We start from the raw sequence: 57,671 nt of genomic DNA, 5'->3' as shown, positions 1-57,671 counted from the left end.
GAAAAAGATATAACTTTAAATATGTTAAAAAGTGCAGAGAAAATAGCACTTATGAATGCCATGATAGGATTTATGCAAATAGATAATTATTCATTTAGTGTATAAACTCTATTTAAAAGCTTCTCCCATTTGTTCTCTTTTCCCCAATTTATAGTGATTTTTTTTATGAATTTATCATTTGTTAAAGAGTAAGAGTCTATTTCATTGAAAGCAAATCTTGGAGTTAAATCGACTCTTTTTGAAAAAGGAATTACTACAGAACTTAGATTATCCATAACTAAAGGAGATTCATTTTTGTTTTCAGAGTATAATAAAATCATATGGCTTCCTCTATTTGCTTTTATATCAACAACAGCAAAATATAGGTTCTCTTTTTTAATTCCTAACTCTAAAAGAGTAAAGTATTTTGCTATTGCATAATCTTCACAATCTCCATGTCCATTTATTAAGAACTCTTTTGGAGTTGCCCAATAGTCATCTATTCCAGAGCTTTTATTATCAAATTGTGGAAGTATTTTATTTATAAAGCTATTTGTGTGAGATAACTTTCGTATTAAATCATAATCTTTAACTTTTATTTTTAATTCATTATATTTTTCTAATCTTTTTTCTATAAATGATTTTTTTGGTGAGTTATTTATAGTTTTATAATCTTTTGAATTTAGCTTAAATTCATATGCAAATAGGCTATTTGATATAAGTAAAATAAGGATAATTAACTGTTTCATAAGATATAATAACAAAAAATCTATAAAAGGAACTAATTTTGCTAGATGATATTATAGAGAGTTATGAATATAAAGAGCTAGTTGAAAAGCAAGTAAAAGAGCAAATATCTTTTTTATTATCAAAGAATCAAGAGTTTTCAATAGTTTTAAATGTTGAGAAAATAGATTTTAATCCTAAATTACCAAAACATTTAATGGATAAAATTAATCAGTATGCCTTATTTACTTTGGCAAACTATACTTATACTACAATAGAACTAACTAATGATTTTATGACTTTTGAAACTGGTTTTGGAGAAGAAAATATAGGTAGTATCTTATCTGTACCTTTTTATTCTATTTTACAGATAGTTGTGGATGAAAAAATCATATTCCTAAATCATACAGCAACTGTTGATAAATTTAAAATGGAAGAACAAAAAAGAAGTTCAGTTGATGTTTTTAAAAACAATCCAAAAAATAGTAAGTTTAGTAATTAAAAGTGGTCTAAAACCACTTTTTTATTTTTTTGGAGAGAACTTAAATAAAGCACTTCCCCAAGTTAGTCCACCACCAAAAGCATCAAATAAAACTGTATCACCTTTTTTTAATTTTCCTTGCTCATAAGCATAGTTCATTGCCATAGGAATTGAAGCTGCTGAAGTATTTCCATACTTATCAACTGTTACAATAGTTTGTTCTTCAGTCAGATTTAATGCTTCTCCCACAGCTTTTATAATTCTATAATTTGCTTGATGAGGAATAAAATGAGTAATATCTTTATTTGAAAGTTTATGTTTTTCTAACATTTTTATAACATCAGAAGTGAGAGTTTTAACAGCTAGTTTAAAAGTCTCATTTCCTTTCATGCTAATACATGCCATTTTTGTATCTAAAACCTCTTGAGAACATGGATTCTTACTTCCACCACCAGCAGTTTTAATTAAATCTTCATAAGTTCCATCACTAGAACACTCTACATCGATTATTGCTTCATTTTTATCATTTGTAGCACTAATAATTGCAGCTCCAGCCCCATCTCCAAAAATAAAACAAGTTGTTCTATCTTCATAGTTTAAAATAGAGCTATATTTTTCTGCGCCAACAATTAGAACATTTTTCTTTAAACCAGATTCAATAAAAGCTTTTGCAATATTTAAAATATAAACAAATCCAGTACAAGCAGCACTTACATCAAATGCCATAATATCTTTTATTCCAATTTTAGAAGCGATTAAACAGGCAGTTGAAGGCATACATAGAAAATCTGGAGTTACTGTTGCACATATTATTAAATCTATATCTTCTTTATTTATTCCTGCCCTTTGTATCGCAATTTCTGCAGCACGTGAACCTAAATCCGAAGATGCTTCATTGCTTTCTGCAAGCCTTCTCTCTTTTATACCAGTTCTTTTTGTAATCCACTCATCTGTTGTATCAATGATTTTTTCAAAATCTGAATTTGTCATAATTTTAGGTGGAATATAAGCTCCAATTGATCTAAAAGCTGCATAAGTCATTACATTTTATCCTTGAGTACTAAACAGTTTCTTGTTTAGTACTATATTTTACTAATCTTTGTTCAATAATACTATCTAAGTTTGAACTAGCTGCATTTATTGCTTGAAAGATTGCATTTTTTATTGCTTTTGGGTTTGATTTTCCATGAGAAATTATAACAGGGGCTTTTACACCAAGTAATGGTGCTCCACCATATTCTGCATAATCAACTCTAACTTTAAGGTTTTTAAATACCTTTCTCATTAATACTGCACCAGTAATAGAAATAAGAGATCTTTTTAGATTCTTCTTAATAATTTTACCAATAGTATCTGCAACACCCTCAGCAGTTTTAAGTAGGATATTTCCTACAAAACCATCACAAACAACAACATCAACAGTACCTTTAAAAATATCACTACCCTCTACATTCCCTGCAAAATTAGGAACTTTTGATAGTAACTTATATGCCTCTTTAGTTACTTCATTTCCCTTGCTTTCTTCTTCACCATTACTTAAAAGACCAATAATTGGTTCATCAAGTCTTAATACAGATTGAGCATATGCTTGCCCCATAATAGCAAATTCAAATAGATTTTTTGCATCACTATCAACATTTGCACCAACATCTAAAACTAAAGTATTTTGGTTTTCACTTGTTGGCATAAGTGTTGCAATCGCAGGTCTTGATACACCTTTTATTCTTCCGATTCTTAAAGTTGCTAAAGACATACTAGCTCCAGAGTGTCCAGCTGAAACTACTGCATCTGCTTTCCCTTCACGAACTAACTCTATTGCTTGATAAATTGTTGATTCTTTTCTTTTTAGAGCATCTGTTGCACTATCATGCATTGATATTACATCATTTGCCTCATGTATTTGTATTCTATTTAAAAAAGTAGGGGGGATAAGTTTTAAAAGTTTTTCTTTATTTCCTACAGCTATTGCTGTAAAATTTATGTTGTTTCTAAGTGCTTCAATAAGCCCTTCTATTATAGGTTCAGGACCGAAGTCCCCTCCCATTGCATCAATTGCAATCTTTAACATTAGTTTTTATATTCACCAGTGTTTGGATTAACCATATGAGGCATTTTCCAAGAACCATCACTATCTTTTACTGGTTTTTTTAATGTAATTTTGTAATGAGTTCTTCTCATTGCTGATCTTGAGTGAGACACTCTTCTCTTTGGTACTGCCATATTATTCTCCTATTTAAAATTCTTTTTCGAAAAGTTGGTTATCACTTAAACAATTTTTGCAAATATGATAATCACTTTTTATACTATTTAGCTCACTTTGAATAATCTCATCAAAGTCTATCAAGCTATTTTCTATTTCTATTACTAAAAACTCTTCCTCATCACCTTTAAATATACCATCACTTAAAAGAAGTTTTAACTCTTCTTCTATTGAAAAAGGTTCAGAAGCTCCACATCTTGAGCAATCAATATCAATATTGCCCTTTAAAATTGCTTCGATTTTTACTAAAGATGATGAAATTCTACAAAAAGTACCTTCAATTTTAACTGAATTAAGAGAAGTTTCTAAATCTTTTTTTGTTGTTGGTACTTTTTTAAACTCTATTTTCATAGTTTATTAACAGATTTCTCTTTGTGCAAAGAAGAAAGCAATTTCAACTGCTGCATTTTCTAATGAATCTGAACCATGAACAGCATTTGCATCAATAGAATCAGCGAAATCTGCTCTGATTGTTCCTGCAGCTGCTTCTTTTGGATTTGTTGCACCCATTAATTCTCTATTTTTTGCCATTGCATTAACACCTTCTAAAACAGAAACTACAACTGGTCCAGAGATCATAAATTCAACTAAATCTTTGAAAAAAGGTCTGCTTGCATGAACAGCATAAAATGCTTCTGCATCAGCTCTTGAAAGTTGTAATTTTTTTGTAGCTGCTACTCTTAATCCAGCTGATTCAAATCTATCTAAGATTTTTCCAACTACATTTTTTGCTACAGCATCAGGTTTGATGATTGATAACGTTTGTTCCATCTATTTGTCCTCTTTAATTTTTTAAGTCGCGGATTATATCGAAAAAAATAAAAAAAGACAAGTAAAAAATACTTGCCTTTATAATAATGTATTAAAATATTTTGAAATTATTCAATTACAGGAGTTCCAACAGTCCCTCTATCATCTTTTTCGATTTTACTTGAACCAACTTCATCCCATACAATACAACCTTCAGTTGGACAGGCATCAGCACATGCAGGGGCATCGTTATGTCCTACACATTCTACACATTTATCTTTATATACATAATATATATCTTCACCTGTTGGATTATCATCATTATCAACTATAGCACCAACTGGACACTCATCTAAACAAGCATCACAACTAATACAAATATCAGTAATTAAAACAGCCATTTTTAGTTCTCCTAAATAAATTTTTCTAACTTTAACAAAGAGTTTATAAAATTATCTTTAATTAATATTATAGAGGAAAAAAATTATTAGTCGAAAAATATTTTTTAATTTAAGCTAACTATAAATTTTATTTGATACAATTTCGATATTAAAATTTATTTAGAAGGATTAATTATGTTAGTAACAAAAAAAGCTCCAGATTTTACAGCAACAGCTGTAACAGCAGATGGTCAAATAGTTGAAGATTTTAACTTATATAAAAATATTGGTGAAAAAGGTGCAATTTTATTCTTTTGGCCTTTAGATTTTACATTTGTTTGTCCATCAGAAATTATTGCATTTTCAAAAAGAACAGATGAGTTTAAATCAAGAGGAATCAATGTAATTGGTTGTTCAGTTGATTCTCAGTTCTCTCACTTTGCTTGGAGAGAGACTGCTGTTGAAAATGGTGGAATTGGAAGAGTTAAATTTCCAATGGTAGCAGATTTAAGCAAACAAATTGCAAAAGATTATGATGTTTTATTTGGTGATTCAGTTGCATTAAGAGGATCTTTCTTAATTGATGCTGATGGAACAGTAAGACATGCTGTTATTAATGATTTACCATTAGGAAGAAATGTTGATGAGATGATTAGAATGGTAGATGCAATGTTATTTACAAACGAGCATGGAGATGTTTGTCCAGCTGGTTGGCAAAAAGGTGATGAGGGAATGAAAGCAGATACTGCTGGAGTTGCTGAATACTTAGCTAAAAATGAAGGAAAATTATAATATTAATTTTTCATAAAGGGTACTAATTTTTTAGTGCCCTTTTTTATTTTTCTTGACAAATTTAGAAATATTAACTAGAATTGTCCTTTTACTTTATAAAAAAATCTCAAAAAACTACAAAACTACATAATTTTATGTGAAATCAAAGGCAAATACACTCATGGAAGAGTCTAAAGAAGAACTAAAATCAAAAACTACAAAAAAGACAAGAACACATATTCCTGTTGATGGTTATAAAATAGAGCAATTAAGAGAGTTACCTATAGAGACTCTTTTAGATATTGCAAATGATTTGGATGTTGAAAATCCTCAAGAGCTAAAAAGACAAGATTTAATGTTTATGATACTTGCATCTCAAATAGATGCTGGTGGATTTATTTTATTTACTGGAATTTTAGAGATAAAAGAGGGTGGATTTGGATTTTTAAGAGCAATAGATGGAAACTTTTCTGATACATCAAATGATTCTTATGTAAGTGCTACTCAAATTAGAAAGTTTGCATTAAGAACTGGAGATATTGTAACAGGACAAGTACGACCTCCAAATAAAGATAGTGAAAAGTATAATGCTCTACTTAAAATTGAAGCAATAAACTATCTACCTGTAAAAGATTCAAAAAATAGACCACTTTTTGATAACTTAACTCCACTTTATTCAACTATGAAATTTAATTTTGAATATGAATCACACAAAATGACAGGAAGAATGCTTGATTTGTTTGCTCCAATGGGAAAAGGGCAAAGAGGATTAATTGTTGCCCCACCAAAAACTGGTAAAACAGAACTTCTAAAAGAGTTGGCACATGCAATAAGTAAAAATCATCCAGAAGTTACTTTAATGGTTCTATTAATTGATGAAAGACCTGAAGAGGTAACAGATATGCAAAGAAGTGTAAAAGGAGAGGTTTATAGTTCTACTTTTGATTTACCTGCACAAAATCATGTAAGAGTTGCTGAGATTGTTATTGAAAAAGCAAAAAGACTTGTTGAGATGAAAAAGGATGTCGTAATTTTACTAGATTCTATTACAAGATTAGCAAGAGCTTATAATACTGTAACTCCAAGTTCAGGGAAAGTTCTTTCAGGTGGAGTTGATGCAAATGCACTTCATAAGCCAAAAAGATTTTTTGGAGCAGCTAGAAATATTGAAGAAGGTGGAAGTTTAACTATTGTATCAACTGCTTTAATTGAAACTGGTTCAAAAATGGATGAAGTTATTTTTGAAGAGTTTAAAGGAACAGGAAATAGTGAAGTAGTTTTAAGTAGAAATGCTGCAAATAAAAGAGTTTATCCTGCTCTTGATATTATTAAATCAGGTACACGAAAAGAAGAACTTCTTTTATCTCCTGATATCTTACAAAAAACATGGATTTTAAGAAATGCAATTTCTCAAATGGATGAAGTTGAAGCTCTTAAATTTCTCTACTCAAAAATGCAAAAAACAAAAAATAATGATGAATTTTTTGCTTCTATGAATGAATAAAAGCTTTATGTTTGCTTAAAAATGCCTAAAAAAGTAAAATATTTACAAATTTGTAGATATTTTACTTGTAATTTAAACAAAATTAAATAAAACCTCTGATACAATCCTTCTCCGAAATTTGAACAAAGGAAGGAAAAATGGCAAATATCAACGAACTTTTAGATTATCTAAAAAGAACAAGTCCTGGGCAAGATGAGTTTCATCAAGCTGCTGAAGAAGTTTTACACTCACTAGAACCTCTATTTGAAAAATATCCAAAATATAAAGATAATAAAGTTTTAGAAAGATTAGTTGAACCTGAAAGACAAATCATGTTTAGAGTTACATGGGTTGATGATAAAGGTGAGATTCAAATCAATAAAGGGTATAGAATCCAATTTAGTTCAACTTTAGGACCATACAAAGGTGGATTAAGATTTCACCCTACTGTAAATACTGGAATTATTAAATTTTTAGGATTTGAACAAATCTTTAAAAATGCTTTAACAGGTCTTCAAATTGGTGGAGGAAAAGGTGGAAGTGACTTTGACCCAAAAGGAAAAAGTGACAATGAAATAATGGCATTTTGTCAAGCTTTTATGACTGAATTATTTAGACATATTGGTGCTACAACAGATGTTCCTGCTGGAGATATTGGAGTTGGTGGAAGAGAAATCGGATATATGTTTGGTATGTATAAAAAATTAGCAAACACATATGATGGAACTTTAACAGGTAAATCTCTAAAATGGGGAGGTTCTCTTGTAAGAACTGAAGCAACAGGATATGGTTGTGTGTATTTTGCAAAAAATATGCTTGATGCTAGAGGAGAGAGTTTAAAAGGTAAAAGATGTGTAGTTTCTGGTTCTGGAAATGTTGCTATTTATACTATTGAAAAACTTTACCACTTAGGTGCATTACCAATTACTTGTAGTGATTCTAAAGGTATGATTTTAGATGAAGAAGGAATCGATTTAGATTTACTTAAAGAGTTAAAAGAGAATCAAAGAGCAAGACTTACAGAGTATGTAAAATATAGAAAAAATGCAAAATATATTCCTGTTGAAGATTATCCAAAAGGAAAAAATGCAGTTTGGTCTGTTCCTTGTTATGCAGCTTTCCCAAGTGCAACACAAAATGAGTTAAATTTAGAAGATGCTAAAGAGCTTATTAAAAATGGTTGTAAATGTGTAAGTGAAGGAGCTAATATGCCTTCTACTAATGAAGCCGTTGATTATTTTGTTGCAGAAAAAATTGCTTATGGTCCTGGAAAAGCAGCTAATGCTGGTGGGGTTGCTACAAGTCAATTAGAGATGGCACAAAATGCAGCTATGATTTCTTGGACTTTTGAAGAAGTTGATGCTAAATTAGAACAAATTATGTATGGAATTTTCCAAACAGTAAGCAAAACAGCTGAAGAGTTTGGTGAGCCAACAAACTTTGTTTTAGGTGCAAATATTGCTGGATTTAGAAGAGTAGCAGATGCTATGATTGAGCAAGGAATTGTTTGATAAAAAATAAAACTTAAGGATTTTCCTTAGGTTTATAAAAATTCTCTCTTAAAAAATATAATACTACACAAAATATACAATAATCATTTTGAAAACTTAAATTGCCTTTTCCTTAGTTCAATTAAATTTTAAGTTTTCAAATGATAAAGCTCTTTTATACTCATTTAATCTAAAATCAAAATGTGTAAAATCAATATTTCTCTTTTTTTCTTCTTTGTATAAAATATTTGAGCCTATAAATCTATTTGCTGCATTTGATGGAGATGTTAAAGAGATTGTAATAATAGTTCTATTTTCAAAAATAAATTTATGAACTCTTAAAAATTTATCTTCTACTTTTTCAAATTTTATTTTTTCCTTTTTTAGAATTTGTCTAAAAAAATATTCTGGAGAATTTTTAGAGTTCTTTCCTGTAAAAAATATTGTATCTATATTTTTATAAGTAGATAGATATTTTAATAGATCTCTTAATTTTATATTTAACATTCCATTATCACTTGCATCAAGTTTTTCTCTATGACAAGACTCTACAATATCACAAATTCCAATTTTCTTATTTTTCAAGAAATCATATCTTTGCTCTATTGCTTTAGTTGAGTTTTCAAAAACTAAATTTAGAGAAAATATTTGATTGAAAATTTGCCAAAGTAGATTATCTTTTGAACCATAACAAAAATCTACATCTTTAAGTTTTAGCTCTTTTGAGCAAAATCTTGGAGGTGGTAAAGTTCCAATTATTAAATATTTTGTATTTTCATATAAAATAGGATTATATGGATGATAATGGAAAAACAAAGAAATCCTTTATTTAGATATATAATTTTTATATTATTTTAACATTTTAGTTATATCTTTTTAGTTATAATTCCCACAAAATTTCAATAAGGATATATTTGAAAGTAGGAGTTTTTGATTCAGGAATAGGTGGATTAACTATATTAAGCGCTATTGCTAAAATTGTAGAAAATACAGAATATGTATATATAGCTGATACACTATTTGCACCTTATGGTGAGAAAGATACAAATGAGATTTTAAAAAGATGTGATGATATTACAAACTATTTAATACAAAATTATGATATTGATATTTTGGTAGTTGCTTGTAATACTGCAACTTCTGTTTCAATAAAATATTTAAGAGAAAAATATAAAGATTTACCAATTATTGGAGTAGAACCAGCTTTAAAACCTGCAATTTTATCTTCAAAAACAAAAAATATAGCTATTTTGGCAACTCCAACAACAATAAATGGAAAAAAATATAAAGAGCTTGTAGAAAATTTATCAAATAATCAAGAGTTAAATTTATATCATATCCCTTGTAGTGGCTTGGCAAAAAAAATAGAAGAAGCAGATATTGAAACAATTAGTTTAAATGAGTTTTTAACAAAATACTTAAAAGATTTAAAAGATAAAAATATTGATAGTGTAGTTTTAGGTTGTACACACTATCCAATTATAAAAGATGAGATAAAAAAGTTTTTCCCAAATGATGTTGTTTTATATGATTCTGCAAATGCTATTGCAAAAAGATTACAAGATTTAGGTAAAGATAAAAATAGTATAAATAAAGATCAAAAAATTGCTATTTTATATACTGGTAAAATAAGTTTAGATATGGTAAATATGGTTTTAAAGAATATAAATTTTGAGATAGGAAAGTGTGAAATATGATTGATAATAATTTAAAAGATAGAGTTTTAGCTTTAAAGTATAGACCAAGAAGATTTGAGGATTTAATAGGACAAAGTACAGTCTCTCAAACTTTAAGCCTTGCTCTTGATAGTTCAAGATTATCTCATGCCTATTTATTCTCAGGTCTTAGAGGAAGTGGAAAAACTTCAACAGCCCGAATTATGGCAAAAGCTCTTTTATGTGAAAAAGGACCAACTTCAAAACCTTGTGAAGTTTGTGAAAATTGCCTTAGTGCAAATAGTGGAAAACATCTTGATATTATAGAGATGGATGCTGCTAGTAATAGAGGAATTGATGATATAAAAGAGTTAATTGAACATACAAAATATAAACCAAGTCTTGCTAGATTTAAGGTTTTTATTATTGATGAAGTTCATATGCTTACAACACAAGCATTTAATGCTTTACTAAAAACTCTTGAAGAGCCTCCAGGATTTGTAAAATTCATACTTGCAACAACAGATGCTTTAAAACTACCTGCAACAATTTTAAGTAGAACTCAACATTTTAGATTTAATAAAATTTCTCAAAATGATGTTGTTCACCATTTAAGCCATATTTTACATGAAGAGAAAATAGAGTTTGACAAAGAGGCTTTAAATATATTAGCAAGAGGAGGGCAAGGTAGTTTAAGAGATACTTTAACTCTTCTTGACCAAGCAATAATTTTTTCAAAAAATAAAGTATTCGCTCAAAGTGTTGTTGAGATGTTAGGTTTAATTAATCCTGAAAAAATGGAATCAATATTTATGATGATTTTAAATAAAGGTGATATTAATGATATTCTAAAAGAGTTGGAAATTTATGAAACAAGTCAAATAATAGATGAGATGACTTTATATTTAAAAGATAAAATGATTTTAAAAGATAGAAGATTTGATATTGTTGTTTTTGATAGATTCTTTAGAATTTTAAGTGACGCAAAGCATTTATTAGCAATAAATAGTGATGGAACTTTTGTTTTAATTTTAACTTTTATGAAATTAATGGAAGCTACAAAACTAAAATCAATAGATGATATTATAAATCAAATTGAAAAAATTGAAGCAAAAGTTGAAGTTGTAAAACCTGTAAAAGTGGTTGAAATACTAAAGGAAGAAATAAATATTGAAGATATAAAAGAAGAGAAGATAGTTGAAAAAGTTGAAGAAAAAGTAGATGAAGAGAAAAAAGAGGAGATTTATCAAACTTCAACAAATATAACTTCTTTGGATATTCTTGATTCAATTCCTAAATTAGAATTTGAAACACCTTTTGACGAACTCCCAAAAGTTGCTCCTATTTCACAAATTATACAACAAGAGATTATTGAAAAAGAGATAGTTAATGAGGATAAAAAAGAAGTTGAGATTGAAGAGTTTTCTTATTCTGCTACTGAAGATATAGAGTATATACCTTTTGTTGATGAAAGTGATGAATCAAGTGATTTGTATACAAAATTAACTGAAAAAGTTTATGATAGAGATTTTGAATTGGGAGAGTGTTTTGAAAAAAACTTTATTTATAATGGTTTTTCAAACAATGTTTTACAAATTATCTCTTATGCAAAAGATGAAGAACGAAAACTTTTATATAAACATTTTCCAATAATTAAAGCTTTTGCTCAAGAGGTTTATGGTTCTAATGTTGAGCTAGATTTTAAAAAGGAAGATGCCACCATATTAAATGACTCTATAAAAAAAGAGCAGATTGAAGAAAATATTTTAAGTGATAGTGATATTGGTTCTATGATAGAGGATATTGAAATTGGTTCAGGATGTGTTGCTGATATGACAAAAAGTTCAAATGAGACTTTATCATCAAGAGAGTTACAAATTAATGATATTCTAAATTCAAAAATGGTGGATAAGGTAAAAGAACTTTTTGATATTAGAAAAATTACAGTAAAATCACGAAGTTAAAATTAACTTTTTATTAAAGATAAAAAGATAGACTATTAAAATTTTTAAAAGGAAAATATATGATAAAACAAAGTAAAAACTTATTTACAGGTAAAAAAATCTCTACAGTACTGGCTTTAAGTACACTTTTAGGTACTTCACTTTTTGCAGATGATAATTTAGTTTTAGATTATGAGAAAAAAAGAGTTTCACAAAACCCAAATATCAAAATAAAAGATATTAAAATAAATACAAAAAAAGAGCTACCAATTGCTGGATGGACAGGATATATTTTAGATATTGATGCTGTTATTCAAGGAAAAGATATTAAAGCAAAAGATTTTTTATTTACAAATGGAACACATATTGCACCAGAATTAATTGATATAAAAACTATGCAATCTCTAAAAGATAGTATTGTTCCAAATTTAACTGATAAATACTACACAAAAGCAAATTTTATAGCTGGAAATGAGAAAGCAAAAAATAAAGTTGTACTATTCTCAGACCCACTATGCCCATTTTGTATGGATTATATACCAACAGTTATAAATGAAGTTAATAAAAATAAAGAGAATATTGCTTTATACTATTATGCTTTTCCTTTAACGCAAATTCATCCAGCATCTTTACCTTTATCTAAAATAATTGATATTGCACATACTAAAGGTGTTGCTGATGTTATAACTAAAGCATATACGACAGATTGGTCAAAATATTTTGATGAAAAAACAACAGATGAAGCAAAAATCTTGGCAGCATTCAATAAAGAATTAGGAACTGATATAAAAATTGAAGAGTTAAATAAAAAAGAGATAAATTCAAAAATTGAAAAAGATATGACTATGGGTGATGAGGTAATGGTTTCAGGAACACCAACAATATATGTAAATGGCGTAAAAGAGAGTCCAAAATTTAACTTTGATACTTTAGGGAAATAAGATATGGAAAAACTTGTAATTGCCACAAGAAGAAGCCAACTAGCTCTTTGGCAAAGTGAGTATATAAAAGCTGAACTTTTAAAACACTACCCATCTATGCAAATAGAGTTACAAGAGTTTGTAACAAAAGGGGATAAAATCTTAGATGTTCCATTAGCAAAAATTGGAGGAAAAGGACTTTTTACAAAAGAACTTGAAGTTGCTATGATTGAAGGAACTGCTCATTTAGCAGTTCATTCACTAAAAGATGTGCCTACACAATTTGAAGATGGTTTAACTTTAGCTGCTGTTTCAAAAAGATTTAATCCACAAGATGCAATTTTAAGTAATCTTTATAAAAGCCTTGATGAACTTCCAAAAGGTGCAGTTGTTGGGACTACAAGTCTAAGAAGAAGAATGGCTATAAAAATGTTAAGACCAGATATTGAGCTTAAAGATTTAAGAGGAAATATTAATACAAGAATTGCAAAATTAAATGCCGGTGAGTATGATGCAATAATTTTAGCAGCTACAGGAATAGAGAAATTAAATCTTCAAAATGAGGTTAAATATTTTTCACCAATTTCAACAGATATTATGATTCCATCTATGGGGCAAGCAACTTTAGGAATAGAGACAACAACAGACCCAAAAATTATAGAAATAGTAAAAGTTTTAAATGATAAGAATGCTGAAATTGAGTCAAAAATTGAACGAGGTTTTGTAGATACTCTTCAAGGTGGTTGTCAAGTTCCAATAGGTGTAAAAGCTACAATTTTAGATGAAAATAGTGTAAAGATATCTGCAATTGTTGGACTTCCAGATGGAACAGAGTATATAAAAGATGAAAAAATAGTAGATATAAACTCTTTTGAAATAGCTGGAAAAGATTTCGCAAATGAGTTTATAAGTAAAGGTGCAAAAGAGCTTTTAGCTAGAGCTGAAGCTATGGCTTTCAAATAAGAAGAGATATTTTATTCTCTTCTTTTCATATAAAAAATCTTCTAAAATTCTTATATTATCTTAACTTATGAATAGCTATAATCTTTAATCTTACATTTCTAAGGAGAAAAAAATGAGAATAAGATTAGAAGATTCACTGTTTTGTTTGGTTGATGTACAAGAGAGACTTTTCCCACATATTGGAAATAAAGAGGAACTAGAGAGAACTCTTCCTATTTTGGTACGTGGAATGAAAGTTTTAAATGTACCAATTATTGTAAATGAGCAGTATAAAAAAGGAATAGGAGAGACAATTCCTGTTTTAAAAGAGTTAGTAGAAGAATATACGGCTTATGAAAAAACTACATTTTCAGGTTGTCAAACACCAGAAATTTTAACTGCTTTAAAAAATAGTGGTAAAAAAAATATAATAGTTGCTGGTATTGAAACTCATGTTTGTGTACTTCAAACTTGTATTGATTTACTTGAAAATGATTTTAATGTAATTTTGGTTACAAATTGTAGTGGAAGTAGAAGTAAATTAGACCATAAAATGGCTATAAAAAGATTAGTTCAAGCAGGAGTTGTACCAACAACTTATGAGTCAATTTTATTTGAACTTACAGTTGATGCAAAAAATCCAAACTTCAAAGCTATTTCTAGTTTAATTAAATAAGTTTTGTCCTCATTGGGGACAAATATTCACTTTTCTTAAATAAAAAAAAGGAGATAAAAAAATCTATCTCCTTTTAAATTTTAAAAATAATTGAAAAATTCTAATTATCCTAAAATCTCAGCAGGTGCATATACTTCACCTTTCATAATAATTCTTGCACTTCTACTCATAGTAGCTTTATCTACAATATATTTTCCGTTCTCTTTTTTAATAACTGCTCCAACTTTTAAAGTTCCAGATGGATGTCCAAATTCAACAGCAGATTTTTCTCCCCCACCAGCAGCTAAATTTACCAAAGTTCCTTCAATACAAGCAGCAACACCAATAGCAACTGAAGCTGTACCCATCATCGCATGATGTAGTTTTTGCATAGATAATGCTCTTACATGTAAATCAATTTCTGAAGCTTTTACCTCTTTCCCACTTGAAGTTGTAAAGTCTGATTTTGGAGCAACAAAAGCTATTTTTGGAGTGTGTTGTCTAGTTTCTGCTTCTTTTAAATCGGAAATTAATCCCATTTTAAGTGCTGCATAACTTCTTATAGTTTCAAATCTTGCAAGTGCCTCTGCATCACTATTTATATCAGATTGAAGCTCTGTTCCAATGTAACCTATATCAGTAGCATTTAAAAATACTGTTGGAATACCTGCTGTTATCATAGTAGCTTTGAATGTTCCTATTCCTGGAACTTCTAAATCATCTACTAAGTTTCCAGTAGGAAATAGTTCTTCACTTGGATCAACTGGTTCTGCAAATTCTAATAAAATCTCTTCAGCTGGAAAGGCAACACCATCGATATAATAATCTCCCATCTCTTTTACTTTTCCGTCTACCATTGTTACATAGCAAAGGATAGTTTTTTTGATATTTGCTTGCCAAATTCTTACACAACAAACACCATTTTGTGGTACATTATCAACTAATCCTTCATGAATTGCAAAAGGTCCAACAGCAGAACTTAAATTTCCACAATTTCCACTCCAATCCATAAAATCTTTATCTATTGCAACTTGTCCAAAATAGTAATCTACATCGTGATTAGGAACTGTTGATTTCCCAACTAAAATAGCTTTTGATGTACTAGAAGTCGCTCCTCCCATACCATCCATTTGTTGTTTATAAATATCAGGGCTTCCTACTATTCTTTGAAGAAGTTTGTCTCTTTTTACTTTATCTTCTTGTGCTTCTTTTGGAAGGTCTGCAATATTAAAAAATGTTCCTTTAGAAGTTCCACCTCTCATATATGTTGCTTTTACTCTTATTTGTGGTTTGTAACTACTCATATTTATTCTCCTAAAATTTAAGCTTTTAAAACTTTATAAAATGATTTTTAAATCGCTTTATAAAATTTTATTAGGCTTGGGTAAAAACCCAAGTTCCTAATTATTTACCAGCAATAACATCTTTTGCGAATTTTTGTAAAATTCCACCAGCTTTGTAAACTTCAACTTCAGCAGTTGTATCTAATCTACAAGTTACTTTAAATTCTACTTTTTCACCATTTTCTCTAGTCATTGCAACTGTTAAATCACATCTTGGAGTAATATCTCCAAGAATGTCAAATGTTTCAGTTCCTACAATATTGTAAGTATGTCTTGTTTCACCATCTTTAAATTGAAGTGGAAGTACACCCATACCTACAAGGTTAGTTCTATGAATTCTTTCAATACTTTCAGCAATTAAAACTTCAACACCTGCAAGTCTTACACCTTTAGCTGCCCAGTCTCTTGAACTTCCTTGTCCATAGTTTGTTCCAGCAATAATGATTAGAGGTTGTTTTCTACTCATATATGTCTCTATTGCTTCCCACATTCTTGACTCTTTACCTTCTGGCATAATTTTAGTCAAGCTTCCTTGTTTAACATTTCCATTTTCATCTTTAACCATTTCGTTAAATAGTTTTGGATTTGCTAAAGTTGCTCTTAAAGCAGTATTATGGTCTCCTCTATGTGTTGCATAAGAGTTTAAATCTTCTAAAGGTAATCCCATTTTTAAGCAATACTCTCCAGATGCACTTTTTGCTTGAATAGCATTTGATGGAGATAGGTGGTCTGTTGTAATATCATTTGGAAATACACCAAGTGGTCTTAAGTTTTTAAGAGCTGGCATACTCATAAATTCATCTTCCCAATATGGTGGTTTTTGAATATATGTAGATTTTGCATCCCATTTATAGAATGGTTCAGCTGCTTCTTTTGCACCTTTAGCAAACATTGGGTCATAAATTGCTCCAAACATTTCAGGTTTAACTGCACTATTAACAACTGCATCAATCTCTGCATCACTTGGCCAAAGGTCTTTTAATCTAATATCGTTACCATCTTTATCTTTTCCTAAAACATCAGTTTCAATATTAAATCTAATACTTCCTGCAAGTGCATAAGCAATAACAAGTGGAGGAGAAGCTAAGAATGCTTCTTTAATAAATGGGTGAATTCTTCCATCGAAGTTTCTATTTCCAGATAATACAGCAGTTGTATATACACCACTAGCAGCAGCTTCAGCTTCTAGTTTTGGATCTAAAGCTCCACTCATACCATTACATGTTGTACAAGCAAATCCTACAATTCCAAATCCTAATTTTTCAAGTTCACCTAATAATCCAGACTCTTTTAAGTATAGTTCAGCAACTTTAGATCCTGGTGCTAATGAAGATTTAACCCATCTTTTTCTTGTTAATCCTAATTCATTTGCTCTTTTTGCTAATAATCCAGCAGCAACAACATTTCTAGGATTTGAAGTATTTGTACATGAAGTAATAGCAGCAATTAAAACTGCACCATCAGGTATAACTTCATTTGTAATCTCAATTTTTCTAGTAATTCCTTCTGAATCAAGTGCAGAAACTGGAAGTAATTTATGTGGTTTTGAAGGACCTGCTAATGTTCTTGTAACTGTTGTTAAATCAAACTCAATAGTTCTAGCATAAGTAGCTTCACTTAAACTATCAGCCCATAAACCATTTGCTTTTGCATAAGTTTCAACTAATTTTACTTGCTCAGGAGTTCTTCCTGTGATTCTTAAATAATCAATAGTTTTATCATCAATAGCAAACATAGCAGCACTTGCACCATATTCTGGTGTCATATTTGAAATAGTTGCTCTATCTCCTAAATCTAAATATTTAATTCCACTTCCATAGAACTCTAAGTATGCAGAAATTACATTGTTTTGTCTTAAGAATGATGTTAAAGCTAAAGCAATATCAGTTGCAGTAATTCCTGCTCCTCTAGTTCCTTTAATTTCAACTCCAATAATTTCTGGAACTCTCATATATGATGGGTTTCCAAGCATAACATTTTCAGCTTCTAATCCACCAACACCAACAGCAATAACTCCTAAAGCATCAACGTGAGGAGTATGTGAATCTGTACCAACTAATGTATCTGGACTTGCAATTCCATCAATATTATGAATTACAGGAGACATTTTCTCAAGGTTGATTTGGTGCATAATACCATTTCCTGGAGGAATAACATCAACATTATCAAATGCTTTTTTAGTCCAGTTAATAAAATCGAATCTATCTGCATTTCTTCTATCTTCGATATCTCTATTTTTTTGGAAAGCATCAGGGTCAAATCCACCACATTCAACTGCTAAAGAGTGATCTACAATTAATTGTGTTGGAACAACTGGATTGATTTTTTGAGGATTCACACCACTTGCAGCAACTGCTTCTCTAAGTCCTGCTAAATCAACAAAAGCTGTAAGACCTAGAATATCGTGACAGATAACTCTTGATGGATACCAAGGGAAATCTTTATCTGTTCTTTTTTCAATTAATTGAATTAAAGACTCTTTTAAATCTTCACTTGGACATTTTCTAAGTAGGTTTTCTGCTAGTACTCTTGATGTATAGTTAAGTTTTGCAAAAGAACCAGCTTTGATATCTTCAACTGCACTTTTTACATCATAGTATTTTGTATCTAAACCGTCTAATTGTTTAAGATATTTTTCGTTTGTCATTTTATTTTCCATTTTTTTGAAATTTTTTGTAAAAAAAAAATTTAGGCAAAAAAGCCTAAATTTTTAAGATTATTTTCTGTCTTCTAAAGGAATATAAGCTCTTGGCTCTGGTCCAATATAGTTAGCTGATGGTCTAATTATTTTTCCATCTTCTCTTTGTTCAATTACGTGTGCACCCCATCCTGTAACTCTTGCAATAATGAAGATAGGAGTAAACATATCTGTTGGAATTCCCATTTGATTATATGAAACCGCAGAGAACCAGTCAAGATTTGGGAACATTTTCTTTTGATCCCACATAACTTCTTCAAGTCTTGCAGCTACATCATACATTAACATATTTTTATTCTCTTGAGATAACTCTTTTGCAACTTTTTTGATAACAACATTTCTTGGATCTCTTGTAGCATAAACAGGGTGTCCAAATCCAATGATAATCTCTTTTTTAGCAATTCTATCTTTGATATCTTTTTCTGCTTCATCTGCTGAAGAGTATCTTTCTTGAATTCTAAATGCAACTTCATTTGCACCTCCATGTTTTGGACCTCTTAATGCTCCAATAGAACCAGTAATACAAGAATACATATCAGAATTTGTACCAGCAATTACTCTTGAAGTAAAAGTTGAAGCATTAAATTCATGTTCAGCATAAAGAATTAAAGATACGTGCATAGCTTTAACCCATGATTCTCTTGGTTTTTCACCATGTAATAAATGTAAGAAGTGTCCACCAATTGTATCATCATCAGTTACAACATTAATTCTTTTTCCATTATATGCAAAATGGTACCAGTATAAAAGCATAGAACCAAAAGATGCCATTAATTTATTGATAATATCTTGTGCCGCAGCTTTTGGATGAGATTCATCTTCTTGATTTAATGCTCCAAGAACTGAACAACCTGTTCTCATAACATCCATTGGATGACAGTTTTTTGGTAATTGCTCTAATGCAACTTTTACACCTTCTGGAATATCTCTAAAAGATCTAAGTTTCTCTTTATAAGCTTTTAACTCTTCTTTGTTAGGAAGTTCACCATGAACTATTAAATATGCAATTTCTTCAAATTCAGCTTTTTCAGCAAACTCTAAAATATCATACCCTCTATAATATAAATCATTTCCTGTATTTCCAACTGTACATAATGCTGTACTTCCAGCTGCTACACCTGAAAGTGCAACAGATTTTTTTGGTTTAAATTCCGTACTTGTAGTACTCATATTTTCTCCTTAGTTTAATCTGAAATAAAAATAAAGGAAAAGCTAATTATTTAGCTTTTCCTTTTGAAAATAACTCATCCATTTTTTGCTCATAAGCATGGTAGTTTAACATATCGTATAACTCCATTCTTGTTTGCATTGTATCAAGAACTGCTTCTTGAGTACCTTTATCTTTTAACTCTTGGTAAACATTTAATGCAGCTTTATTCATAGCTCTAAATGCTGATAATGGGTAAAGAACCATATCAATTCCAACACTTGCTAACTCTTCTGTTGTAAACATTGGAGTTGCACCAAATTCAGTAATATTAGCTAAAACTGGTACATTAATAGCATCTGTAAACTCTTTGTACTCTTTTAAAGTGTGTACTGCTTCAGCGAAAATTGCATCTGCTCCAGCTTCAACATAAGCTTTTGCTCTTGCAATTGCAGCAGCTTGACCTTCACTTGCGTGTGCATCAGTTCTTGCAATGATATAGAAATCTGGGTCTAATTGTTGTTTTGCATCAACAGCAGCTCTAATTCTATCACACATTTCTTCAGTAGATACTAACTCTTTATTTGGTCTGTGTCCACATCTTTTTGCAGCAACTTGATCTTCAATATGCATACCTGCAGCACCAGATCTAATAAACTCTTTTACAGTTCTAGCAACATTGAAAGCATGTCCCCAACCTGTATCAGCATCAACGATTAGTGGTGTATCACAAATAGAAGTAATTCTTCTAACATCAATACAAACATCTTCAATCATTGTCATACCTAAATCAGGTAAACCATAAGATGCGTTTGCAATTCCTCCACCTGATAAGTAGATAGCCTTATGTCCTACTCTTGTAGCTTGTAATGCTTGATAAGCATTAATTGTTCCAACTATTTGTAGTGGATGTGAAGCTTTTAAAGCTTCTCTGAATTTTTTTCCTGCACTTGTCATATACTTCCTTTAAAAAATATTGTAAGTCATTATACTAAATTTGGAAAAAAAATATTGTATTATTTTAAATAGAAAAAATACAATTTTTATACAATATAAATAAATTGTACAAATTTTGTTTTTATGTAAAAAAATAGTACAATATGCAAAAGATATATTAAAGGTAGCTTATGAATTTTAAAAATTCTATTGAAAAGTTTGTAGAGATTTTCAATCGTTCAAACTTAAGTATTTCTAAATTTGCTTTTATGATAAATAAGGATAGAAGGACGGTTACATCGTGGATTGATAATCATACGAATATAGAACCAACAAAAGAGACAAAAGAGAAAATTTGCCAGATTTTTAGATATCCAGACTATATTTGGGAAGATGCTTGTAGTGGTGAGGAGTTCTTAAAATCCATCACTCAAATACCTCAAAAAGAGGTAAGAATTATAGATGAAGATTATAAAGGAAGATTAAATTATATAATTGAGCATGAAAAAAATAGAAGATTTGTAATTCAAGCACAGTTTCCAGGACCTATGTATAGAGATAGTGCTGTACGAAAAGTGTACAAACATACAACAAGTTTAGATATTGAAGAGTTAAAACAAGAGAGAATTGATCAAATGCTAAGATATGATTATGATACAACAGAATGGTACTCTATAAAATCGGTTCTTAGTTTTTGTTTTGCAAGTATTGGAAACTTTTTTACAAAAGATGAGAAGATAAAAATACTTGAACTTATGTATGAGTTATTTAATAACAACTATAATAAAAAATTGTTTCTTTTTGATTCATTTTCAAGAAAGATTTATGGTATGGAAACAACATATATCTCTATAAATGTAAAAAATAAGATTCTATTTTTTAAATCGCCTATTGAATCGGTTTTTATTGAAATAAGAAATAAAAATTTAGTTGAAAGAATGCACAAATATTATAGTTCTCCAATAGAAGCACCTTCTCATGTAAACTTTTTGGAGTCTGTAAAAATATTAAAAATTTTACAAGATGCACTAAAATATAATAATGATATTAAGCAAGCTTACGAGACAATAAATCGTGAAACAAATTATGGAGAACTTTTTTATAATAATCTTAGTATTGATTTACAAAAAGAGGTAAGTGCTCCAAAAATTGGGCAAAGAAGAAATTAAGGAGAAAAGATGAAAATAGTAATTTTAGATAGAAAAACATTGGGCTTTGATATAAGTGTTGATATTTTTTCAAAATTTGGAGAGCTTATATCTTATGATACTACAAAAGAAAATGAGACAAAAGAGCGAATAAAAGATGCTGATATTGTACTTACAAATAAAGTTTATGTGGGAGAAAATGAGTTAAAAGATTCAAGTGTAAAATTGGTTTGTATAACTGCAACAGGGATGAATAATGTAGATTTAGATTATGCAAAATCTTCAAATATTGAGGTGAAAAATGTTGCTGGTTATTCAACTTCTAGTGTAGTTCAACTTGGATTTTCTATGATTTTTTATTTTATACAAAAGCTAAATTACTATAAAAAATATGTAGATGAACAAAATTGGCAAAAAAGTGATACTTTTACACATATAGATGAGCCATTTTTTGAACTTGACCATAAAAGAGTTGGAATAATTGGACTTGGAGAAATAGGAAGAGATTTTGCGAAAAAAGCTAGTGCTTTTTCTTGTGAAGTTGTTTATTACTCTACAAGTGGACAAAACTCTAATAGTGAATATAAGAGTGTAAGTTTAGAAGAGTTACTTAGAACAAGTGATATTATTTCAGTTCATGCACCACTAAATGAGAAAACAAAAGATTTATTAAAATATGAGCAACTAAATCTTTTAAAAGAAGGGGCAATATTACTTAATTTAGGTCGTGGTGGGATTATAAATGAGAGTGATTTGGCAAAAATTTTAGATGAAAAAAATATTTTTTGTGGGCTTGATGTTGTTTCAAAAGAGCCAATAGAAGAGTCAAATCCTCTTTTAAAAGTGAAAAATAAACAAAGACTTTTATTAACTCCTCATATTGCATGGGCTAGTGTTGAAGCTAGAAAAAGATTGATAGAAAAAGTAACAAAAAATATAGAAGATTTTTTAAAATAGGTTTTAAGCCTATTTTAAAAGTTGTGTTGTTTAAATTTTTTATAAATTATTTTTTGAAAAATATTCTAAAGATTTTTTTATAAAAAGGAAGCTTTTTTTCTTGAAGCTTCTCTTCTACTATTTTTCTAATACGGATTAAATTTTTAGGAGTATAAATATCTTTTGATATTTTCACTTTTTATCTCCTAAATAGTTTTGAATCTCTTTCATAGCTTCTTCATTTTTTAGATTAAATTTAATCTCAATTCTTCTTGAAGCATCTTTATCTTCTTCTCCATTTGCTTGAAGTATCAGATCACTATCACTTCTTCCACTAGAGTTTATATATTTGCTAATTAGTTTTTTATCTATAATATTCGAATCATATAAAAACTGCATAACAGCTTGAGCTCTTTGTTGAGAAAGTGCTAGATTACTAAGATAAGTTCCATCACTATTTGTATGCCCTTCAATAGTAATACTTTCAATATTTTTTCGTATCTCTTTATCTTCAAGAAGTGTCGATAGATATTTTTTTAGAGTATTTTTTAACTCTTTTTTAGACTCCTCTTTTAATGTTGATGAAGCTTGGTCAAATAAGATATTTGAGGAGAATTTTATAGCTCCACTTTTTTCATCAATTAAAATAGAGTTTCCAAGTTTCTCTTTTAATTTTGCAATAACATTTAGTTTTAACCCAGTTAAAGTTTTGATTTTAAGTTTTGCAATATCAAACTCTTCAACCATTTTTTGATGAATTTGAGTTTGAACTAAAAGTTTATCGGCTAAAAGTTTAATCTCTTCATCTCTTAGAGTTATAACATTTGATTTCTCATCAAGATTTTTATTAAGCTCTTCACTTTTTGATTGTTCATCTTTATATTTTACTTCAATATCTAAAAGTAGAGCTTTTAATTTATCAATTTCACTAGCTTTTAAATTAAGCTCATTTTTACTATTTTCTAAATCATTTTTTGTATTTTCATAGAGATTTTTGGCTTTTGCTAACTCTAAAAATAGTTTTGATTTTTGTTCTTCACTAGAACTTAGAGCTTTTTTCTCCTCTTCAAGGCTATTTTTACTTACAGCATATTTAATAACAATTGCACCAATTACTAAAATAAATACAAAAAGTAGTCCAGCCATTAAATCTGCGTATGAAATCCAAAAATTTTCTTGGCTATTTTGATCTTTTTTATACATCTTTTACTACTTACTTAGCTCTTTAAACTCTGTTAAATCTAAAATTATTTTTGAAGTTTCAGCATCTATTAGTTCTAAAGAGTTTTTAATTTTTTCATCATAATTTTCTAAACCTTGAGTAAATCTCCACTCGATTTTTTCCATATCACCTTTCATTGTCTCAATACTTTTAATAATATTTGAATATATCGCTTTTAAATTCTCTGAGCTTAGATTTCCCATATGTGAATTTAATTTAATAATATTTAAATTTAATTCTTCAGTAACATAAGTATATCTATCTTTTTGCTTTTCAAAGTTTGAAATAATATTTGAGATAGAGTTTGATACACTATTTAATGCAACTACCAATCTTTCATTATTTTCAATATTTGCATCAATTTTTGAAGTTAATAATAGCTCTTTTTCTAAAAGATTTTCAAGATTTTGGAATCTTTTTTCTATTGAACTATTTATTGATTCTAAAATATTACTTGAAGTTAATTCAGAAAAGATTTCTCTCATTTTTGTAAAGTTATCAAGATTACTTTTTAGATGAATTGATTCTATATCAAGTTTTGTCCAAAATAGTGATTTTGTATCTTCTTTGATTTTATATGAAAGTTGTTGAAATTTACTCATTCCAAATTTCTCAAAAAAAGTCCACCAAATAGATAGGAAAATTCCATATATAGAAACATAAAATGCTGTTCCAACACCACCTAATAGTTTTGTAATCTCACTTTCAAGAGCATTTGTAGCACCTGAACTAAAATCAGGCATAGAAATAGCAATAGAGATAAATGTTCCTAAAATCCCTAAAGTTGGGAAGATTCCACTTGCAATACTTGAAAAATTACTATTTCTTAAATTACTTGTATAATCTTGTAGAAAATCATCTACATTTCCATTTGCTTTTGTTGTATCACTAATAGTAAGTTGGTTTTTATTTGCATACTCTTTTAATCTTACATCTACATCGTGATATAAAGTTTTAAATTTACAAGCAACATAAAATGCATTGTGTTTTACAAAAAATAGATAGATTAAAAGGATAAATCCTATTAAAATAACGCTATGAATTTCAAATTTTAGTGGAAAAATACCAATAAAACATAAAATTACCAATAGATATAATAAAACTGGAACAGTAAGAAGTGTTACAATTTTCGAGTTTGTATTACAATTTGATTGTAAATTTTGGCTAATTTTTAATGAATCAGCATTTAGTATCATAAAAAATCCTTAGATAAAATAATTTTTTTTGTGGATTTTAACATAAAAAACTATTATAAAAGGTAAATTGATGAATTATTTGCCATTTAAAAGGAATTATAGGTAAAATAAAAAAAATTAAAAAAAGATATGTTATGAAAAGAGTTATTGCCTTATTTACATTTTTTACTTGCTTTTTATCATCAAATGAAGAGTTCCCTTTAGTATCAACTTTGCCAGAGTTTGAGAAATTGGAGTTTGTAAGTCCTGATTACTATCCAAAAACTAAAGAAAAAATAGAGAAAATAGAACCAAAAAAAGAGCTAAAAAATAGTACAAAAGTGAAACAAGAAGTAAAAAGAGATATGGAACCGAAGCTTGAAACAAAAGTTCAAGAAACTATTATGGGTAATGAACCAATAAAAAAACCAGAGATTCAAAAAGTTGAAGAAAAGGCAAAAGAAGATAAAAAGGTTGAAGATAAGAAAATAGAAGAAAAAAAGTTAGAAGCTGTAAAAAATAGTGAAATACAAACGATATATTTAGGAACAAAAAAGGATTTATTAGAAGAAGATGAGAATATAAGTTCAAATATAGAGCAAGAGTTAAGAGATGTGGCTTTTATAGAATTTGATGAAAATGAGAAAAAAAATAGAGATTCAAATGCACTATTAAAAGCTTTAAATATGGGAGATTCTGTAAAATATGAGCTTAAAAATAAAGATTTAGAAGATTATGAAGAGTTGATTATTGAAGTTGATTCAAATAAAAATATTATGAAATTAAAATCAAAACTTGGAAAAAGCATAAAAGAGATTAAGACTTATGTTGTATCAACTGCAAAAAATGGTGTAAAGAAACCTTTAGGAGAGGGTAAAATTTCATCAATTTCTTTAAATCCAGTTTGGTATCCAACTTTAGATACTAGAAAGAATTTTGAAAAAAAAGGTGTGATTTTACCAATAGTTGTTCCACCAAATCATAAATATAACTATATGGGAGCTGCAAAATTAAATCTTACACATATTGTTGATGGTAATCAAACTTATAGAATTCATGGAACTTTAAATGAAAAAAGTATAGGAAGTAAGGAAAGTGCTGGTTGTATTAGAATGAAAAATGCAGATGTTTTAGAATTGGCAAAGATAGTTCAAGATTTTTTTGATACAAAGGGAGCTAGTAAGGTAAAAGTTATTTTGCTATAAATCAGAAAATATTTATACTGAATTTTACTCCATTTTGTGTATTTTCTACAAAAATATCTCCTAAATTATCTTTTTCTAGGATATTTTTACAAATATAAAGCCCTAAACCAGTTCCATTTCTTTTAGTTTTTGTAGAAAAATAGGGATTAAATATTTTAGAGATAATCTCTTCATCAATTCCCCCTGCATTATCTTCAATAAAAATTTTCTGATTATCTTTTGTATCTTCAAAATATATTTTAATAATAGAGTTTTTGATATCTCTTTCTAAAAAAGCATCTTTTGAATTGTTTAAAATATTTAAGATAACTTGAATTAGTTCATTCTTTGGTAAAAATCTCTGTTTTAAATTTATTTGATTTATCTCTATTTTTATATTTTGAAAAGAGAATGATTTTTCTATCATATTATGAACAATCATTACAATTTGATTTAAACTTATTAACTCTTTTTTTGAATCTATTTGATAAAAGTTTCTGAAATCATCTATTGTCGATGACATATATTGAACATATTTATTTATATCACTTAGATTACTATCTAAAAACCCTTTATCAATTTTGTTTGTACTACTTTTTAATTTTAGCCTTGTTAAAATGGTTGTAATTGTTGATAATGGTTGTCTCCATTGATGAGCAATCATACTAATCATCTCTCCCATTGCTGTTAACTTTGATTGAAAGATAACCATTTTTTCTTTTTCTTTTAACTCTGTTAAGTCCAAAATATAGATTATTTTATACTCTTTGTTATTATAAATAATATCTTTCATCTTTATAATTACAGGAATAATTTTTCCATTTCTTGTAATTAAAGAGATTTCTTGAAAGATTTTTTCGTTATATTTTATAAACTTTTCTGTTGATGTTGGTATCAAAATACTAGTTGCTAATTTATCTACTAATTCATCTTTCTTTTCATATCCTAAAATTTCAAGTAAAGAGTGGTTTATATTTTTTATAAAACCTTCTTGAAGTATCAATACTCCTTCTATTGTATTATTGATTATCTCATTTAAATCCATAATCATTTTTTCTTCAATATCCATCTTTTTCCAATTTGTTCTAAATATTATTTCATTAGATTAGCACATAGTTTCTAATTTTTATTTAAATATTTACAAAATTATTAATCGGTTTTGATAATAATACTTTCTAAATACACTCTTATATTATAATTTTAAAATAATTTTTCTAAAGGGGGTTTATTTTAGTATGAATTTAAAAATAAGTTTCAAGGAAAACAATATGATTTGTGATATAAAAGATATAGAAGAAATGCACAATTTAATTATGAAGCTTATTAAAGAGACTGAAGCTGAGATGTTATTTTCAAGTAATATATTTAGTACTTGTAAAAGAAGATTTTTAAAAGATCTTGCATTTAATTTGCATGAAATTAGGAGAGACCTTGAAATTGGTACAAAACGAAGATTAGAAAATAGTATTTAAACAGGATAAAATATGAGCCAAGAAGTTAAATTATCTAAAGATATAATGATTGTTTCAGAAACAGATTCAAGAGGATATATCATCTATGCTAATAGTGATTTTTGTCAAGTCGCTGGTTATACTAAAGAAGAATTAATAGGAAAACCACATAATCTAGTAAGACATCAAGATATGCCAAAGGCTGCATTTAAAGATTTATGGGAAACAATAAAAAGTGGAAATGTTTGGAAGGGTATAGTAAAAAATAGAACAAAAAATGGAGGATATTATTGGGTAAATGCAACAGTATATGCTTCTAAAAGTAGTAAAGGTGAGTTGAGATATATTTCTATAAGAATAAAACCAACTGATGAAGAGATTAATAGGGCCATTTCTCTATATAAAACTTTAAATTAAGGTTTATAATTATGATATTTAAAAGTAATAAAGTGGAAGAAGTAATTCTTGATTCACTAAATAATATAGAAAAGTTTATTGATGGGGATTTGAATTCTTTGCCAAAAATAGATTTTAAAGCAAAAGGGGTTCATCAAAAAGTTATAAATAAGTTAAATATTCTTAAAAATAAATTAGAAAAAAAGAATCAAGAAGAGCTTCTAATTTTTGGAGAGATAATGCTTGTATCAGAAAAACTTTCAGATGGGTTTATAGAAGATAAAATATATTTTACAAACACAAGTAACAATAAACTTAACTATATAGCAAAAACTATAAATTATTTAGTTGATAATTTACAAAAAATAATAGGTTCTAATACACATAAAATTAGTTATGTTTTAAATAACTTTTCAAAGCAAGATTTTAGATTTAAAATTGATGATGAAAATGCAGAAATTCCAAATACTTTAAATAGTGTAGCAGGTTTAATAACTGAAATGTTAGTAGAGAATAAATTGAATGGCTTAACATTAGATAAGAGTTCTAATATTCTATTATTAAATGTAGATAAATTAAATTTAAGTTCAAATGAAGCAGCAAGCTCTTTGGAAGAGACAGCAGCAGCCTTAGAAGAGATAACTTCAAATATAAGAAATAATACACAAAATATAGCAAAAATGTCTTCATATTCAGCAAGTGTTACAAAATCTGCAGAAGAGGGAGAAAAATTAGCAAATCAAACGACATTGGCAATGGAGCAGATAAATAGACAAGTAAATCTGATAAATGAAGCAATAGGTGTTATTGATAATATTGCTTTCCAAACAAATATATTATCTCTTAATGCAGCAGTAGAAGCAGCAACAGCAGGAGAGGCTGGAAAAGGGTTTGCAGTTGTTGCTCAAGAGGTAAGAAATTTAGCAAATAGAAGTGCCCAAGCAGCAAAAGAGATAAAGAATATAGTAGAAAATGCCAAAAATAAAGCAGATGAAGGGAAATTAATAGCGAGTAATATGATAGATGGATATAAAGATTTGAATTCCAATATTACAAATACAATAAATTTAATTTCAGATATAGAAATATCAAGTAAAGAGCAATTATTAGGTATAGAGCAGATAAATGATGCAGTAAATCATTTAGATGCACAAACTCAACAAAATGCAATGATAGCATCACAAACACATGATGTAGCAATAGCTACTGATAAAATAGCAAAACTTGTAGTTTCAAATGCAAATTCAAAAGAGTTTTTAGGAAAAGATACGATTAAAGCAAAAGAGATAAGTCTGTTTTAACATAAATTTTAAAATGACTATAGACTTAGAAGTAGATATTATATATTAGGTAAAACTAAAATAATAAATTTACCCCATAATGATACTTTCTAAATACACTCTTGTATTATAATTTTAAAATAATTTTTCTAAAGGAGGTTTATTTAAGTATGAATTCAAAAATAAGTTTCAATGAAAACAATATAATTTGTGATATAAAAGATGTAGAAGATGTACATAATTTAGTTATGAAGCTTATTCTGGAAACTGAAGAAGAGATGTTATTTTCAAGTAGTATATTTAGTACTTGTAAAAGAAGATTTTTAAAAGACCTTGCATTTAATTTGCATGAAACTAGAAGAAATATAGAGCTATATATAAAGCAAAATTCTGACCAAAAACTAATAATGGTATAGAAAATAAGTGCTTAATATATAATTGGTAAAAGAGACTACAAAGTTTCAAAATATATAAAAAAGATTTATCCATTTTTATATATCTATCTTTTTTTTATTAGATAATCAAAGGCTGAAAATTTATAAATTAATTAGCTTAAAAGTTTAGCAAAATCGGTAGTTTAAACTAAATTGGTTTACTAGTAGGAAGATAAGATAAGATAAGATAATAACTTTTAAGACTAAGAAATTTATTAAAAGGTGGTTAAATATGTTAAAGATAGGTGATATAAAGGTGAAATATAAGATAAATATTATCAGCTTTATAAATATAGTTTTATTTTCAATAGTTACAATTATTCTATATTATGCTATAAATAATATAAAACAAATTAATGAGGAAAACTCTATAATTACTGAACTTTCCACAACAATTCATAAAACTAGTGAACAAGGTCTTCAAGTAACAAATGCTTTAAGAGGAATAATTTTAAATTCTAATGATACAAAAGCAAAAGATAACTTTCTTGAAGCAATTAAAGAGTTAGATTTATTGATTTTAGAACTAAAAAATAGCTCAAATATCTCTAAAGGATTTGAAAAATTTAATATTAATAATTTATACTCTTCACAAAAAAAAATATTAAATAAAATAGAGGAAAAATTAAAAAATAATGAAACTCTAATATTAGAGGATAATATAGAAGTTACAAGTCAATTCAGACCTCTAAAATCTTCTATATTAAGTTGGATTGAAGAAAATGACTTAAAAAGTTCAGAGTTAAAAACTACTTTAAATGAAACAGTACAAAATAGTATAAATACAATTATTATATCTATAATAATTGGTTTGATTTTTGCTCAAATGATAATTCAATTTATATCTAGAAATATAGTTGTTAGTATAAATCATTTTCAAATAGGCTTACTGAGTTTTTTTTCTTATTTAAATAAAGAATCTTCAAAAGTTGGATTAATAGAGATTAATTCAGAAGATGAATTTGGACAAATGGCAAAAGTTGTAAATGAAAACATTAGAAAATCAAATCAAATATTATTAAATGAAGAGCAAGTATTATCTCAAATACAAAAAATGATTGAAAATATTCAAAGAGGTTTTTTTATGTATCAAATCAAACTAAAGTGTGAAAATCCACAAATTGAAAATATAAAAAATAATATTAATGCTCTTGCGAATGATCTGCAACTAAAAATTTCTTTAATAAGTAAAGTTTTATTGGATTTTGGAGAATCTCATTTTGAAAGTAGAGTTCCTGAAGATTTAGAAATGACAGGAACTTATGGAAGTTTAAAATCTAGTACGAGATTAGTAGGGAATAATGTTTCTGAACTATTAGCTATGATTTTAACTACTGGAGATAAACTAAATGAAGATACAACTATTTTATCTGCATCATCTGAAAACTTATCAACAAATGCAAACGAAGCAGCAACTTCTTTAGAAGAGACAGCAGCAGCACTGGAAGAGATAACAAGTAACATAAGAAATAATACACAAAGTATAGCAAAGATGTCTAACTTGTCAAATAGTGTAACAAAATCCGTAAAAGAGGGAGAAGAATTAGCAAATCAAACAACAATTGCAATGGAAGAGATAAATACTCAGGTAAATTTAGTAAATGAGGCTATAAGTGTAATAGACCAAATAGCATTTCAAACAAATATTTTATCATTAAATGCAGCAGTAGAAGCAGCAACAGCAGGAGAGGCAGGAAAAGGGTTCGCTGTAGTAGCACAAGAAGTAAGAAACTTAGCAAGTAGAAGTGCAGAAGCAGCAAAAGAGATAAAAAATATAGTAGAGAATGCGACTCAAAAGGCGAATGAAGGGAAAAATATAGCTTCAAATATGATAAAAGGGTATGGAGAGTTAAATTTAAATATATCACAAACAGTAAGATTGATTTCAGATATAGAGATGGCAAGTAAAGAGCAATTGATGGGAATAGAGCAGATAAATGATGCAGTAAATCAACTAGACCAACAAACACAACAAAATGCCATGGTTTCAAATCAAATAAATGATTTATCAAAAGAGGTTTCTGAACTATCTTCAAGATTGGTTTCTGCTGCAAATTTAGCTAACTATTCAAAACAGACAAAAGATTATATTTGTAATATAGATTTAGTATTTAAAACAGCAAAATTGAAAAATGACCATATAAGATTTAAAGAGAATAATTTCGCAAGACTAGGAAAAAATGAGAAATGGACAGTAGTATCTTGTAATGATTGTAATCTAGGGAAATGGATAAAAGAGTCTGAAGATAAACAAGAAAAATATACAAAAACTTCAAGTTGGAGTAAATTAAAAAAATATCATTCAGATATTCATAATAGTGTTCAAATATATGTAAATGAAGATATAAAAATTGACTCAACAGTAAATTTAAAAGATTTAGCAGTAGATATTGAGATTTTAACTTCTCATATATTTGATGAATTAAATATGGTTAAAAAGAGTGTGTGTTCACAAGAATAAATAATCTAGAAGTATCATAATATTATTTTTTGAGTTAAAATAAATAAGTTTACCTAATAATGATACTTTTTGAATACACTCTTATATTATAATATAAAAAAAGAGTTGATAAATATAAATTGAATAGTAAATCTTAATGAGTATAAGATAATTTCTAATCCAACAAATCTTGGAATTATAAAATTAAATATAGAGGGAAAATATATGGGAAATATTGGTATAAAAAGTAAGTTATTATTAATGCTGTTAATAACAATAGGGGGATTTGAATGTTAAATAATTTAACAATAAAGAAGAAATTAATTTTTTCTTTTTCTATAATAATTATATTAATTCTTGGATTTGTTCTTTTTGCAACAAAATCTATAAATGAAACGAGTGATGGTTTTTCTGAATATAGAAGAATAGCAAAAAATGCGAAGACTATAGCAAATATTGATATCTCTTTATTAAAAATGAATAGTACTATTTTAGAGTATATAAAATCTCATCAAAAAAGTAGTATAGATGAGTTTAATAAAGAGTTTGTAGAAATAAAAGCTCTTGTGAATTTAGGAATTGAGAATTTAAAAAATCCTACAATAAAAGCTCAAATGCAAGATGTAGATAAATCTTTAGATAATTATAAAAACTCTTTTTCTAAAGTTATAAATTATATGCAAACAAGAGATAATATTTTAAATGAGAATTTATACAAAAACGGTAAAAAAGTAGAGCAAATTTTATCTTCAGTTGTAGTAAAAGAGTCTGAAAGTAGAAATTATGAAAGTAGTTTTGAAGTTTCAAAACTACTAAATGATGTTTTGATTATGCAAATTTATGTTTTAAAATTTATGGAAACAAATAGTAATGATGACTTTGAAGTGGTTAAAAAAAATATTTCATTAATAACAAATGAACTTAAAATTATTAAATCTATTTTTGGGCAAAGAAATGCAACAGAGATAAAAGAGTTTGAAACTACTTTAAAAAACTATGAAGATGGTGTTATTCAACTTTATGAAGCAGTTAATGCAAGAAATAGTGTAATTAAAGATGAGTTAAATGTATTAACAAAAAAGATTCAAGACTTAGGACACGAGATTTTAGTTTCTCAAGGTAAAATCCAAGATGATATTGGTTCAAATGTTGATGGTTTAAATAGCTTTATAAAAGTTGTAATATTAATTGTAGGTTTGATAATACTAATTGTAGGTGTTATAGTATCAATAGCTATTTCAAGAAATATTTCAAATTTACTAAAAACTTTTGAAGATGGATTATTAGGGTTTTTTGCTTACTTAAATAGAGATAAATTAACAGTAGATTTAATAAAAATAAATGGTAACTGTGAATTTGGACAAATGAGTAAGATTGTAAATGAGAATATCTTAAAAACACAAAAAGGTGTAGAAGAAGATAGAAGATTAATAGATGAGACAATAGCAGTATTAGGGGAGTTTGAACAAGGAGATTTATGCCAAAGATTAAATACTCAAGTATCAAATCCAGCATTAATGCAATTAAAAAATGTATTAAATAATATGGGAGAGAATCTTGAATCAAATATAAATAATATATTAAATATATTAGAACAGTATGCAAGTTATAATTATTTAAATAAGATAGACCAAAAAGGGTTAAAAGAGCATCTATTAAAACTAGCAAATGGAGTAAATCATTTAGGAGACTCAATAACATCAATGTTAGTAGAGAATAAATCAAATGGATTAACATTAGAGAATAGTTCAAGAATACTTTTAGAGAATGTAGATAAATTGAATATAAGTTCAAATGAGGCAGCAGCAAGTTTAGAAGAGACAGCAGCAGCATTAGAAGAGATAACAAGTAATATAAGAAATAATACACAAAGTATAGCAAAGATGTCTAACTTGTCAAATAATGTAACAAAATCAGTAAAAGAGGGAGAAGAGTTAGCAAATCAAACAACAACAGCAATGGAAGAGATAAATACTCAGGTAAATTTAGTAAATGAAGCAATAGGAGTTATTGATAATATAGCATTCCAAACAAATATTCTCTCACTAAATGCAGCAGTAGAAGCAGCAACAGCAGGAGAGGCAGGAAAAGGGTTTGCAGTTGTTGCTCAAGAAGTAAGAAACTTAGCTTCACGAAGTGCAGAAGCAGCAAGAGAGATAAAAAATATAGTAGAGAATGCAACACAAAAAGCGAATGAAGGTAAACAAATAGCAACAAATATGATACATGGATATGTTGATTTAAGTAAGAATATAGAAGAGACTATAACATTAATATCAGATATAGAGATGTCAAGTAAAGAGCAATTAATGGGAATAGAGCAGATAAATGATGCAGTAAATCAACTAGACCAACAAACTCAACAAAATGCTATGATAGCTTCACAAACTCATGATATATCAAGTTTAACAGATAATATTGCAAATATAGTAGTTAAAAATGCAAATGCAAAAGAGTTTATAGGTAAAAATGATGTGAAAGCAAATAGAATAGAAAATTCACAAAAAAGAGTAGTAGAGGAAATAGTTCCAAAGAAGATAAAATCTAAAGTAAATAGTTCAAATAAGACTAATATAAAGATTGATTCGACTAATGAAGAATGGGAAACTTTTTAATATTAAGATGAGCATATGAATTGTACAAATAGAGTAAAACCAAAATTATTGAGAGATATAAAAACTGAAGCTCTTTTAGTATTTATAAGAACAACATTAGAAGAGTATTTTAATCAAATAGATAAAGGGGTTTACTATTTTGAACTATCAAATAAAGAGGATAATGATTTTATAGAGTTTACTTTAAGAACTTTATTATATGAGTTACAAGATACAGTTATAAATTCTTCTTATTTAAGAAGTTTAATAGAAAATGCAAATAAAAACTCTACACTAAAAATATTGGCAAAAAAAGAAGAACCTTTAATGGTTTATTATGATACTTTAGTTAAAACTATTGAGACTCTTTTAGCAAATGGAAGCTTTTGGATACCAGAACTTGTTGTGATTTGTCTTTTAAGTGAATGGATAATAGAAGAAGAAAAAAGCAGTTATTTTTATCCATATTTGAAATCTATTGACTATTTGGCTTTGATAAATAGATTTGATGATGCAAAAAAAGATTTAGATTTAGAAAAAAGAGCAGTTGTTATGAATATGTATAAAATATCTTCAAAATTAATAGAAAAACTTAAAAAAGTGGAATACAAAATAAATACAGGTAGAAAAAAGAGTAAAAAAAGAAAGAGTTAAAGGATAAATTTTGCTAGATTATAATTTATTGGAAAAATATGGAAGAGAAATTGCTATTTTATTTGTAGAAGATGATGAAAATTTATCAAAAGAGATGGCACTTTTACTTAAAGATATCTTTTATAAAGTAGATATAGCTTATGACGGTGAAGAAGCTTTTTTTAAATATATGAGTTCTACAAATAATTATGATTTAATAATAACAGATATTCAGATGCCAAATATGGATGGAATAGAGTTGATAAAAAATATATATAGAATTAATCCTGAACAAAAGGTAGTAGTTTTATCAGCTCATAGTGAAACCCATTATTTAATGGAACTTGTAAATGTAGGAGTTTTTCAATTTGTCCTAAAACCAATAGATTATGATAATTTCTTAGAAGTTATTTTTAATGTTTCCAGAAATATATATAACAAAAGAGTTTATAAAAATGAAAAGAATTCAGTTTTTATAAAATTATCAGATGAACTTTCTTGGAATAAGCAAGAGAAACAACTTATTTTAAATCAAAAGGTTTTAAAACTTACAAAAAAAGAGTTTTTATTTCTTGATTTATTGATGAAAACACCTCAGAAAATATATACAAATAAACAGATTACAAACTATTTATATGATGAAGAGAGTGAATTGGATATTCTAATATCAAATTTAAAGAATCTTATTTCAAGACTTAGAAAAAAAGTACCAATGTTAGATATTCAAAACAATTATGGTGTTGGATATAGTATAAGAATTTATTAAAAGGTTTAATTTTTAATAGTATTTTTTTTGAATACTACTTTTTTTAAACTCTTTCTCTTATACCTTTTATAATGTTTTTTTAAAAACTCTTTATAACTTTGTGGATATGCTCTATTTCTTGGGATATTATTTATAATAAATGCTATTAAAAATAGAATTAATGCTCCACTAGAAACAGGAATTATTACATAAAAAAAGCCTAAATTATGAATTTGTTCATTTCCAATAACAGCTATTAGTGCTGTTGCCCCTCCTGGAGGATGTAAAGTTAGAGTTAATTGCATAATTAAAATAGAGGTTGAAACAGCAATTGCAGCAGCTAAGAAAAGATTTGGTGCAAAAAGTTTATAAGAGATAACTCCTATAATTGCAGATATTATATGACCACCTATTAGATTTTTTGGTTGAGCAAGAGGTGAATTTATTGCCCCATAAATTAAAACAGCACTTGCTCCAAAAGAGCTTAAAACTAGTATTAATCCATCATCATCTAAAAAATTCTTATGAAAAAATGCAATTAATATAATTCCTAAAAAAGAGCCAATCCATGACCAAAACATATTTGATTTATCAAGTGGCTCAGAGTTTATTTTTTGGAATTGTTTATAAAAAAATTTCATTATTAAATACCTCTTTGAATACTATAATAATAAAATTTACTCTTAATTCTTATGATTTTGGTCAATAAAAGTTTACAAAATTTTAGATTTTGTTTATTTTGCTATAATCCAAGCTATTTTCTTAAAATGAGGTAATTTTTATGAGTATTGAACAAGAACTTTTAAATAGAAGTGATTCTTCTTGTGAACTTTGTAAATCAACACAGGACTTAAGTGTTTATGAGGTAAGTCCTAGTGATGGAACAGCTTTACAATCAGCATTATTATGTGCAAAGTGTAAAACACAATTTGAAGATGATAGTTTTTTAGATGAAAATCATTGGTTTTGTCTAAGTGATTCTATGTGGAGTAGTGTTCCTGCTGTTCAAGTTTTATCATATAGAATGTTGAAAAAATTAGGAAATCAAGACCTTCTTGATATGATGTATTTGGAAGATGATGTAAGAGCTTGGGCAGAAGCAGGGATTTCTAAAGTTGAAGATGGAATAATTCATAAAGATTGTAATGGTGTAGTTTTAAATGCTGGAGATACTGTTACAATAATTAAAGATTTAGAGGTAAAAGGTGCTGGTTTTACTGCAAAAAGAGGAACTGCTGTAAGAAATATTTCACTTACTTCTAATCCTGAACATATTGAAGGAAGGGTAAATGGAGTAAAAATAGTAATTCTTACTCAATATCTTAAAAAAGCTTAAAAATGAAAAGAGGTTAAACCTCCTCTTTTATTTTCTCTAAATCTTTTATTTTTTCTAAATATTGCTCTTTTTTGTTTTTTACGAACTCTATTCTATCTTTATTTATATCTAAATATTGCTCTTTTGAGTATTTTATAATTTTAAATAGATAGTTTCTTTTTGAAGTTAAAAAATCCTCTATTTTTTCAAATCCAAAATTTGCTTTTAACTTTGCAACAATTTCATCTTCTCTTGGATGAGAGATAGAGAATCTACTAGGCTCTTTTTTATAAAGCTCTTCACTTTCACTTATTTGTTGTTCAAAGTGAGCAATAGTTGCTTGTGTTGTTTGTATATATGAGTATGATAATGCACCATTAAAGTATGCAAATTTCTTTCTTAGTGCTGAAATATTTTCCAAAATTGCTTTATGAAAAGTTCTTAAAACATTTTCATAAACTTTTGCTGCAAAGTGCCTAGTATTTGAGAACTCTATATCTGAAGCTATCTCTCTTTGTTTTCTTATAAGTTCATAAGGCTCTTGCCACTTTACAACATCATTTTTTATTACTCTATAAACATCTCTAAATGCTTCATCTGTATCCAATTCTATATTTTTAAGAAGTTTAATTGATCTTTTGAACATTTTATCTACGGTTTGATCATCATAAAATAGTGCTTTATAAACAGCATCACTATCAATCCAAAATGTTTCATACTCAAATTTCTCTATTTTCTCACCAAAAAGCGATTTTGACTCTTCAAATCTAAGAGATTTTTTTCTTTTAATATTTTTAAATGTCTCGTTTGCTATTTTTTCCATAACAGTTTCAAGTGAATTATATATATTAAAAAGTTCTTTAGAGTATTTTTTATGAATATTTTCAAAAGCTTCATCAACTTTTGCTTCACAAGATTCTAAAACTTCAACTAAAGCATCATAAACTTTGATGATTGTTTCATACTCTTTTATTAAAATATCACAAAAACTTCTTAAATCTTTTTTAATAGCAAACTCTTTTGCTTCAGCTGCTTGTGGTCTTATTGTTGTTTCAATAAAATCTAAAACCTCTTGAATATTTGAATCTTCTAAAAGTTTTATATTATTTGATGTATCACTTAATCTTATAGATTTTATTTTATTTTTATGTTCAGTTAATAATTTCTCAATATCAGCATTATCTTCTATATCTTTTGATAGGAGCTCTTTTTTTAGTTGAGTTAAAAGATTTATATTTTCATCTTCAATTAAAATAGTTTTCTCTTTTGCTCTTCCTTCTAAAGCTTTTATTGCTGAAATTGGTACCACTTTAGCAAAATATTTACTAAATTTATCTTTTACATAATTTGTAGTAGTTTCAACTTGTTCTGGAGTTAATTTATCTTTTTGATTTAAAACACATAAAGATTTATTTTTAAAGTGTTGCATATACTCTTCAAGAACTTGAGCTTCTGAGAGTTTTCCTGCATTATCAATCAATGTTAGCCAAATAATTCCACCAACATCTTTTAAAACTCTTCTTGTAACATCTGTATCACTTTGAGATTGAGAATTTAGACCTGGAGTATCAACAAATGAGATCTCTTTTAAAATAGGCATTGGGGCGTAAAGTGTTAGATATTTAATATTTTTCATATCATCTTGTCTTTGATCTGTAAAATCAGCAATACTTTCTATTGGTGCAAACTCTTGTGCTCCTGAATAATATGTTATCTTTAATTTAAAATCTTCACCATAATTTATAAAGTTTACTTTAGATGTAACTGGTGTAATTCCTGTTGGTAGAATATTTCTTGAAAGTAGGGCATTTAGAAATGTTGATTTTCCAGCACTAAATTGTCCAGTAATTGCAACTTCCATAGGATATCTAGCCCGTCTTAATTGTTTATTTAAAACTGATTGTAGTTGAATTGATGGATGAAATTTTTCATCAAGTAATTTATCTATTGTTTTTTTTATATCTCCAACAAGTCCATCTTCATAAACTATCTCTTTTAAAGAGTTTTGTTCTTTATATTCATTAGCAAAGCTTTTTAATATATTTAAATTTGCACTCATTAGTGTAATCCTTTAATATTTAACATAATAGTTTCAAGTTTTTTAATATTTTTATGTAGATTTATAGATAATTCAGCTTTATTTTTATCATTTTCTTCAAAAGTTGCAATTCTATTTTGAAGGCTCTCTTCTTCATTTTTTAATCTTTGTTCAAAAGCTTTTAGTGGAGCATTTAGTGTATTAAAGAAATTTTCAATTAAAAGTGAACTTACTTTTTTTGCTTTAGACTTAATATCTTCTTCAATACCTTTAAATTGATTTTTTATAATATCTTCAATATTTCTATCAAGTTCATTTAATCTTCCTTCCTTAGCACTTCCAACGGCATTAATTATTTGATTTAGCATAATCTCATTATTTGAAGTTAAGAAACCACTTTTAAAATCATCTTGGAAAAATCCTCTTGCATCAAAATTCTCATTTTTATGTCCTAGTGCAAAACCTAAATCATGATATTTTTGTTCACACTGTTCACCAATAGTTTGAGATTTTTTTATGAATTTATATCTATAATCTCTAATTACATCAATAATTCCATCTTTTATTGCTGTTTCAACAATAACTTTTACTCTTGCATTTTCTGGTCTTTTTTTAGTTTTCTCTAAAGAGTATCTTGTATCATTTACAACTCTTTGTTTTATGATATTTTGTAACTCTAAAAGTTCACTTTGTAAAAATGTCTCTAAAGAATCAATATATGATTTTGCATCATTTTTGTAGTAATTAATATCTTCACTCATTGAAAAAAGTACTCTTTTATTTGAATCTTTTTTCTTATTAAATTCTACTAATTCTAACTCTAATTCATCTTTTGATTTATTTAATAAAGTTAGTTCGTAATTATTAAAACCTATTTGTTTTTCTAAAAGTCTATTCAATTGAGTTTTTGCTGATTGAATAACTAAATCACCTTTTTGTGAAGAAGTTCCAAAAAGGCTCTCCATAAGATAGTTTTCTATCTCTAAAATTCCTGTATCTTCTAAGGTAAATCCAGCTTCAAGAGCCTCTTTTTCTCTACCTGTTCTATGAAGTAGTGCCATATATCCTGATATTGGAATAAACTTTATAGTTTTTAAAATATGGTCTAATTGAGAATCTTTGTTTTGAGCTTTTAATTGTTTTTGAATAGATGATTTTGTGTACTCTATAACTTCTTCAAGGTTTTTCTTAGATACAGTATCAGCTCTTGTGATTACTACCAAAAGTTTTGAAATATTTTGATATAAAACAGCATCAATTATAAACTCAACATCTTTTAAAGTAGCACTTTGAGATACATTCATTAGATGCATCATCATATCACATTTAGAAATATACTCTTTTGTTATCTCTTCTCTTTGGATAACTGGGTCATCAAGTCCTGGTGTATCAACTATTTCTATACCATCACTTAAAAATTTAAGATTGCTCCCTAGTTCTACATACTTTACAAGATTACATTTTTTTTCACTATGTTCGGCAGATGTATAAGATGACAAATTATTTATATCAACTTCATCAAATCTTGAAGTTGGTTTTATGTAGTTTTTTAGATTTTCACCAAAGACTTTGTTAGTTTCATTTACAAAATCTCTCATACTCTCTAAACTTTTTGCACTCTCTTCAATTTTCTCCCACTCTTTTGTGTTCCAATAAAATACTTTTGCATTATCAGTTGGATTGTGTTTTACAATTGTAAGGTTTGCAGTTTCAGGAACAACAGCACTTCCCAAAATCTCTTTTCCCATAAGAGCATTTAGCATTGTAGATTTTCCAGCATTCATAACACCAGTTATTCCTATAGAGAATTTTTGATTGTTTATATATTCTCCAACTGCTTTAAGCTCTTGAGAAACTTCACTATTTTTAATTTCATTTTTTAGTTCTAATAAAATATTTTCGATAGTGATTTTTAACTCTTTAAATGAAGTTTTATATTCATCATCAATTTTTGATATTGAGTTTGTCTCATCTTTTATAGCTTCAATTTCTTTATAATCAAATAAAGAGTTTAGTTTTGTATAGCTATCTTTATCTATAATATTTTCATTTTGCAAATATTCAAAGCTATGATGAAGAGTTTCAAAATTTGTTTTTAGTCTATTTTGCGAAATTAGTTCAACAATATTTTCTTGAATATGATAAAACTCATTAGCATTTGATGGAGTTTTAATTTTTAACTGTTGGCAAAGGGTTTTAAAAGATGTAAGATGTATAAATTTTTCATAATTCTTTCTATTTGCACTAATAATTAAAGCAAAAATAGTAAAAGTATCAGAGTTAAGCTCTATATCAATTGGCTCAATCTCTAGATTTTTTTCAAATGTAATTCCATGATATAGTAAAAAATAATCATTTGTTAAACTCATTTATAGACTCTCCTAAATAAAAAAAGTTAAATATCACAAATGATATTTAACTTTTTCTATTTTTTTCATTTATGAAGGTAAAACCTTCATAAATAATTATCTAAGTGCTACTAATTTTCTTCTTAAGTAAGCAATTTTATTTTGTAATGGTAAATGTTTTGGACAATGGTCTTCACAAGCCATTAATGACATACAACCAAATACTCCATCATCATCACCAATTAATTCATAGAAATCTTCAGCTGTTCTATTATCATGTGGGTCAATATCAAATCTTGCAACTCTATTTAATCCAACTGGTCCTACGAATTTTGGTCTCATTAACATTGTTCCACAAGAAGCAACACAAATACCACACTCAATACATCTATCTAACTCAAATGTGTCATTTGCAACTTTTGGATCAACTCTTTGTTCCATTTTAGAGATATCAACCTCTTCGTTTGAATGAATCCAAGATTCAACTCTTTTACTCATACTATCCATCCATTTACCAGTATTTACTGATAAATCTTTGATTAGTTCAAATGCTGGCATTGGCATTAATTGAAGTTTTCCTGAAGGATAATTTGCAATTAATGTTCTACAAGCAAGAGTTGGTTTACCATTTACCATCATTCCACAACTTCCACAAATTCCAGCTCTACATACAAAGTCAAAAGATAAATCAGGATCATAGTGTTCTCTAATTTGAGATAAAGCGATAAAAAGAGTCATACCTGGTGTCTCTTCTAGCTTATACTCTACAAAGTGAGGTTTTGAAACCTTACTTCTTGGATTATATTTAAGAACTGAAATTGTAATTTCTCTACCTTTTTGCGTACTCATTATTTATCTCCTGCTCTTTCATTTTTCTCTTTGTAGTTCATTGGTAAGCTAAATGGCATTAAAGCGTGTTGAATTTCATGTCTATCTTTACCTTCAGCTTGCATTTTTTCAGTTATGCTATCAACTTGTTCTTGTCTAATTGCTGAATCATCATGCTCTATAATCATACCTTTTGCCCCATATCCTCTAAATGCTGGAGGCATCTCCATAGTCATAATATCAAGTGGTTCATAAGTAATCTCTGGCTCTAGTGCATCTTTTGATGGCCAAGAAGTTAAAGTTCTATTTAACCAGTTTTTATCATCTCTCATTAAGAAATCTTCTCTATAGTGAGCCCCTCTTGATTCAGTTCTATCTCTAGCACCCTTAGCAACACATAAAGCAACTTTTAACATTTTAGGTACTCTATATGCTTCTTCAAGTTCTGGATTTCCAGATTTCTCTTTTGATTTAATAGTGATTTGTTTAGTTTTTTGTAAAAGTGATTTTAACTCTTCAACAGCTTCTTTTAAAGGTTCTCCACTTCTAAAAATACCAACTTTCTCATCCATTAACTCTTTCATTCTATTTTTGATTTTGAAGATATCTTCAGAACCATTGTATGATAGAATCTCATCAAGATAAGCTTCTTGTTCATCAATAAATTTTTGAACTGTAGCAGTTGGAATTGTTACATCATTTGCTAAACAATAATCAGCAAAATAGTTACCTATAATCATTCCTGCAACAACTGTTTCAGAAACTGAATTTCCTCCAAGTCTATTAAATCCATGCATATCCCAACAAGCAGCTTCTCCACAAGCAAATAGACCTGCTAATTTTTGTGATTCACCTGTTGGTTTAGTTCTAATTCCACCCATAGAGTAGTGTTGCATTGGTAAAACAGGAGCCCAACCTTTTGGACCTTCATCAGCTGGATCAATACCGTTGAAAATTTGACAAATTTCTTGAACATCTCTTAAGTTTTTCTCAATATGCTCTCTACCTAAAATAGAGATATCTAACCATACATGGTATCCATAAGGTGAAGGAACACCTTTACCATTTCTAATATGCTCAATCATTCTTCTTGAAACAACGTCTCTTGATGCAAGCTCTTTTTTCTCTGGCTCGTAATCTGGCATAAATCTATGTCCATCAACATCTCTTAGGATACCACCATCACCTCTACAACCTTCAGTTAATAGAATTCCTGATGGAACGATTGGTGTTGGGTGAAATTGAACAGCTTCCATATTTCCTAAAGTTGCAATTCCAGTTTCTAAAGCAATAGCTGCACCTGTTCCTTCACAAATAACAGCATTTGTAGTTTGTTTGAAGATTCTTCCATAACCACCAGTTGCAATACATGTTCCTTTTGCTACATAAGCTTCAAGTTCTCCTGTAATTAAATCTCTAACAACTGCTCCATAACATCTACCATTTTCATGAATTAGACTTAAAGCCTCTTTTCTATCTCTAATATCAACATCATGTTTTAGAGCCTCATTTGCAACACCAAATAACATTGTATGACCTGTTGCATCTGCTGTGTAACAAGTTCTCCATTTTTTAGTTCCACCAAAGTCTCTTGATGTAATAAGACCATGTCTATCTTCATCTTCAGTAATAGTTGTTTTTTTAGCATTAATAACAGCTTCTCTAGTACCTGCTTCAACTCTTGACCAAGGTACACCCCAAGCTGCTAATTCTCTAATTGCTTTTGGTGCAGTATGAACAAACATTCTAGCAACTTCTTGATCACATCCCCAATCTGAACCTTTTACAGTATCTGCAAAGTGTAAATCTTCATTGTCTCCATCAGACATTTTAGAGTTCCCTAAAGATGCTTGCATTCCACCTTGAGCTGCAGCACTATGAGATCTTTTTACTGGAACTAATGATAAAACTATTGTACTTAATCCTTTTTTTTGTGCAGCAACAGCAGCTCTAAGACCTGCAAGTCCTCCACCAATAACTAACGCATCACAGTAATTAATTTTCATTAAGCGATTCCTCCAAGAGTTTTAGTTTTTAATTCATATTTCATAATTTGTGCAGTTGGTGTATATTTTTGTCCAACTGTTCCTTTTTGAGCATTTTCGTAACCAATTTTCATATAAGCTGCAAGTGAAGCAAATCCTAAAACTAAGAAGAATACAGTTAAAGCCCATTTTAATTTTTTAAGAGTTTTTCTTGTTTGTTTTGGGTTCTCTCCATCAAACCAACCCCACTTAACACAGAGTCTATATAATCCAATAGTTCCATGGAATTCAACAGCTAATAAAAGTAGAATATAAAGTGGCCACATATATTCAGACCAAACTCTATCTGAACTCTCATAAGGTCCAATATCACCTGAATGAGTCATAATTACATATAAATGCACTGAACCTAAGAAGAACATTGCAAAACCAGTAAATGCTTGTGTAAACCAAAGTTTTGTATCATCATGACCCATACTTTTTGAATGAGCTTTCATTACTTGGTACTGTCTAAAATTACCTGGTAATTTTCTCATACCTAGTGCAGCATGAACTATAAAAATAACAAAAATAACAAGTGCAGCAATAGATACTAAAAGTGGATTTCCACCCTCAAATATAAAGCTACCCTCTAAAAGTTTTGTAACATAGTACATAAAATCATTTGACACTAAAATTGATGCAACAAGCATCATATGTGCCCACATAAATAGAGCTAGAAATCCACCTGTAAAACTTTGAATAAAGTCTAATTTTGCAGGAAGTCTACTCTTTTTCCCTTCTGTTGTTTTTCCTAAATAACCCTCTATTAGGTCACTCATTTGCTATCCTTTCTTGCGATTTTAGATTTCACAAAATCATAGCAAAATAATAGTTTAAAGTTTCTTCAATAGCTTAGGATATATTTACTTTTTGTTAATGTATAGTGGTAGAAAAGTTACACTTAATCCCCTAGTGGGGATTTTTAGCACTTTTATGAATTATTTGATAGTTACTATATTAAACAATCAGTTTAAAAATAGTGATTGAATAGCTATATTTGTGAGATTTGTAATTGTATCAATACTAATTGATGGAATAAAGAAAATAATTGCACTTCCAATACCACCAATTATTGTAGCAATTGCTATAAATGCTACAGCATAATTTGATACACTTTTTTCATTAAAGTTTTCTATTTCACACTCATCTTTTGCAGAGTAAAAATACATAGCTGCAATTAATCTAAAGTAGTAATAAATTGAAACAATTGTTGCTAAAATAGCTAAAATAGCTATTAATGTATAACCAGCTTTTATTGTCTCAGTAAATACATAAAGTTTTCCTATAAAACCAATAGTTCCTGGAATTCCAGCTAGAGATAGTAAGAATATTGTAAGCATTAGGGCATAAAATGGTCTTTGTTTTGCTAAACCATTAAAATCACTAAAATTTACTCTAATAATAGATTTTGAGTTTATTTGCGATATTAACCCAAATGAACCAAGAGCTGCTAGCATATAAGCTAGTAAATAGAACATTATAGAGTAAGAGATATCTATATTTGCAATTTGTGTGTTTTCATAAGTTAAAGCAACAAAAGCCATTAAAATATAACCTGTATGAACTATTGATGAAGCAGCAAGCATTCTTTTTACACTCTCTTGAGTAAGAGCAAGCCAAGTTCCAATAACTAAAGTTACTATAACAACAATTGTTAATAAACTATCCCAAAAATCAAAGATAGGTGAAATTATATCAAGGATTAATCTAAGGAAAAACGCAAAAATTGAGATTTTAAACGTTGAAGCCATAAATGCTGTTACAATCATTGGAGCTCCTTGATAAACATCAAGTAACCAAGATTGGAATGGGAAAGCTGCAATTTTAAATAGGAATGTAAATAAAATTAGAGTTATACCAATATAAACTAAAACTAAATCATTTACACTTGCATTATCAATAAAAGTTTTTATATCTACAAAGTTTGTAGAAACTACACTTCCATAAACTAAAACTAAGCCTAAAAGGAAGAATGCTCCAACAAAAGCACCTAAAACTAAATATTTAAATAAAGCTTCAATTCTTTTTGAATTGTCTTGATTAAATCCAACCATAATATAAACTGAAAAAGAGGCAATTTCTAAAGCAATAAATGCAGTTATTAGTTCATTTGACTGAGTTAAAATCATCATTCCAAATAGAGCGAATAAAATTAAACTAAAAAATTCACCTTTAAAATAGTCTCTATTTCTAAAATAGCTCTCTCCAATAAGAATAGTTAAAAGAGTTCCAAAAATAAGCATTGCATTAAAGAAGTTTGAGAAAGTATCAAATGTTAAAACATTGTGTAAAAAGCTTTCATAAGCTTGAACAGAGTAGCTACTATTTATATTTACTAATGAAAATATTAAAGCTAAAACTAAAAATAGTGATGTTACAACAATATGAGTTTTTATAGAAATTTTTTCATACATACTTAAAAGCATAACTACTAATGCTCCAACTAGAACTGTAAGAGTTGGTAGTGTTAAGATAAATTGATTCATTTTGTTGCTCCAATTTGTAAAATATCTTGTAAATATGAGCTTACTGTTGGCTCATAGATATTTGTGAAAATATCTGGGAAAATCCCCATAATAAAGATTAAAACTACCCAAGGAGTTAAAGCTAAAATCTCTTTTATTTTTAAATCTCTGATATTAAGTTCAATTGAACCTTCTGGTCTATCTTGTAGTATTGCTCTTTGAAACATCCAAAGCATATAAGAAGCTCCAATAATAACTGATAAAGCAGAGATAATTCCTAAATATAGATTAAACTCAAATACACCAAAAATAATCAAAAACTCTGATACAAATCCACTAGTTCCAGGAAGTCCCACATTTGAAAATAACATAATGGCGAAAATAAATGTAAGAATAGGTGCTTTTTTAGCAATTCCACCTAAATCTTTAATTTTTTTAGTTCCAGTTTGGTCTTGTATATTTCCTACAAGTAAAAATAGAGCACCTGTTGCTATTGCATGAGCCATAATTAGATATAAAGCACCACTTAAACCATAAGTTGTAAGTGAAAATACACCAGCTGCTATAAAGCTTAAGTGTGAAGCTGAAGAGTATGCAAACATTCTTTTTATATCTTCTTGTGTTAAAGCTGCAATACCAAAATATACCATTCCAAAAATACCTATAAATACTAAATAGTTTGAGTAGATTTGAACTTCATCTGGGAAAATAGGGATTAAAAATCTAATTACTGCATAAATTCCTAGTTTTGCCATAATTGATGAGAGAATGAAAACAGCACCTGTTGGAGCATTTTTATATGTTGCCATAATCCATGTATGAACAGGGAATAGAGGAATTTTTATTGCAAATGCAAATAAAAATGCTAAAAACAACCAAGTTTTTGTACTAGAATCAAGAGTTGTAATTTTTGCTAAATCATTATAAGCAAAAGACCAAAAACCAAACTCATTTGAATAAGATATTCCTAAATAGAATATTGCAAGTAGCATAAATAGTGAACCAGCCATCGTATAAATAGTTACTTTTAAAGTAGTTGCTACTTTATCACCGCTTCCATACATTCCAATCATTAGGAATATTGGAATAAGCATAAGTTCCCAGAAAAAGTAAAATAATACTATATCTAAAGCTAATAAAGCTCCAGTAACACCAGTTTGAACTAAAAGCATATTAATAAAATATGATTTATTCTCTTTTTCCCAAAGTAGTAAATATGAAGATGGAATTAAAATTGCAATCATCATTAAAATTGTTAAAGAAAACCCATCAAGACCTAAATAGTAATTTATACCATAGCTCTCTATCCAAGGGATATTTACAACAAACTGCATAGAAGAGTTTGGTTCATAATCCATAAATAGTTTTAAAGCTAAGGCTAAAACAACAGTTGTTGTAACAAAAGAGATATTTCTTACAGTTTTAATCTCTTTTGTTGTAAGCATTAAACCTAATGCTACAACAGCTGGTAAAAATATAATAAATGAAAGTATTACTTGATTCATATTACAATCCTAATGAAATATATAGGTAAATAAAGGCAAATGTCATACCTAAAAGCATAAATACTGCATAAAATCTTACATTTGCATTTTGAATAGTTGCAACTTTTTTACCTATATTTAAAAAACCACTTGATGATTTCATAATTGTTGCATCAATAATTTTATCATCGATAACTTTGTCAAATAGTTTTGAAAAGCCTTTTAAACCTTTTACAAAAATTGCATCATATAGTTCATCAACATAAAGTTTTCTTCCTATAAATCCAACTTCAAGTTCTGGTTTACTTAAATCAAAATTTCCATATTTTTTATATGCTACAAATATTCCAAGTGCAGCTACAACAACTGAAAGAATCATTAAAATATACTCTGTACTATGTGATAGAGTTATAGATTTTGAGTTTAAATCTCCTAAAAAACTATCAACTAAATGGCTTCCACCAAAAATAGATGGAAAATTTAAAAATCCTGCTCCAATTGCTCCAATAGCTAAGATTAGAAGAGGAATAGTAATTGTTTTACTTGTATATACATACTCTTTTTTATGATGATTTGGTGTAACGAATACTATAAAATAAAGTCTAAACATATAAAATGCTGTTAAAAATGCAGTGAATAGTGCAATAGCATAGATTAGATAGTGACCTTCTTGAAATGCAACTGCTAAAATAGCATCTTTAGAGAAAAAACCTGAAAATGGAGGAATTCCTGAAATTGCAATAACTCCAACTAAAAAAGTAAATGATATAATTGGAAGATTTGCTCTATGTTTTGCTATATTAAAGATATTTTGTTCATGATGAATTGCTAAAATAACTCCTCCAGCTCCCATAAATAGCATTGCTTTAAAGAAAGCATGAGTAAATACATGGAATAATCCAGTTGAATAAAAACCTAAACCAACAGCTATAAACATATATCCTAATTGGCTCATTGTTGAGTAAGCAAGGATTTTTTTAATATCTGTTTGTCTTGTAGCTATAATAGCAGCTAAAAGAGCTGATAAAGCTCCAATATAAGCTATAAATGTTCCAATTTCTTCAATTCCACTATATAAAAAGTGAAATCTTGCAACCATATAAACCCCTGCTGTAACCATTGTTGCTGCATGAATTAAAGCTGAAATTGGTGTTGGTCCAGCCATTGCATCAGGAAGCCAAGTATAAAGTGGAATTTGTGCTGATTTTCCCATAGCTCCTACAAAAAGTAAGAAACCAGCTAGAATTAGCCAACCATTTGATGTATTTGTTAAATTTGCTTCAATAGAGCTAAAAGATAAATCAATTTGTCCTAGAGCAAAAAATAGTGTTGCAATTCCTAAAAGAAAACCAAAATCTCCAACTCTATTTACAATGAATGCTTTATTTGCTGCAAGAACATTGTTCTTATCTCCATAATAAAATTTAATTAAAAGGTATGAACAAACTCCAACACCTTCCCATCCAATAAATAAAATTACTGGATTATCAGCTAAAACTAAAATAAGCATTGAAGCTAAGAAAAGGTTAAAGTAAGCAAAGAATTTACCAAATCCTGCATCACCTCTCATATAGCCAACTGCATAAATATGAATTAGCCAACCAACAAAAGTTACAAACATTGACATAAATATTGCTAAATTATCACCTAAAAATGCCATATCAATATTTAGCTTAGATACACTTAACCAAGTAAATAAATGTTGTTTGAAAACTATTTTTTCTTCAATCATCTGTAAAAATAGGCATAGAGTTATTAAAAAAGAGATTAGAGGAGTTAGTGTTCCTATAATAGCAAAAGGAAGTTCTCCAATATCTCTTTTTTTAATATTATAAAAATATAAAGCACCATTTAATATAGCTCCAATTAGTGGAGATAAAATTATCCAAATTAGTAAATTTGTACTCATTTATTCTCTCCTTGTGCAAGAGATGTAAATAGATCTGTATCCAAAGATTTTTTAGATCTATATAAAAGAATAATTACAGATAAAAATATAGCAGCTTCAGCAGCAGCAATAGATATTACAACAATTGTAATAATTTGTGGGTCTATATTAAAATGGTATCTTGCAAATGTTACTAAGAACAGATTTATTCCATTTAACATCATCTCAATTGACATATAAATTACAAAGATATTTTTTCTTGCAATTACTCCAATTGCTCCAATAGAAAAAAGCATCATTGAAACAAAGGCATAAGAAGTAAGAGATATCATTTTTTAGTCCTCCTTATCTATAATTTTAGTTTTTCTTTTTTTAGCAAGAACAACTGAACCAATAAGTGCTATTAAAAGAAGAATAGATACTAACTCAACTGCAACTATCCAGTTATCATATAGAGTCATACCTAATGGTTTTAAATCTCCAAATGTTGTCTCAAGAGTTGATACATCTTTTGCTGGAAGCATTGAAACCGCTTTTAAAACTAAAATATTTAGTGGAAGCATAATAATTGCACCAATAATTATTAATCTATATTTATTTGGTTCATTTGGAAGATCTTCTTCATTTATATTTAAGAACATTAAAATAAATAAAATAAGAGTCATAATTGCACCAGCATAAACTATTATTTGAATTAAAAATAGAAAAGTTGCATTTAAAAGTGCAAACATTCCAGCAACACTTAACATTGAAATTAAAACACCTAAAGCACTATACATAGGATTTTTATAAACAATCATAGCTATTGCACCAGTGATTGCAAAAAAAGCAAGAGCTAGAAAAATAATATTTGCTATCATTCAAAATCCTTTGATCTTTCATTTTTCATAAGAGCTTTTTTGTCTAAGACAAACTCTTCTCTACTTGAAGCTGTAAAAGAGAAGATACCTGTATCCATTCGAATAGCATCACAAGGACAGGCTTCAACACAATATCCACAAAATACACACTCTAAAAGGTCAATTTTAAACTCTTTGGGTCTCTTTTCATCAATACCATCAAATCTTTCTTCAGCGTCTATAAAGATACATTCAGCAGGACATGCAGTTGCACACATAAAACAAGCAACACATTTTTCTGTTCCATCATCATGCTTTGTAAGTCTATGAACTCCTCTATATCTCTCTGTTATATCTGTTGGTTGAACCTCTGGATATTGTAAAGTATTTATACCCTCAACATCTTTTAAATTTTTAAAGAAGTGTTTAAATGTTGTCTTCATTCCACCTGCAATAGCAGGTAAATAAAGTTTGTCTTTAAATGATTTACCATATCTTGGTACTACTTTTATTGCCATATTAACTTCCTTTTACAACTACAAATATTGCAGTTACAACAATATTTAATAATGCTAGTGGAATTAAAACTTTCCATCCTAACATTTGAAGTTGGTCATATCTAAATCTTAAAACTGTCCATCTAACCCACATAAAAACAAATGCCATCATAAAAAACTTGATTAAAAAAGTTCCTATTTGTAAAACAGCAGTTACAATATTAACTCCATTTTCTCCTAAACCAGTTACTAAAAAAGAGATTAATAAAATAGAAATACCAACACCTAAAGCCCAAAATATTGTAGTTAGAATTTTTGTCTCTTTTTCTCTACTTATATTTTGTCCAATAGCTTTATTGTTTTTCTTCATCCATCTTGTGAATAAAAAGATTAAAATAGGAAGAGTTATTAATATTGCTAAAATCACATAGTTTATATTTGCTTGAATAGTTGCTGTATCCATCCAAGGAATTTGATAACCACCAAAAAATAGTGTTACTATAATTGCACTTGAAGCACTCATTGCAGCATATTCACCAACTTGGAAAAGTCCAAATTTCATAGCACTATACTCTGTATGATATCCTGCAACAATTTCACTTTCACCCTCAGCTAAGTCAAAAGGTGCTCTATTAGTTTCAGCGAATGCACAAACTATAAATATAATTGCAGCTAGAGGTTGAATAAATACTCCCCACATAGGAATAACTCCAAGATAAGTTCCAGTTTGTGCATTTACCATATCTGTTAAGTGAATTGAACCATAAGAGATAATCATAGAGATAATTGCCAATCCCATAGAAACTTCATAAGATATAACTTGTGCTGAAGCTCTAATTGAACCTAAAAGACCATATTTACTTCCAGATGAATAACCACCAAGAATTATTCCATAAACACTAAGTCCAGCAAATGCAATAAACCACATAATTCCTAAATGATTTGGAATGGCTTGCATTGTATGAGCAGTTCCATCATAAACAAAAACATCAGCATAAGGAATAACTGCAAAAGTTAAGAAAGAGCAGAAAAAGACAATAACAGGTGCTATTGTAAAGAAAAATTTATTTTTAATATGAGAAGGAACAAAATCCTCTTTAAAAATAAGTTTTAACATATCAGCAATACTTTGTATTAATCCACCAAGTCTAAAAACGCCAATATTACATCTATTTGGTCCACTTCTATCTTGAATAAAACCAGCTATCCTTCTCTCCCACCATACCCAAAGAGGAGTAAGACCAACAGCTAAAATAATAGCTAGTGCAATATTTACTATAATTATAATTGTATTACTCATATAGTTCCTTTTTCTATCATAGATTTAATATCTTCTATTATTGTTGTAATTGTAGGCATAGGATTATTTCTTTCTATTTTTGAAACAACTTTTTGCTTAATTCCATTACAGTTTATGTAAGAACCACTTTTTTCATAAAATGATGCAACAGGAACAGCAATATCTGAGTTTCCAATAGTTAAACAGTGGTGTGAGAATAGAGAAATAACTTTTTTATTTTCAAGTAAATTTAACTTATCTTCAAAATATGTATTTTCTACTATAATAACTGTTTTTGCATCATTTAATGATTTCTCAAAAAACTCTTTTGACTCATCAATTCCAAGCTCTTTAAATGATGCTCTATTTGCTGTTTTATCAGCTTTTTTTAGCCAATCATCAGCAAAACTCTCATCAATAGTATTTGGAGAATAACCACTTAGTTTTATATTTAATTTATTAGCTAATGCTCTTGTATTTATCATCTCTTCATAAGATAAATTAGCACTTAAAAGCATTAATATATTTTGTGAAGATGATAACTCTTTAAAGATATTAATAATAGCATTTGAAAGATTTGTTTCATTTTTATCTATTAAAGCAGTCTCAAATCTATTTTCAGCTTCATTTTTGTATGACAATCTTCCTTCATCACACATAAACCAACCATTTACTGCTTTATTTGTTCGTGGTCTAAATCTGTAAATCATATCATCTTTATATTTCTCTTTTCTATGATCTACATTTATATTACAGCCTTTCGAACAACCATTACAAATAGCTTCAAAGCTTTGTAAGAACCAAACCCTTTGTTTAAATCTAAAATCTTTACTTGTTAATGCTCCAACAGGGCAAAGATCAACTACATTCATAGCATATGGATTAGCTAAAGGACGACCGGGAAATGTTCCAATAACAGAATGATCTGTTCTATCAATAACTCCTAATTCTGCTGTTTTTGTAATATCTTTACAGAATCTTACACATCGGAGACATAAAACACATCTCTCTTGATCAAGCATTACATTTGAGCCCAAATCAACTCTTTTTCTAGCTTCATTTTTATCATCAACGTTTACTCTTGAAGAATAAAAACCAGATTCCATATAATAATCTTGTAGTTTACACTCACCAGCTTGGTCACATGTTGGACAATCTATTGGGTGATTTATAAGTTCAAGCTCTAAAATGTCTTTTCTTACTTTTTCAATTTTCTCACCTTTTGTTCGTATAATCATCCCATCTTTTATAGGTGTATCACAGGCGATTTGAGGTCTTTTTTGACCATCTATTTCAACCATACACATCCTACAATTCCCATCTTTCCCCAAAGCTTGATGATAACAAAAGTGGGGAATATGAATATTTTCATCGATTAATTTATCAATTAGCAAGCTACCTTTTGTAGCTTGAAATTGAATACCATTAATTGTAATACTAACTTGTTCGGCCATAAGCATATCCCCTTTTGAATTTTTAATCTATTATTTACCTGTATATAATTGTCTTGGTCTTGCAATTTTATGTTTAGGATCTCTTTTTAATTCAGCCCATTGTGCAATCCATCCTGGAGTTCTTCCAATAACAAAAATTGGAGTAAACATTTCAACTGGAATTTTAAGAGCTGTTAAAATTACACCTGAATAGAAGTCAATATTTGGGTATAAACCTCTTTGTTTAAAGTAGTCATCATTTAAAGCTGCTTCTTCAACTGCTTGAGCAATATCTAAAAGTTTAGAATCAAGATTTAATTTTTCTCTTAATTGATCTTGTAAACCTTTTAGTGTTTCAGCTCTTGGGTCTCTATTTTTATAAACTCTATGACCAAATCCCATTAATCTAAATGGATCATTTTTATCTTTTGCTTTTGCAATATATGAAGGTACATTTTTAACATCACCAATTAGTTTTAATTGATCCATAACTTTTTCATTTGCTCCACCATGAGCTGAACCCCAAAGTGCTGAAATTCCAGATGCAATTGCTACATAAGGGTGAGCTTCTGTTGAACCAACATTTCTTACAGTTGTTGTAGAAGCATTTTGCTCGTGGTCTGCATGAAGAGTTAAAATAGCATCAAGTGCATCAACTTCAATTTGAGTAATCTCTTGATTTGAACCATCTGCTAAATGTTTCATTTTTCCACCAGGATAAGCTCTTAGCATATATAAAAAGTTTTCAGTAAAATATCTATCTACATCTGGATAGATAAGTGGAGTTCCAATAGAGTTTCTATATGCCATAGCTGCAATTGTTGGCATTTTTGCAAGAATTCTATTTTGCATAGTTTTAAACTCTTCTTCATCTTCTAAATGTAAGTGATCTTTATAGTATGCTGATAATGCCATAGCTGCAGCTCCCATTGTTGCCATAGGGTGAGCTCTATCTGGAAGTGCATCAAAAAGTCTAATAATTCCTTCATCAACGAAAGATCTATGTCTAATTTCTAAATCTAAGTTTTTTGAAATTTCAGCAGTTGGTAATTCACCATTCATTAATAGGTAAGAAACATCTAAAAATGAGTGTTTTCCAGCTAAATCAGCAATATCATAACCTCTATATCTAAGCTCAGAATTCTCTCCATCTATAAATGTAATTTTTGATTCACAAGCAGCTGTTGAAGTATATCCAGGGTCAAATGTAAACATTCCTGAATCTTTGTAAAAAGTTGAAATATCAACAACACTAGGTCCTCTTGTTCCATCAATTATATTGTACTCATATGATTTACCACTTCTGTTATCAGTAAAAGTCATTGTATTTTTTGCCATTTTATATCCTTTTTTATAAATTTATTTTTGTAAATATGTTTCAAACTCTTCAGGAAACTTTTGCACAATACTTGCAATAATATCCTTTACTGCAGGTGCAAAAACACATACAGTTTTTCCATTCATAGTGTTACAAACATCTAAAATTGTTTGTAAATCTTTTTTTTCTGCCTCTTTTTTGATAACTTTTTCTAAAATTTTATCAATCCATCCACAACCCTCTCGACAAGGTGTACATTGTCCACAAGACTCATGGTGGTAAAATTCAATAATATTTTTTGCTACTTCAACCATAGATGTATCTTCATCTATTACTATCATCCCTCCTGTACCTAAAGTTGAACCAATATCCCACATTGATTCATAATCCAATACAGCTTTTTCTACTTCGGAAGCTGTTAATATTGGACATGATGTTCCTCCTGGAATAATTGCTTTTAGTTTTTTACCTTCAATCATTCCACCTCCTAAAACATTTAAGAAGTCAATCATTTTATTTCCATATTCCATCTCATAAACACCAGGATTTTTAACTGGTCCAGAAATAGCAAAAAGCATAGTTCCTGGAGATTTTTCTGTTCCATATTTTGTGTAACCAACTGAGCCATTTTCTACAATATTTGGAACAGATGAAATTGTTTCAACATTATTTACAGTTGCAGGTTGCCCATAAAACCACTCACACTCTTTACCATGTGGTTTTAATCTTGGGTGTCCCCTTTTACCCTCTAAAGACTCAATAAGGGCAGATTTCTCACCACAAATATAGGCTCCACCACCTCTATGTACTGTAATATCAACTTTAAAATCATATTTATCCATAATTTTATCACCAATAATTTTTGCTTTATAAGCTTCTTGTATGGCTTCGTTTAATCTATCAATAAAAAATTTATATTCACCTCTTATGTAAATATAAGCGTGATTTGCTTGTATTGCCCAACAAGTACAGATAATCCCTTCAATTAAAATATGTGGGTCATATTGAAAAATCTGTCTATCTTTAAAAGTTCCTGGCTCACTCTCATCACCATTTACTATTAAATATCGTGGTCTTTCATCAACTGGTGGCATAAGCTCCCATTTTGGACCACATGCAGCTCCTCCACCACCTTTTCCTCTGAGTCCAGATTTTGTAACTTCAGCTGTTACCTCTTCTGGTTTCATAGTAAAAAGTTTATCTATTGAAGAGTATCTTCCATTTGCAAGAGCAACTTCAAGTTTATGAGAGTTTGGAATATCAAAATTTTTACTTACTATTCTAGTTATCATTTTTACACTCCCAAATTATTTTCTCTAACTTATCTTTTGTAAGTTTTCCATGATAAACATTGTTTAGTGCAATCATAGGAGCATCTCCACAAGCTCCTTGGCACTCAACTTCACTAAATGTAAAAAGTCCATCATCACTTGTTTGACCAGGTTCAAGACCTAAAGTCTCTTTTATATATGCTTTTAAATCTTTTGCTCCCATAATCATACAAGATACAGTTTTACATAACTCTATATGGTATTTTCCTTTTGGTTTTAAGTTGAACATTGTATAAAAAGTTGCTACTTCATATACTTGCATTGGACTTTTTTGAACTTTTTCTGCTACATAAATCATAGCTTCAGGGCTTACCCAACCTTCTTGTTCTTGTACTAACCAAAGTGCTGGAAGCATACAAGAGTCTATTTTTGGATATCTTGAAG

The 57,671-nt window shown here is 28.4% G+C and carries 53 protein-coding genes and 1 pseudogene (2 of these 54 only partly in view); 22 read left to right on the top strand and 32 right to left on the bottom strand.

Going from position 1 to position 57,671, the window contains the following annotated elements:
• Nucleotides 1-105, top strand: the 3' end of a protein-coding gene (locus AFAEC_RS09830) for an aminotransferase class IV family protein (RefSeq protein ID WP_034216045.1). The gene continues 456 nt to the left of window position 1, outside the view; only the last 105 of its 561 coding nucleotides appear in the window; its start codon lies off the left edge, out of view; its stop codon occupies nt 103-105.
• Here AFAEC_RS09830 and AFAEC_RS09825 read toward each other — a convergent pair.
• The gene (locus tag AFAEC_RS09825; protein ID WP_026805104.1) at nt 87-728 is read right to left on the bottom strand and encodes a transglutaminase-like cysteine peptidase; all 642 of its coding nucleotides are present in this window, start codon (nt 726-728) and stop codon (nt 87-89) included. The two genes, AFAEC_RS09830 and AFAEC_RS09825, sit on opposite strands and share 19 nt — an antisense overlap.
• Nucleotides 729-766: 38 nt before the next feature.
• Between AFAEC_RS09825 and AFAEC_RS09820 the strand changes: the two genes are divergently transcribed.
• Complete coding sequence (locus AFAEC_RS09820) at nt 767-1,207, top strand: hypothetical protein (RefSeq protein WP_026805105.1); 441 nt, start codon at nt 767-769, stop codon at nt 1,205-1,207.
• Between the two features lie 21 nt (nt 1,208-1,228).
• Here AFAEC_RS09820 and AFAEC_RS09815 read toward each other — a convergent pair whose 3' ends face one another.
• From AFAEC_RS09815 to AFAEC_RS09790, 6 genes are all read right to left on the bottom strand, one after another.
• Complete coding sequence (locus tag AFAEC_RS09815) at nt 1,229-2,227, bottom strand: beta-ketoacyl-ACP synthase III (protein WP_026805106.1); 999 nt, start codon at nt 2,225-2,227, stop codon at nt 1,229-1,231.
• Between the two features lie 19 nt (nt 2,228-2,246).
• Entirely contained in the window at nt 2,247-3,254 is a 1,008-nt protein-coding gene (plsX, locus tag AFAEC_RS09810) for a phosphate acyltransferase PlsX (protein ID WP_026805107.1), read from the bottom strand.
• Nucleotides 3,254-3,406, bottom strand: coding sequence for a 50S ribosomal protein L32 (rpmF, locus tag AFAEC_RS09805; protein ID WP_024774619.1), 153 nt, complete (start codon nt 3,404-3,406; stop codon nt 3,254-3,256). Before rpmF ends, plsX begins: the two co-directional genes overlap by 1 nt.
• 13 nt (nt 3,407-3,419) lie before the next feature.
• Nucleotides 3,420-3,797, bottom strand: coding sequence for a DUF177 domain-containing protein (locus tag AFAEC_RS09800; protein WP_026805108.1), 378 nt, complete (start codon nt 3,795-3,797; stop codon nt 3,420-3,422).
• Between the two features lie 6 nt (nt 3,798-3,803).
• Entirely contained in the window at nt 3,804-4,217 is a 414-nt protein-coding gene (gene ndk / locus AFAEC_RS09795; RefSeq protein ID WP_026805109.1) for a nucleoside-diphosphate kinase, read from the bottom strand.
• A gap of 107 nt (nt 4,218-4,324) precedes the next feature.
• On the bottom strand, nt 4,325-4,597 hold the full coding sequence (locus AFAEC_RS09790) for a DUF362 domain-containing protein (protein WP_026805110.1): 273 nt from the start codon (nt 4,595-4,597) through the stop codon (nt 4,325-4,327).
• Between the two features lie 174 nt (nt 4,598-4,771).
• Between AFAEC_RS09790 and AFAEC_RS09785 the strand changes: the two genes are divergently transcribed.
• The 3 genes from AFAEC_RS09785 (at nt 4,772) to gdhA (ending at nt 8,341) form a co-directional block, all read left to right on the top strand.
• The gene (locus AFAEC_RS09785; RefSeq protein WP_026805111.1) at nt 4,772-5,368 is read left to right on the top strand and encodes a peroxiredoxin; all 597 of its coding nucleotides are present in this window, start codon (nt 4,772-4,774) and stop codon (nt 5,366-5,368) included.
• Nucleotides 5,369-5,528: 160 nt separating this feature from the next.
• Complete coding sequence (gene rho, locus AFAEC_RS09780) at nt 5,529-6,851, top strand: transcription termination factor Rho (RefSeq protein WP_026805112.1); 1,323 nt, start codon at nt 5,529-5,531, stop codon at nt 6,849-6,851.
• Between the two features lie 137 nt (nt 6,852-6,988).
• The gene (gdhA, locus tag AFAEC_RS09775) at nt 6,989-8,341 is read left to right on the top strand and encodes an NADP-specific glutamate dehydrogenase (RefSeq protein WP_026805113.1); all 1,353 of its coding nucleotides are present in this window, start codon (nt 6,989-6,991) and stop codon (nt 8,339-8,341) included.
• A 117-nt stretch (nt 8,342-8,458) separates the two neighbouring features.
• Here gdhA and AFAEC_RS09770 read toward each other — a convergent pair whose 3' ends face one another.
• A complete protein-coding gene (locus tag AFAEC_RS09770; RefSeq protein WP_026805114.1) occupies nt 8,459-9,136 on the bottom strand; it encodes a uracil-DNA glycosylase family protein in 678 nt (225 codons plus the stop codon).
• 98 nt (nt 9,137-9,234) lie between these two features.
• On the opposite strand from AFAEC_RS09770, the gene murI reads away from it, so the two are divergent.
• The 5 genes from murI (at nt 9,235) to AFAEC_RS09745 (ending at nt 14,456) form a co-directional block, all read left to right on the top strand.
• Nucleotides 9,235-10,017 carry a glutamate racemase gene (gene murI / locus AFAEC_RS09765; protein WP_026805115.1) on the top strand — a complete coding sequence of 261 codons (783 nt, stop codon included), beginning with the start codon at nt 9,235-9,237 and terminating at the stop codon, nt 10,015-10,017.
• Nucleotides 10,014-11,939, top strand: a complete 1,926-nt coding sequence (locus tag AFAEC_RS09760; protein WP_026805116.1) for a DNA polymerase III subunit gamma/tau — start codon at nt 10,014-10,016, stop codon at nt 11,937-11,939. The genes murI and AFAEC_RS09760 overlap by 4 nt, the downstream gene beginning before the upstream one ends.
• Nucleotides 11,940-11,998: 59 nt before the next feature.
• A complete protein-coding gene (locus AFAEC_RS09755) occupies nt 11,999-12,859 on the top strand; it encodes a DsbA family protein (RefSeq protein ID WP_051487442.1) in 861 nt (286 codons plus the stop codon).
• Nucleotides 12,860-12,862: 3 nt separating this feature from the next.
• Nucleotides 12,863-13,801 carry a hydroxymethylbilane synthase gene (gene hemC, locus AFAEC_RS09750; protein ID WP_026805118.1) on the top strand — a complete coding sequence of 313 codons (939 nt, stop codon included), beginning with the start codon at nt 12,863-12,865 and terminating at the stop codon, nt 13,799-13,801.
• 112 nt (nt 13,802-13,913) lie between these two features.
• Nucleotides 13,914-14,456: a hydrolase gene (locus AFAEC_RS09745; protein ID WP_026805119.1), complete on the top strand. Its 543-nt coding sequence runs from the start codon at nt 13,914-13,916 to the stop codon at nt 14,454-14,456.
• A gap of 104 nt (nt 14,457-14,560) precedes the next feature.
• Here the strand turns inward: AFAEC_RS09745 and prpF are convergent, their stop codons facing one another.
• The 4 genes from prpF to prpB all read right to left on the bottom strand — a co-directional run bounded on the left by prpF (nt 14,561) and on the right by prpB (nt 20,580).
• Nucleotides 14,561-15,739 (bottom strand): 2-methylaconitate cis-trans isomerase PrpF, encoded by a 1,179-nt coding sequence (gene prpF / locus AFAEC_RS09740; protein ID WP_026805120.1) that lies wholly within the window; start codon nt 15,737-15,739, stop codon nt 14,561-14,563.
• Between the two features lie 100 nt (nt 15,740-15,839).
• Nucleotides 15,840-18,425, bottom strand: coding sequence for a Fe/S-dependent 2-methylisocitrate dehydratase AcnD (acnD, locus tag AFAEC_RS09735; RefSeq protein ID WP_026805121.1), 2,586 nt, complete (start codon nt 18,423-18,425; stop codon nt 15,840-15,842).
• Nucleotides 18,426-18,494: 69 nt separating this feature from the next.
• Nucleotides 18,495-19,646 carry a bifunctional 2-methylcitrate synthase/citrate synthase gene (gene prpC / locus AFAEC_RS09730; RefSeq protein WP_026805122.1) on the bottom strand — a complete coding sequence of 384 codons (1,152 nt, stop codon included), beginning with the start codon at nt 19,644-19,646 and terminating at the stop codon, nt 18,495-18,497.
• 46 nt (nt 19,647-19,692) lie between these two features.
• Nucleotides 19,693-20,580 (bottom strand): methylisocitrate lyase, encoded by an 888-nt coding sequence (gene prpB, locus AFAEC_RS09725; RefSeq protein WP_026805123.1) that lies wholly within the window; start codon nt 20,578-20,580, stop codon nt 19,693-19,695.
• A 170-nt stretch (nt 20,581-20,750) separates the two neighbouring features.
• On the opposite strand from prpB, the gene AFAEC_RS09720 reads away from it, so the two are divergent.
• Together AFAEC_RS09720 and AFAEC_RS09715 are read left to right on the top strand one after the other, a co-directional pair.
• Nucleotides 20,751-21,728 (top strand): hypothetical protein, encoded by a 978-nt coding sequence (locus AFAEC_RS09720; RefSeq protein WP_026805124.1) that lies wholly within the window; start codon nt 20,751-20,753, stop codon nt 21,726-21,728.
• A gap of 9 nt (nt 21,729-21,737) precedes the next feature.
• On the top strand, nt 21,738-22,664 hold the full coding sequence (locus tag AFAEC_RS09715; protein WP_026805125.1) for a D-2-hydroxyacid dehydrogenase: 927 nt from the start codon (nt 21,738-21,740) through the stop codon (nt 22,662-22,664).
• 171 nt (nt 22,665-22,835) lie between these two features.
• Here AFAEC_RS09715 and AFAEC_RS09710 read toward each other — a convergent pair whose 3' ends face one another.
• Together AFAEC_RS09710 and AFAEC_RS09705 are read right to left on the bottom strand one after the other, a co-directional pair.
• Complete coding sequence (locus AFAEC_RS09710; RefSeq protein WP_026805126.1) at nt 22,836-23,846, bottom strand: OmpA family protein; 1,011 nt, start codon at nt 23,844-23,846, stop codon at nt 22,836-22,838.
• 6 nt (nt 23,847-23,852) lie between these two features.
• Nucleotides 23,853-25,061, bottom strand: coding sequence for a MotA/TolQ/ExbB proton channel family protein (locus tag AFAEC_RS09705; protein ID WP_026805127.1), 1,209 nt, complete (start codon nt 25,059-25,061; stop codon nt 23,853-23,855).
• Nucleotides 25,062-25,195: 134 nt separating this feature from the next.
• Between AFAEC_RS09705 and AFAEC_RS09700 the strand changes: the two genes are divergently transcribed.
• Nucleotides 25,196-26,245: a L,D-transpeptidase gene (locus AFAEC_RS09700; protein WP_051487444.1), complete on the top strand. Its 1,050-nt coding sequence runs from the start codon at nt 25,196-25,198 to the stop codon at nt 26,243-26,245.
• Nucleotide 26,246: 1 nt separating this feature from the next.
• On the opposite strand, the gene AFAEC_RS09695 is transcribed toward AFAEC_RS09700, so the two are convergent.
• Nucleotides 26,247-27,293, bottom strand: a complete 1,047-nt coding sequence (locus tag AFAEC_RS09695; protein WP_051487446.1) for a sensor histidine kinase — start codon at nt 27,291-27,293, stop codon at nt 26,247-26,249.
• A gap of 199 nt (nt 27,294-27,492) precedes the next feature.
• On the opposite strand from AFAEC_RS09695, the gene AFAEC_RS09690 reads away from it, so the two are divergent.
• From AFAEC_RS09690 to AFAEC_RS09655, 8 genes and pseudogenes are all read left to right on the top strand, one after another.
• Entirely contained in the window at nt 27,493-27,696 is a 204-nt protein-coding gene (locus tag AFAEC_RS09690) for a hypothetical protein (protein WP_026805128.1), read from the top strand.
• 12 nt (nt 27,697-27,708) lie between these two features.
• The gene (locus tag AFAEC_RS09685) at nt 27,709-28,092 is read left to right on the top strand and encodes a PAS domain-containing protein (RefSeq protein ID WP_026805129.1); all 384 of its coding nucleotides are present in this window, start codon (nt 27,709-27,711) and stop codon (nt 28,090-28,092) included.
• A 470-nt stretch (nt 28,093-28,562) separates the two neighbouring features.
• A pseudogene (locus AFAEC_RS12455) lies at nt 28,563-29,372 on the top strand (methyl-accepting chemotaxis protein); the annotation flags it as partial.
• Between the two features lie 149 nt (nt 29,373-29,521).
• On the top strand, nt 29,522-29,767 hold the full coding sequence (locus tag AFAEC_RS09675; RefSeq protein WP_026805131.1) for a hypothetical protein: 246 nt from the start codon (nt 29,522-29,524) through the stop codon (nt 29,765-29,767).
• Between the two features lie 250 nt (nt 29,768-30,017).
• Nucleotides 30,018-32,246, top strand: coding sequence for a methyl-accepting chemotaxis protein (locus tag AFAEC_RS09670; protein ID WP_051489019.1), 2,229 nt, complete (start codon nt 30,018-30,020; stop codon nt 32,244-32,246).
• A gap of 269 nt (nt 32,247-32,515) precedes the next feature.
• Complete coding sequence (locus tag AFAEC_RS12500) at nt 32,516-34,840, top strand: methyl-accepting chemotaxis protein (protein ID WP_172658651.1); 2,325 nt, start codon at nt 32,516-32,518, stop codon at nt 34,838-34,840.
• A 15-nt stretch (nt 34,841-34,855) separates the two neighbouring features.
• Complete coding sequence (locus tag AFAEC_RS09660; protein ID WP_026805133.1) at nt 34,856-35,473, top strand: hypothetical protein; 618 nt, start codon at nt 34,856-34,858, stop codon at nt 35,471-35,473.
• Between the two features lie 10 nt (nt 35,474-35,483).
• Nucleotides 35,484-36,218 carry a response regulator transcription factor gene (locus AFAEC_RS09655; RefSeq protein ID WP_051487450.1) on the top strand — a complete coding sequence of 245 codons (735 nt, stop codon included), beginning with the start codon at nt 35,484-35,486 and terminating at the stop codon, nt 36,216-36,218.
• Between the two features lie 5 nt (nt 36,219-36,223).
• Here the strand turns inward: AFAEC_RS09655 and AFAEC_RS09650 are convergent, their stop codons facing one another.
• Nucleotides 36,224-36,838 carry an HPP family protein gene (locus AFAEC_RS09650; protein WP_051487452.1) on the bottom strand — a complete coding sequence of 205 codons (615 nt, stop codon included), beginning with the start codon at nt 36,836-36,838 and terminating at the stop codon, nt 36,224-36,226.
• A gap of 140 nt (nt 36,839-36,978) precedes the next feature.
• Here AFAEC_RS09650 and AFAEC_RS09645 point away from each other — a divergent pair, with 140 nt between their 5' ends.
• Nucleotides 36,979-37,533: a PhnA domain-containing protein gene (locus tag AFAEC_RS09645; protein ID WP_026805135.1), complete on the top strand. Its 555-nt coding sequence runs from the start codon at nt 36,979-36,981 to the stop codon at nt 37,531-37,533.
• A gap of 13 nt (nt 37,534-37,546) precedes the next feature.
• Here the strand turns inward: AFAEC_RS09645 and AFAEC_RS09640 are convergent, their stop codons facing one another.
• The 16 genes from AFAEC_RS09640 to AFAEC_RS09565 form a co-directional block, all read right to left on the bottom strand.
• Nucleotides 37,547-39,571 carry a dynamin family protein gene (locus tag AFAEC_RS09640; protein WP_026805136.1) on the bottom strand — a complete coding sequence of 675 codons (2,025 nt, stop codon included), beginning with the start codon at nt 39,569-39,571 and terminating at the stop codon, nt 37,547-37,549.
• Entirely contained in the window at nt 39,571-41,919 is a 2,349-nt protein-coding gene (locus tag AFAEC_RS09635) for a dynamin family protein (protein ID WP_026805137.1), read from the bottom strand. The genes AFAEC_RS09640 and AFAEC_RS09635 overlap by 1 nt, the downstream gene beginning before the upstream one ends.
• Before the next feature lie 96 nt (nt 41,920-42,015).
• A complete protein-coding gene (locus AFAEC_RS09630; protein WP_026805138.1) occupies nt 42,016-42,747 on the bottom strand; it encodes a fumarate reductase iron-sulfur subunit in 732 nt (243 codons plus the stop codon).
• On the bottom strand, nt 42,747-44,732 hold the full coding sequence (locus tag AFAEC_RS09625; protein WP_026805139.1) for a fumarate reductase flavoprotein subunit: 1,986 nt from the start codon (nt 44,730-44,732) through the stop codon (nt 42,747-42,749). The genes AFAEC_RS09630 and AFAEC_RS09625 overlap by 1 nt, the downstream gene beginning before the upstream one ends.
• A complete protein-coding gene (locus AFAEC_RS09620) occupies nt 44,732-45,532 on the bottom strand; it encodes a fumarate reductase cytochrome b subunit (RefSeq protein WP_026805140.1) in 801 nt (266 codons plus the stop codon). Before AFAEC_RS09620 ends, AFAEC_RS09625 begins: the two co-directional genes overlap by 1 nt.
• A gap of 186 nt (nt 45,533-45,718) precedes the next feature.
• Entirely contained in the window at nt 45,719-47,239 is a 1,521-nt protein-coding gene (locus tag AFAEC_RS09615; protein ID WP_026805141.1) for an NADH-quinone oxidoreductase subunit N, read from the bottom strand.
• Nucleotides 47,236-48,723: a complex I subunit 4 family protein gene (locus AFAEC_RS09610; protein ID WP_026805142.1), complete on the bottom strand. Its 1,488-nt coding sequence runs from the start codon at nt 48,721-48,723 to the stop codon at nt 47,236-47,238. The genes AFAEC_RS09615 and AFAEC_RS09610 overlap by 4 nt, the downstream gene beginning before the upstream one ends.
• A 1-nt stretch (nt 48,724) precedes the next feature.
• On the bottom strand, nt 48,725-50,611 hold the full coding sequence (gene nuoL, locus AFAEC_RS09605; protein ID WP_026805143.1) for an NADH-quinone oxidoreductase subunit L: 1,887 nt from the start codon (nt 50,609-50,611) through the stop codon (nt 48,725-48,727).
• Entirely contained in the window at nt 50,608-50,922 is a 315-nt protein-coding gene (nuoK, locus tag AFAEC_RS09600; protein WP_026805144.1) for an NADH-quinone oxidoreductase subunit NuoK, read from the bottom strand. The genes nuoL and nuoK overlap by 4 nt, the downstream gene beginning before the upstream one ends.
• Nucleotides 50,923-50,925: 3 nt before the next feature.
• Entirely contained in the window at nt 50,926-51,450 is a 525-nt protein-coding gene (locus AFAEC_RS09595; protein ID WP_225442373.1) for an NADH-quinone oxidoreductase subunit J family protein, read from the bottom strand.
• Complete coding sequence (locus AFAEC_RS09590; protein ID WP_026805146.1) at nt 51,447-51,947, bottom strand: NuoI/complex I 23 kDa subunit family protein; 501 nt, start codon at nt 51,945-51,947, stop codon at nt 51,447-51,449. The genes AFAEC_RS09595 and AFAEC_RS09590 overlap by 4 nt, the downstream gene beginning before the upstream one ends.
• A gap of 1 nt (nt 51,948) precedes the next feature.
• The gene (locus tag AFAEC_RS09585) at nt 51,949-53,226 is read right to left on the bottom strand and encodes a complex I subunit 1/NuoH family protein (protein ID WP_026805147.1); all 1,278 of its coding nucleotides are present in this window, start codon (nt 53,224-53,226) and stop codon (nt 51,949-51,951) included.
• Nucleotides 53,223-54,659 (bottom strand): 2Fe-2S iron-sulfur cluster-binding protein, encoded by a 1,437-nt coding sequence (locus AFAEC_RS09580; protein WP_026805148.1) that lies wholly within the window; start codon nt 54,657-54,659, stop codon nt 53,223-53,225. Before AFAEC_RS09580 ends, AFAEC_RS09585 begins: the two co-directional genes overlap by 4 nt.
• Before the next feature lie 30 nt (nt 54,660-54,689).
• Entirely contained in the window at nt 54,690-55,976 is a 1,287-nt protein-coding gene (locus tag AFAEC_RS09575; RefSeq protein ID WP_026805149.1) for a citrate synthase, read from the bottom strand.
• Between the two features lie 21 nt (nt 55,977-55,997).
• Nucleotides 55,998-57,248, bottom strand: a complete 1,251-nt coding sequence (gene nuoF / locus AFAEC_RS09570; protein WP_026805150.1) for an NADH-quinone oxidoreductase subunit NuoF — start codon at nt 57,246-57,248, stop codon at nt 55,998-56,000.
• Nucleotides 57,238-57,671, bottom strand: partial view of an NADH-quinone oxidoreductase subunit NuoE family protein gene (locus AFAEC_RS09565; RefSeq protein ID WP_026805151.1) — the 3' portion only. Its footprint extends 52 nt past the window's final position; the window shows 434 of its 486 coding nt (coding positions 53-486); the start codon falls outside the window, past its right edge; the stop codon is at nt 57,238-57,240. Before AFAEC_RS09565 ends, nuoF begins: the two co-directional genes overlap by 11 nt.

Origin of the sequence: Aliarcobacter faecis, from assembly GCF_013201705.1 — a bacterium.
In the GTDB taxonomy this organism is placed as follows: domain Bacteria; phylum Campylobacterota; class Campylobacteria; order Campylobacterales; family Arcobacteraceae; genus Aliarcobacter; species Aliarcobacter faecis.
The sequence above is the reverse complement of the archived record's forward strand: the minus strand, read 5'-3'. Positions and strand labels throughout refer to the sequence as shown.

Bases quoted from the DNA above. Each gene is read 5' to 3' on its own strand.
- AFAEC_RS09825 (WP_026805104.1), bottom strand. From the start codon at position 728: ATGAAACAGTTAATTATCCTTATTTTACTTATATCAAATAGCCTATTT.
- AFAEC_RS09815 (WP_026805106.1), bottom strand. From the start codon at position 2,227: ATGACTTATGCAGCTTTTAGATCAATTGGAGCTTATATTCCACCTAAA.
- plsX (WP_026805107.1), bottom strand. From the start codon at position 3,254: ATGTTAAAGATTGCAATTGATGCAATGGGAGGGGACTTCGGTCCTGAA.
- rpmF (WP_024774619.1), bottom strand. From the start codon at position 3,406: ATGGCAGTACCAAAGAGAAGAGTGTCTCACTCAAGATCAGCAATGAGA.
- AFAEC_RS09800 (WP_026805108.1), bottom strand. From the start codon at position 3,797: ATGAAAATAGAGTTTAAAAAAGTACCAACAACAAAAAAAGATTTAGAA.
- ndk (WP_026805109.1), bottom strand. From the start codon at position 4,217: ATGGAACAAACGTTATCAATCATCAAACCTGATGCTGTAGCAAAAAAT.
- AFAEC_RS09790 (WP_026805110.1), bottom strand. From the start codon at position 4,597: ATGGCTGTTTTAATTACTGATATTTGTATTAGTTGTGATGCTTGTTTA.
- AFAEC_RS09785 (WP_026805111.1), top strand. From the start codon at position 4,772: ATGTTAGTAACAAAAAAAGCTCCAGATTTTACAGCAACAGCTGTAACA.
- rho (WP_026805112.1), top strand. From the start codon at position 5,529: ATGGAAGAGTCTAAAGAAGAACTAAAATCAAAAACTACAAAAAAGACA.
- gdhA (WP_026805113.1), top strand. From the start codon at position 6,989: ATGGCAAATATCAACGAACTTTTAGATTATCTAAAAAGAACAAGTCCT.
- AFAEC_RS09760 (WP_026805116.1), top strand. From the start codon at position 10,014: ATGATTGATAATAATTTAAAAGATAGAGTTTTAGCTTTAAAGTATAGA.
- AFAEC_RS09755 (WP_051487442.1), top strand. From the start codon at position 11,999: ATGATAAAACAAAGTAAAAACTTATTTACAGGTAAAAAAATCTCTACA.
- hemC (WP_026805118.1), top strand. From the start codon at position 12,863: ATGGAAAAACTTGTAATTGCCACAAGAAGAAGCCAACTAGCTCTTTGG.
- AFAEC_RS09745 (WP_026805119.1), top strand. From the start codon at position 13,914: ATGAGAATAAGATTAGAAGATTCACTGTTTTGTTTGGTTGATGTACAA.
- prpF (WP_026805120.1), bottom strand. From the start codon at position 15,739: ATGAGTAGTTACAAACCACAAATAAGAGTAAAAGCAACATATATGAGA.
- acnD (WP_026805121.1), bottom strand. From the start codon at position 18,425: ATGACAAACGAAAAATATCTTAAACAATTAGACGGTTTAGATACAAAA.
- prpC (WP_026805122.1), bottom strand. From the start codon at position 19,646: ATGAGTACTACAAGTACGGAATTTAAACCAAAAAAATCTGTTGCACTT.
- prpB (WP_026805123.1), bottom strand. From the start codon at position 20,580: ATGACAAGTGCAGGAAAAAAATTCAGAGAAGCTTTAAAAGCTTCACAT.
- AFAEC_RS09720 (WP_026805124.1), top strand. From the start codon at position 20,751: ATGAATTTTAAAAATTCTATTGAAAAGTTTGTAGAGATTTTCAATCGT.
- AFAEC_RS09715 (WP_026805125.1), top strand. From the start codon at position 21,738: ATGAAAATAGTAATTTTAGATAGAAAAACATTGGGCTTTGATATAAGT.
- AFAEC_RS09710 (WP_026805126.1), bottom strand. From the start codon at position 23,846: ATGTATAAAAAAGATCAAAATAGCCAAGAAAATTTTTGGATTTCATAC.
- AFAEC_RS09705 (WP_026805127.1), bottom strand. From the start codon at position 25,061: ATGATACTAAATGCTGATTCATTAAAAATTAGCCAAAATTTACAATCA.
- AFAEC_RS09700 (WP_051487444.1), top strand. From the start codon at position 25,196: ATGAAAAGAGTTATTGCCTTATTTACATTTTTTACTTGCTTTTTATCA.
- AFAEC_RS09695 (WP_051487446.1), bottom strand. From the start codon at position 27,293: ATGGATATTGAAGAAAAAATGATTATGGATTTAAATGAGATAATCAAT.
- AFAEC_RS09690 (WP_026805128.1), top strand. From the start codon at position 27,493: ATGATTTGTGATATAAAAGATATAGAAGAAATGCACAATTTAATTATG.
- AFAEC_RS09685 (WP_026805129.1), top strand. From the start codon at position 27,709: ATGAGCCAAGAAGTTAAATTATCTAAAGATATAATGATTGTTTCAGAA.
- AFAEC_RS09675 (WP_026805131.1), top strand. From the start codon at position 29,522: ATGAATTCAAAAATAAGTTTCAATGAAAACAATATAATTTGTGATATA.
- AFAEC_RS09670 (WP_051489019.1), top strand. From the start codon at position 30,018: ATGTTAAAGATAGGTGATATAAAGGTGAAATATAAGATAAATATTATC.
- AFAEC_RS12500 (WP_172658651.1), top strand. From the start codon at position 32,516: ATGTTAAATAATTTAACAATAAAGAAGAAATTAATTTTTTCTTTTTCT.
- AFAEC_RS09660 (WP_026805133.1), top strand. From the start codon at position 34,856: ATGAATTGTACAAATAGAGTAAAACCAAAATTATTGAGAGATATAAAA.
- AFAEC_RS09650 (WP_051487452.1), bottom strand. From the start codon at position 36,838: ATGAAATTTTTTTATAAACAATTCCAAAAAATAAACTCTGAGCCACTT.
- AFAEC_RS09645 (WP_026805135.1), top strand. From the start codon at position 36,979: ATGAGTATTGAACAAGAACTTTTAAATAGAAGTGATTCTTCTTGTGAA.
- AFAEC_RS09640 (WP_026805136.1), bottom strand. From the start codon at position 39,571: ATGAGTGCAAATTTAAATATATTAAAAAGCTTTGCTAATGAATATAAA.
- AFAEC_RS09635 (WP_026805137.1), bottom strand. From the start codon at position 41,919: ATGAGTTTAACAAATGATTATTTTTTACTATATCATGGAATTACATTT.
- AFAEC_RS09630 (WP_026805138.1), bottom strand. From the start codon at position 42,747: ATGAGTACGCAAAAAGGTAGAGAAATTACAATTTCAGTTCTTAAATAT.
- AFAEC_RS09625 (WP_026805139.1), bottom strand. From the start codon at position 44,732: ATGAAAATTAATTACTGTGATGCGTTAGTTATTGGTGGAGGACTTGCA.
- AFAEC_RS09620 (WP_026805140.1), bottom strand. From the start codon at position 45,532: ATGAGTGACCTAATAGAGGGTTATTTAGGAAAAACAACAGAAGGGAAA.
- AFAEC_RS09615 (WP_026805141.1), bottom strand. From the start codon at position 47,239: ATGAATCAATTTATCTTAACACTACCAACTCTTACAGTTCTAGTTGGA.
- AFAEC_RS09610 (WP_026805142.1), bottom strand. From the start codon at position 48,723: ATGAATCAAGTAATACTTTCATTTATTATATTTTTACCAGCTGTTGTA.
- nuoL (WP_026805143.1), bottom strand. From the start codon at position 50,611: ATGAGTACAAATTTACTAATTTGGATAATTTTATCTCCACTAATTGGA.
- nuoK (WP_026805144.1), bottom strand. From the start codon at position 50,922: ATGATATCTCTTACTTCTTATGCCTTTGTTTCAATGATGCTTTTTTCT.
- AFAEC_RS09595 (WP_225442373.1), bottom strand. From the start codon at position 51,450: ATGATAGCAAATATTATTTTTCTAGCTCTTGCTTTTTTTGCAATCACT.
- AFAEC_RS09590 (WP_026805146.1), bottom strand. From the start codon at position 51,947: ATGGCAATAAAAGTAGTACCAAGATATGGTAAATCATTTAAAGACAAA.
- AFAEC_RS09585 (WP_026805147.1), bottom strand. From the start codon at position 53,226: ATGAGTAATACAATTATAATTATAGTAAATATTGCACTAGCTATTATT.
- AFAEC_RS09580 (WP_026805148.1), bottom strand. From the start codon at position 54,659: ATGGCCGAACAAGTTAGTATTACAATTAATGGTATTCAATTTCAAGCT.
- AFAEC_RS09575 (WP_026805149.1), bottom strand. From the start codon at position 55,976: ATGGCAAAAAATACAATGACTTTTACTGATAACAGAAGTGGTAAATCA.
- nuoF (WP_026805150.1), bottom strand. From the start codon at position 57,248: ATGATAACTAGAATAGTAAGTAAAAATTTTGATATTCCAAACTCTCAT.